Annotated in this window: 53 protein-coding genes, 4 pseudogenes and 1 other annotated feature; of the genes and pseudogenes, 35 read left to right on the forward strand and 22 right to left on the reverse strand. The window is 50.7% G+C overall.

Features of this window, described 5'->3' with window-relative positions:
• The 3 genes from ACUU1M_RS03635 to puuD form a co-directional block, all read right to left on the reverse strand.
• Window positions 1-965: aldehyde dehydrogenase family protein (locus ACUU1M_RS03635; protein WP_449144643.1), on the reverse strand; the 965-nt coding region annotated here is incomplete at its 3' end.
• Between the two features lie 149 nt (window positions 966-1114).
• Window positions 1115-1672, reverse strand: a complete 558-nt coding sequence (gene puuR / locus ACUU1M_RS03640) for an HTH-type transcriptional regulator PuuR (RefSeq protein WP_001278727.1) — start codon at window positions 1670-1672, stop codon at window positions 1115-1117.
• Window positions 1673-1698: 26 nt separating this feature from the next.
• Window positions 1699-2463, reverse strand: coding sequence for a gamma-glutamyl-gamma-aminobutyrate hydrolase (gene puuD / locus ACUU1M_RS03645; protein WP_005049729.1), 765 nt, complete (start codon window positions 2461-2463; stop codon window positions 1699-1701).
• Between the two features lie 211 nt (window positions 2464-2674).
• Between puuD and puuA the strand changes: the two genes are divergently transcribed.
• The 13 genes from puuA (at window position 2675) to rnb (ending at window position 16482) form a co-directional block, all read left to right on the forward strand.
• Window positions 2675-4093 carry a glutamate-putrescine ligase gene (gene puuA / locus ACUU1M_RS03650; protein WP_005074648.1) on the forward strand — a complete coding sequence of 473 codons (1419 nt, stop codon included), beginning with the start codon at window positions 2675-2677 and terminating at the stop codon, window positions 4091-4093.
• 148 nt (window positions 4094-4241) lie between these two features.
• Complete coding sequence (locus tag ACUU1M_RS03655) at window positions 4242-4406, forward strand: YmjE family protein (protein ID WP_120795382.1); 165 nt, start codon at window positions 4242-4244, stop codon at window positions 4404-4406.
• Window positions 4396-5658, forward strand: coding sequence for an APC family permease (locus ACUU1M_RS03660; RefSeq protein WP_005074646.1), 1263 nt, complete (start codon window positions 4396-4398; stop codon window positions 5656-5658). The genes ACUU1M_RS03655 and ACUU1M_RS03660 overlap by 11 nt, the downstream gene beginning before the upstream one ends.
• A gap of 133 nt (window positions 5659-5791) precedes the next feature.
• Window positions 5792-6037, forward strand: coding sequence for a YmjA family protein (locus ACUU1M_RS03665; RefSeq protein WP_001015110.1), 246 nt, complete (start codon window positions 5792-5794; stop codon window positions 6035-6037).
• Between the two features lie 312 nt (window positions 6038-6349).
• Window positions 6350-7993, forward strand: a complete 1644-nt coding sequence (sapA, locus tag ACUU1M_RS03670; protein WP_001250218.1) for an ABC transporter substrate-binding protein SapA — start codon at window positions 6350-6352, stop codon at window positions 7991-7993.
• Window positions 7990-8955: a putrescine export ABC transporter permease SapB gene (gene sapB, locus ACUU1M_RS03675; RefSeq protein ID WP_000583255.1), complete on the forward strand. Its 966-nt coding sequence runs from the start codon at window positions 7990-7992 to the stop codon at window positions 8953-8955. Before sapA ends, sapB begins: the two co-directional genes overlap by 4 nt.
• Window positions 8942-9832: a peptide ABC transporter permease SapC gene (gene sapC / locus ACUU1M_RS03680; RefSeq protein ID WP_001146163.1), complete on the forward strand. Its 891-nt coding sequence runs from the start codon at window positions 8942-8944 to the stop codon at window positions 9830-9832. Before sapB ends, sapC begins: the two co-directional genes overlap by 14 nt.
• Complete coding sequence (gene sapD, locus ACUU1M_RS03685; RefSeq protein WP_001128858.1) at window positions 9832-10824, forward strand: peptide ABC transporter ATP-binding protein SapD; 993 nt, start codon at window positions 9832-9834, stop codon at window positions 10822-10824. Before sapC ends, sapD begins: the two co-directional genes overlap by 1 nt.
• Before the next feature lies 1 nt (window position 10825).
• Entirely contained in the window at window positions 10826-11632 is an 807-nt protein-coding gene (gene sapF / locus ACUU1M_RS03690) for a peptide ABC transporter ATP-binding protein SapF (RefSeq protein ID WP_000573407.1), read from the forward strand.
• A 67-nt stretch (window positions 11633-11699) separates the two neighbouring features.
• Window positions 11700-12053, forward strand: a complete 354-nt coding sequence (locus ACUU1M_RS03695; RefSeq protein ID WP_000968844.1) for a DUF559 domain-containing protein — start codon at window positions 11700-11702, stop codon at window positions 12051-12053.
• 367 nt (window positions 12054-12420) lie between these two features.
• Window positions 12421-13209, forward strand: coding sequence for an enoyl-ACP reductase FabI (gene fabI, locus ACUU1M_RS03700; protein ID WP_000506490.1), 789 nt, complete (start codon window positions 12421-12423; stop codon window positions 13207-13209).
• Between the two features lie 143 nt (window positions 13210-13352).
• A complete protein-coding gene (locus tag ACUU1M_RS03705; RefSeq protein WP_005074635.1) occupies window positions 13353-14480 on the forward strand; it encodes a carboxymuconolactone decarboxylase family protein in 1128 nt (375 codons plus the stop codon).
• 67 nt (window positions 14481-14547) lie between these two features.
• Window positions 14548-16482 carry an exoribonuclease II gene (gene rnb, locus ACUU1M_RS03710; RefSeq protein WP_000485030.1) on the forward strand — a complete coding sequence of 645 codons (1935 nt, stop codon included), beginning with the start codon at window positions 14548-14550 and terminating at the stop codon, window positions 16480-16482.
• A 77-nt stretch (window positions 16483-16559) separates the two neighbouring features.
• Here rnb and ACUU1M_RS03715 read toward each other — a convergent pair.
• Window positions 16560-16662, reverse strand: a pseudogene (locus tag ACUU1M_RS03715) (hypothetical protein).
• A 53-nt stretch (window positions 16663-16715) separates the two neighbouring features.
• Between ACUU1M_RS03715 and pdeR the strand changes: the two are divergent.
• Window positions 16716-18577, forward strand: a pseudogene (gene pdeR / locus ACUU1M_RS03720) (cyclic di-GMP phosphodiesterase).
• Here pdeR and ymiD read toward each other — a convergent pair.
• The gene (gene ymiD, locus ACUU1M_RS03725) at window positions 18559-18687 is read right to left on the reverse strand and encodes a protein YmiD (RefSeq protein WP_211180493.1); all 129 of its coding nucleotides are present in this window, start codon (window positions 18685-18687) and stop codon (window positions 18559-18561) included. The pseudogene pdeR and the gene ymiD sit on opposite strands and share 19 nt — an antisense overlap.
• Window positions 18688-18724: 37 nt before the next feature.
• On the opposite strand from ymiD, the gene ACUU1M_RS03730 reads away from it, so the two are divergent.
• The 3 genes from ACUU1M_RS03730 (at window position 18725) to osmB (ending at window position 20224) form a co-directional block, all read left to right on the forward strand.
• On the forward strand, window positions 18725-18898 hold the full coding sequence (locus tag ACUU1M_RS03730; protein ID WP_001288369.1) for a YciZ family protein: 174 nt from the start codon (window positions 18725-18727) through the stop codon (window positions 18896-18898).
• An 89-nt stretch (window positions 18899-18987) separates the two neighbouring features.
• Window positions 18988-19737, forward strand: coding sequence for a DNA-binding transcriptional regulator YciT (yciT, locus tag ACUU1M_RS03735; RefSeq protein WP_001088624.1), 750 nt, complete (start codon window positions 18988-18990; stop codon window positions 19735-19737).
• Window positions 19738-20005: 268 nt separating this feature from the next.
• Complete coding sequence (osmB, locus tag ACUU1M_RS03740; RefSeq protein WP_000498253.1) at window positions 20006-20224, forward strand: osmotically-inducible lipoprotein OsmB; 219 nt, start codon at window positions 20006-20008, stop codon at window positions 20222-20224.
• 125 nt (window positions 20225-20349) lie between these two features.
• Here osmB and yciH read toward each other — a convergent pair whose 3' ends face one another.
• The 5 genes from yciH to pgpB all read right to left on the reverse strand — a co-directional run bounded on the left by yciH (window position 20350) and on the right by pgpB (window position 24003).
• Entirely contained in the window at window positions 20350-20676 is a 327-nt protein-coding gene (gene yciH / locus ACUU1M_RS03745; protein WP_005049711.1) for a stress response translation initiation inhibitor YciH, read from the reverse strand.
• Complete coding sequence (gene pyrF, locus ACUU1M_RS03750) at window positions 20676-21413, reverse strand: orotidine-5'-phosphate decarboxylase (RefSeq protein ID WP_000176259.1); 738 nt, start codon at window positions 21411-21413, stop codon at window positions 20676-20678. Before pyrF ends, yciH begins: the two co-directional genes overlap by 1 nt.
• 192 nt (window positions 21414-21605) lie before the next feature.
• Window positions 21606-22775 carry a lipopolysaccharide assembly protein LapB gene (gene lapB / locus ACUU1M_RS03755; protein ID WP_152028875.1) on the reverse strand — a complete coding sequence of 390 codons (1170 nt, stop codon included), beginning with the start codon at window positions 22773-22775 and terminating at the stop codon, window positions 21606-21608.
• Window positions 22776-22781: 6 nt separating this feature from the next.
• Window positions 22782-23090 (reverse strand): lipopolysaccharide assembly protein LapA, encoded by a 309-nt coding sequence (gene lapA / locus ACUU1M_RS03760; protein ID WP_000876286.1) that lies wholly within the window; start codon window positions 23088-23090, stop codon window positions 22782-22784.
• A gap of 148 nt (window positions 23091-23238) precedes the next feature.
• Window positions 23239-24003, reverse strand: a complete 765-nt coding sequence (gene pgpB / locus ACUU1M_RS03765; RefSeq protein ID WP_001256538.1) for a phosphatidylglycerophosphatase B — start codon at window positions 24001-24003, stop codon at window positions 23239-23241.
• 169 nt (window positions 24004-24172) lie between these two features.
• Here pgpB and ribA point away from each other — a divergent pair, with 169 nt between their 5' ends.
• On the forward strand, window positions 24173-24763 hold the full coding sequence (gene ribA, locus ACUU1M_RS03770) for a GTP cyclohydrolase II (protein ID WP_001176295.1): 591 nt from the start codon (window positions 24173-24175) through the stop codon (window positions 24761-24763).
• Between the two features lie 63 nt (window positions 24764-24826).
• Here the strand turns inward: ribA and acnA are convergent, their stop codons facing one another.
• The 6 genes from acnA to topA form a co-directional block, all read right to left on the reverse strand.
• Entirely contained in the window at window positions 24827-27502 is a 2676-nt protein-coding gene (gene acnA / locus ACUU1M_RS03775) for an aconitate hydratase AcnA (protein WP_000099511.1), read from the reverse strand.
• 163 nt (window positions 27503-27665) lie between these two features.
• Window positions 27666-27761, reverse strand: coding sequence for a small membrane protein YmiC (gene ymiC, locus ACUU1M_RS03780; protein ID WP_001310756.1), 96 nt, complete (start codon window positions 27759-27761; stop codon window positions 27666-27668).
• Window positions 27762-27874: 113 nt separating this feature from the next.
• Window positions 27875-28042 carry a protein YciX gene (yciX, locus tag ACUU1M_RS03785; RefSeq protein ID WP_000233043.1) on the reverse strand — a complete coding sequence of 56 codons (168 nt, stop codon included), beginning with the start codon at window positions 28040-28042 and terminating at the stop codon, window positions 27875-27877.
• Between the two features lie 2 nt (window positions 28043-28044).
• Window positions 28045-28185 carry a YmiA family putative membrane protein gene (locus tag ACUU1M_RS03790; RefSeq protein WP_001300896.1) on the reverse strand — a complete coding sequence of 47 codons (141 nt, stop codon included), beginning with the start codon at window positions 28183-28185 and terminating at the stop codon, window positions 28045-28047.
• Between the two features lie 318 nt (window positions 28186-28503).
• A complete protein-coding gene (gene cysB, locus ACUU1M_RS03795) occupies window positions 28504-29478 on the reverse strand; it encodes an HTH-type transcriptional regulator CysB (RefSeq protein WP_000776246.1) in 975 nt (324 codons plus the stop codon).
• A 209-nt stretch (window positions 29479-29687) separates the two neighbouring features.
• On the reverse strand, window positions 29688-32285 hold the full coding sequence (gene topA / locus ACUU1M_RS03800) for a type I DNA topoisomerase (RefSeq protein ID WP_005074608.1): 2598 nt from the start codon (window positions 32283-32285) through the stop codon (window positions 29688-29690).
• Between the two features lie 379 nt (window positions 32286-32664).
• On the opposite strand from topA, the gene ACUU1M_RS03805 reads away from it, so the two are divergent.
• A complete protein-coding gene (locus ACUU1M_RS03805; protein ID WP_001031530.1) occupies window positions 32665-32916 on the forward strand; it encodes a YciN family protein in 252 nt (83 codons plus the stop codon).
• Window positions 32917-32951: 35 nt separating this feature from the next.
• On the opposite strand, the gene sohB is transcribed toward ACUU1M_RS03805, so the two are convergent.
• Window positions 32952-34001 (reverse strand): protease SohB, encoded by a 1050-nt coding sequence (gene sohB / locus ACUU1M_RS03810; protein ID WP_000422045.1) that lies wholly within the window; start codon window positions 33999-34001, stop codon window positions 32952-32954.
• A gap of 219 nt (window positions 34002-34220) precedes the next feature.
• On the opposite strand from sohB, the gene ACUU1M_RS03815 reads away from it, so the two are divergent.
• Together ACUU1M_RS03815 and cobO are read left to right on the forward strand one after the other, a co-directional pair.
• Window positions 34221-34979: a YciK family oxidoreductase gene (locus ACUU1M_RS03815; RefSeq protein WP_000559294.1), complete on the forward strand. Its 759-nt coding sequence runs from the start codon at window positions 34221-34223 to the stop codon at window positions 34977-34979.
• Complete coding sequence (gene cobO / locus ACUU1M_RS03820; RefSeq protein ID WP_001278905.1) at window positions 34976-35566, forward strand: cob(I)yrinic acid a,c-diamide adenosyltransferase; 591 nt, start codon at window positions 34976-34978, stop codon at window positions 35564-35566. The genes ACUU1M_RS03815 and cobO overlap by 4 nt, the downstream gene beginning before the upstream one ends.
• A gap of 39 nt (window positions 35567-35605) precedes the next feature.
• Here the strand turns inward: cobO and rluB are convergent, their stop codons facing one another.
• The 3 genes from rluB to rnm form a co-directional block, all read right to left on the reverse strand.
• Window positions 35606-36478 carry a 23S rRNA pseudouridine(2605) synthase RluB gene (gene rluB, locus ACUU1M_RS03825; protein ID WP_001291216.1) on the reverse strand — a complete coding sequence of 291 codons (873 nt, stop codon included), beginning with the start codon at window positions 36476-36478 and terminating at the stop codon, window positions 35606-35608.
• Window positions 36479-36578: 100 nt separating this feature from the next.
• Window positions 36579-37199, reverse strand: coding sequence for an L-threonylcarbamoyladenylate synthase (locus ACUU1M_RS03830; RefSeq protein WP_005074594.1), 621 nt, complete (start codon window positions 37197-37199; stop codon window positions 36579-36581).
• Window positions 37196-38077: an RNase RNM gene (rnm, locus tag ACUU1M_RS03835; protein WP_001285679.1), complete on the reverse strand. Its 882-nt coding sequence runs from the start codon at window positions 38075-38077 to the stop codon at window positions 37196-37198. The genes ACUU1M_RS03830 and rnm overlap by 4 nt, the downstream gene beginning before the upstream one ends.
• A 137-nt stretch (window positions 38078-38214) precedes the next feature.
• Here rnm and trpL point away from each other — a divergent pair, with 137 nt between their 5' ends.
• From trpL to ACUU1M_RS03880, 9 genes are all read left to right on the forward strand, one after another.
• Complete coding sequence (gene trpL / locus ACUU1M_RS03840; RefSeq protein WP_001700591.1) at window positions 38215-38259, forward strand: trp operon leader peptide; 45 nt, start codon at window positions 38215-38217, stop codon at window positions 38257-38259.
• Window positions 38236-38329: a sequence feature (Trp leader region), on the forward strand. (Overlaps the previous gene by 24 nt.)
• Before the next feature lie 21 nt (window positions 38330-38350).
• On the forward strand, window positions 38351-39913 hold the full coding sequence (trpE, locus tag ACUU1M_RS03845; protein WP_001194619.1) for an anthranilate synthase component I: 1563 nt from the start codon (window positions 38351-38353) through the stop codon (window positions 39911-39913).
• Entirely contained in the window at window positions 39913-41508 is a 1596-nt protein-coding gene (gene trpD / locus ACUU1M_RS03850; protein ID WP_000763548.1) for a bifunctional anthranilate synthase glutamate amidotransferase component TrpG/anthranilate phosphoribosyltransferase TrpD, read from the forward strand. Before trpE ends, trpD begins: the two co-directional genes overlap by 1 nt.
• Window positions 41509-42870: a bifunctional indole-3-glycerol-phosphate synthase TrpC/phosphoribosylanthranilate isomerase TrpF gene (trpCF, locus tag ACUU1M_RS03855; RefSeq protein WP_000983898.1), complete on the forward strand. Its 1362-nt coding sequence runs from the start codon at window positions 41509-41511 to the stop codon at window positions 42868-42870.
• 11 nt (window positions 42871-42881) lie between these two features.
• Window positions 42882-44075 carry a tryptophan synthase subunit beta gene (trpB, locus tag ACUU1M_RS03860; protein WP_000209520.1) on the forward strand — a complete coding sequence of 398 codons (1194 nt, stop codon included), beginning with the start codon at window positions 42882-42884 and terminating at the stop codon, window positions 44073-44075.
• Window positions 44075-44881 (forward strand): tryptophan synthase subunit alpha, encoded by an 807-nt coding sequence (gene trpA / locus ACUU1M_RS03865; protein WP_000443076.1) that lies wholly within the window; start codon window positions 44075-44077, stop codon window positions 44879-44881. The genes trpB and trpA overlap by 1 nt, the downstream gene beginning before the upstream one ends.
• 380 nt (window positions 44882-45261) lie before the next feature.
• Complete coding sequence (locus tag ACUU1M_RS03870) at window positions 45262-45441, forward strand: con-10 family general stress protein (protein ID WP_000807651.1); 180 nt, start codon at window positions 45262-45264, stop codon at window positions 45439-45441.
• Window positions 45442-45526: 85 nt separating this feature from the next.
• Window positions 45527-46027: a YciE/YciF ferroxidase family protein gene (locus tag ACUU1M_RS03875; RefSeq protein ID WP_001056505.1), complete on the forward strand. Its 501-nt coding sequence runs from the start codon at window positions 45527-45529 to the stop codon at window positions 46025-46027.
• A 45-nt stretch (window positions 46028-46072) separates the two neighbouring features.
• Entirely contained in the window at window positions 46073-46579 is a 507-nt protein-coding gene (locus tag ACUU1M_RS03880) for a ferritin-like domain-containing protein (protein WP_001079513.1), read from the forward strand.
• Window positions 46580-46638: 59 nt separating this feature from the next.
• Here ACUU1M_RS03880 and ompW read toward each other — a convergent pair whose 3' ends face one another.
• Window positions 46639-47277, reverse strand: coding sequence for an outer membrane protein OmpW (gene ompW, locus ACUU1M_RS03885; RefSeq protein WP_000737226.1), 639 nt, complete (start codon window positions 47275-47277; stop codon window positions 46639-46641).
• A 239-nt stretch (window positions 47278-47516) separates the two neighbouring features.
• Here ompW and ACUU1M_RS03890 point away from each other — a divergent pair.
• The 4 genes and pseudogenes from ACUU1M_RS03890 to yciA all read left to right on the forward strand — a co-directional run.
• Window positions 47517-47606, forward strand: a pseudogene (locus ACUU1M_RS03890) (YkgJ family cysteine cluster protein); the annotation flags it as partial.
• A gap of 27 nt (window positions 47607-47633) precedes the next feature.
• Window positions 47634-48377 (forward strand): YciC family protein, encoded by a 744-nt coding sequence (locus tag ACUU1M_RS03895; RefSeq protein ID WP_000028534.1) that lies wholly within the window; start codon window positions 47634-47636, stop codon window positions 48375-48377.
• A 29-nt stretch (window positions 48378-48406) separates the two neighbouring features.
• Window positions 48407-48946: a septation protein A gene (locus ACUU1M_RS03900; RefSeq protein WP_000808664.1), complete on the forward strand. Its 540-nt coding sequence runs from the start codon at window positions 48407-48409 to the stop codon at window positions 48944-48946.
• A gap of 104 nt (window positions 48947-49050) precedes the next feature.
• Window positions 49051-49449 carry an acyl-CoA thioester hydrolase YciA gene (gene yciA, locus ACUU1M_RS03905; protein ID WP_000108160.1) on the forward strand — a complete coding sequence of 133 codons (399 nt, stop codon included), beginning with the start codon at window positions 49051-49053 and terminating at the stop codon, window positions 49447-49449.
• A gap of 39 nt (window positions 49450-49488) precedes the next feature.
• Here yciA and tonB read toward each other — a convergent pair whose 3' ends face one another.
• Entirely contained in the window at window positions 49489-50208 is a 720-nt protein-coding gene (tonB, locus tag ACUU1M_RS03910; protein WP_005074581.1) for a TonB system transport protein TonB, read from the reverse strand.
• A 90-nt stretch (window positions 50209-50298) separates the two neighbouring features.
• Between tonB and ACUU1M_RS03915 the strand changes: the two are divergent.
• Window positions 50299-50419: pseudogene (locus ACUU1M_RS03915) on the forward strand (recombinase family protein); the annotation flags it as partial.

Here is a 50419-nt window from a genome sequence, read left to right on the forward strand (position 1 = left end):
AACAGGGCTAAGAATTCATCGGCGATGCTCTCTTCCAGTAACAAACGCGTTCCGGCGATGCACACCTGGCCCTGGTTGTAGAAGATGCCTGCGGCGGTGGCGCTTGCCGCTTTTTGCAGATCCGGACAATCGGCGAAAACGATGTTGGCGCTTTTGCCGCCCGCTTCCAGCCAGACACGTTTCATGTTGCTATCACCCGCGTCTTTCAGCAGTTGTTTACCCGTACGCGTGGAGCCGGTAAAGGCGATGGCATCAATATCGTTATGACGCGAAAGCGCCTGCCCCGCTTCATGACCAAAACCCGTCACCACGTTCAACACACCATCCGGCAAGCCTGCTTCTTTCGCCAGCCCCGCGAGACGAATCGCACTGAGCGGTGATTTTTCAGACGGTTTTAGAATCACGCTGTTTCCCGCCGCCAGCGCCGGGCCGAGTTTCCAGCAAGTCAGCAACAGCGGGAAGTTCCACGGCACGATGGCGGCAATCACGCCGACCGGTTCACGCACGATCATCGCCAGCTCATGGCTACTGGTGGTCGCCACTTCGCCATACACTTTGTCGATCGCTTCGGCGTACCAGCGAATGGCGCGCGCCGCGCCGGGAATATCATCACGCAGACTGTGACGAATCGGTTTGCCGGTGTCGAGAGTTTCCAGCAGTGCCAGCTCTTCGGCGTGGGCTTCCATTAAATCGGCGAGTTTATTCAGTACCGCTTTACGTTTAGCCGGAGAAGAGAGTGACCAGTCGCCGCGTTCAAATACGCCGCGTGCTGCGCTCACCGCACGGTCGATATCGACGCTCTTGCCGCGGGCAATTTTCGCCAGCGGTGCCTGGGTGACCGGATCAACGGTTTCAAAGGTTTCATTTTCCGCAGCAGCAGTATATTCACCGTTAATAAATAAGCGGTTTTCAATGGCGAGACTTAACGCTTTATCCTGCCAGTAAGCCAGATGATGAAAATTCATTATGACTCCTGTTTCACGTCTATCAGATATATGCAGTTTGTGAACGTCAGGGCGCAGAGATCCCCGGGCTGCATGCCCGTTTATTTCTGGCGACATTCTTTATGGATTGCCGGGCGCATTGCGCTTACCCGGCTTACAAAACAAAAAGATTAAAACGTGGTGGGCGTATGGGCGCTGATAATTCGGCAAATACCTGCCGACGTATTACTGAAACTGTGCGGGATGCCGGTATTAATGGCATAACTTTGCCCCGCGACGAGGTGGTAATCCTGACCATTAATCGTCAGAACAATTTCACCTTCCAGTACTGTGCCTATTTCCTCACCCTGATGCTTAATTCTTTCCCCAGTGGTTGTGCCCGGCTGGTACGTTTCAAAGATCATCGCCAGCGTGCGATTCGGGTTACCGTTATGAACCAGCTTCATTGACACACCCTGACTGCCCATCTCAATTAAGTCGTCCTGATTAATGACGACCTGCGGCTCATCAGGTTTTTCCGGCTCGGAAAAGAATTCCGAGAGTGACAGACCATACACCTTCAGCAGCTTTTGCAGCGTACTGATGGCAGGGCTGACTTTATCTTGTTCTATCGTACTGATAGCACTGTGAGTCAGCCCGGAGAGTTCGGCGGCACGACGTTGTGAAAGCCCCTGCTGCTGGCGGATTTCCGACAAGCGTTTTCCTGGCGCCAGTCCCTCATCACTCATATTTGCATTTCCTTAAACTGTAGTGGTCAGAGTCGCTGTTTTTCAGCGATATGGTGCTGCCAAGCGGTGATAAAGCCCTCGAACAATATACGCGAAAGCGCGTACTCGCTACTGTTCCATTCCGGGTGCCACTGTACGCCCAGCGCAAAAGGATGATTGATGACGCTAACCGCCTCAACTAAGCCATCCGGCGAGCGAGCTTCAACACGCAACCGTGGGCTAACGACCTTCGCCCCTTGTCCATGTAGAGAGTTTACCCAAAAGTTGCTACATTCAGGTAACAACGCAGACAGTAATCCCCCCTCTTCAACCTGAACTTCATGCGACGGTGCATATTGCTGTTCCACCGGCAGTTCGGGATCTTCCCGATGTTCCAGCAATTCAGGCTGTTCGCACAGCTTGCGATGCAACGAACCACCGGTTGCCACCACCAGTTCTTGTAAACCCCGGCAGATGGCGAAAATGGGGATGCGCCTTTCGAGTGCGGCATTAATTATCGCCATGCTCAGAAGATCACGCCCGGGATCGGCGTCAGGCTCATCGCCGTTTTCACCATATAGGTGCGGCTGCACATTGCTGGGACTACTAGGAAGATAAATGCCATCGAGTTTCGGCAAAAGTTGTTCAAGTAACGACGGTTCCGCCAGCGCATGTGGTAGCGCAATTGGCAAGCCGCCTGCGTGGATGATGGCATTCAGGTACTTTTCTTGCAGAGTCTGGGTCGCATGACCCTTAAGCCTGTTCCTGCACATTACGACACCGATAACCGGATTGTTCATTATATTTTCCATGCTCAATCTCACAAAGTGGACTAAATTATCGCCATTACTGCGCTTTAAATGACCTTTATGTTCAATATTTTTTCAATCTAGCAGTGGATTTTCATTTTTTCAAACTCAATTTAACATTTGATAAACATTTAGTTTGCATACAGATTCGAATGATGGTCATTATATTTTACGCTTTGATAACGAGCGGAAAACAAACCAAAGGCGAAGAATCATGGAAACCAATATCGTTGAAGTAGAGAACTTTGTTCAGCAGTCAGAAGAGAGGCGGGGTAGCGCCTTTACGCAGGAAGTGAAACGCTACCTGGAGCGCTACCCGAATACGCAATATGTTGATGTTTTACTTACTGATTTGAATGGTTGCTTCCGTGGAAAACGTATCCCTGTTTCAAGCCTGAAGAAGCTCGAGAAAGGGTGTTATTTCCCGGCCTCGGTATTTGCAATGGATATTCTGGGCAACGTAGTAGAAGAAGCAGGTCTGGGTCAGGAAATGGGCGAGCCGGATCGTACCTGTGTTCCTGTTCTCGGTTCCTTAACTCCTTCTGCCGCCGATCCAGAGTTTATCGGTCAGATGCTCCTGACCATGGTCGATGAAGATGGCGCTCCCTTTGACGTTGAGCCGCGGAACGTTCTTAACCGCCTGTGGCAGCAGCTGCGCCAGCGCGGATTGTTCCCGGTTGTAGCGGTAGAGCTGGAGTTCTATTTACTGGATCGCCAGCGCGGCGCTGAAGGGGATCTGCAACCGCCCTGCGCGCCTGGCACCGATGACCGCAATACACAAAGCCAGGTTTACTCCGTTGATAACCTCAACCACTTCGCCGACGTGCTCAATGATATTGATGAACTGGCGCAGTTGCAGCTGATTCCGGCAGATGGCGCGGTCGCTGAGGCCTCGCCGGGTCAGTTTGAAATCAACCTTTACCATACTGATAACGTGCTGGAAGCCTGCGATGATGCGCTGGCACTAAAACGCCTGGTGCGTCTGATGGCAGAAAAGCATAAGATGCACGCCACTTTTATGGCGAAGCCGTATGAAGAGCACGCGGGCAGCGGGATACATATCCATATCAGTATGCAAAATAATCGTGGCGAGAATGTGCTTTCTGACACAGAAGGCGAAGATTCGCCGCTGCTGAAAAAGATGCTCGCCGGGATGATTGACCTGATGCCGTCGTCGATGGCGTTGCTGGCACCAAACGTGAACTCGTATCGCCGCTTCCAGCCGGGAATGTATGTGCCGACGCAGGCGTCGTGGGGCCATAACAACCGCACCGTCGCCCTGCGTATTCCGTGCGGTGACCGTCATAATCACCGCGTGGAATATCACGTGGCGGGTGCCGATGCCAACCCATATCTGGTGATGGCAGCGATTTTTGCCGGTATTTTGCATGGCCTTGATAACGAGCTGCCGTTGCAGGAAGAAGTCGAAGGCAACGGGCTGGAACAGGAAGGCTTACCCTTCCCGATTCGCCAGAGCGATGCCCTGGGTGAGTTTATCGAGAATGATCACCTGCGCCGCTATTTAGGCGAACGGTTTTGCCATGTGTATCACGCCTGTAAAAATGATGAGCTGTTGCAGTTTGAGCGCCTCATCACAGAAACAGAAATTGAGTGGATGTTGAAAAACGCGTAATTCCCCTTGCGGGGTTGTTTCATCGGCCTGAGCGGAGCCAGGCCTGACATTTGCTGGTAATCCAGACATTTCCCGGATGTCGCGTTATGGAGCGCAGGCGGCAACGGGCTTCCGTTAACGATTAAGACTGTGACGAGGAAATGAGATGATGCCGATGATTAAATCCCCGCATGGCGAGGGAGGCTGCGTATGCGCCCCTCCTGCTACTGACTGGACTCCGCCCCCTTTGCTTCCCTTGCTAAACAGGTTTGATTTCAGGTCGACACGACCGCAAACCTTATTACGCAGGGGAGGCAGCAATTATGGCTATTAATTCACCACTGAATATTGCTGCGCAACCCGGCAAAACCCGTCTGCGAAAATCACTGAAATTGTGGCAGGTGGTAATGATGGGTCTGGCCTATCTCACGCCGATGACCGTATTTGATACTTTTGGTATTGTCTCCGGCATTAGCGACGGTCACGTTCCGGCGTCCTATTTGCTGGCGCTGGCGGGCGTGCTGTTTACCGCTATCAGCTACGGCAAACTGGTTCGCCAGTTTCCGGAGGCCGGTTCGGCCTATACCTACGCGCAAAAGTCGATTAACCCGCACGTCGGATTTATGGTCGGCTGGTCATCACTGCTGGATTATCTCTTTTTGCCAATGATCAACGTTTTGTTGGCGAAAATCTATCTCTCTGCCCTCTTCCCGGAAGTGCCGCCGTGGGTGTGGGTGGTAACCTTCGTCGCCATTTTAAGCGCCGCGAATCTGAAGAGCGTCAACCTGGTCGCTAACTTCAATACCCTGTTTGTACTGGTGCAAATCTCCATCATGGTGGTGTTTATCTTCCTGGTGGTTCAGGGACTGCATAAAGGAGAAGGCGTTGGCACCGTCTGGTCACTTCAGCCGTTTATCAGCGAGAACGCGCACCTGATCCCGATTATTACCGGTGCGACGATTGTCTGTTTCTCGTTCCTCGGTTTCGATGCGGTGACCACGCTTTCGGAAGAGACGCCGGACGCCGCACTGCCTGAAATTGCGCTGTACGTCGGCGGCAAGCTCTTTCAGTCGATTTTCCTCTGCACCACGTTTGTGAACACATTAGCGTCTGGCCTGGCTTCACATGCCAGCGTGTCGCGTCTGCTGTATGTGATGGGGCGTGACAATGTGTTTCCGGAGCGCGTGTTTGGCTATGTGCACCCAAAATGGCGGACTCCGGCACTCAACGTCATTATGGTCGGGATTGTCGCGCTGTCGCCGCTGTTCTTTGATTTAGTCACCGCGACAGCACTGATTAACTTCGGTGCTCTGGTGGCGTTTACCTTCGTGAATCTGTCGGTGTTTAATCATTTCTGGCGGCGTAAAGGAATGAATAAAAGCTGGAAGGATCACTTCCACTATTTGCTGATGCCGCTGGTTGGCGCGCTGACGGTGGGTGTACTGTGGGTTAACCTAGAGTCAACGTCACTGACACTCGGTCTGGTATGGGCTTCGTTAGGCGGCGCATATTTGTGGTATCTGATCCGCCGCTATCGCAAAGTGCCGCTGTACGAAGGTGACAGAACGCCGGTGAGCGAAACGTAATAGCCGGATGCGCGGCGCATTATCCTGCCTGAGGGTAACGCGCCGCGCCATTAACTATAAAAAGATGTATGACCCGGATCACGAGTGCTATCATCCGCCCTTATGCTTAGCGCATTAACCCCAGGGGCAAATAATGAACCACGATATCCCGCTAAAATATTTTGATATTGCCGATGAGTACGCGACCGAATGCGCAGAGCCTGTCGCAGAGGCTGAACGCACACCGCTGGCCCACTACTTCCAGTTACTGCTCACCCGTTTGATGAACAATGAAGAGATCAGCGAAGAAGCCCAACATGAAATGGCTGCTGAAGCGGGGATTAATCCCGTACGCATTGATGAGATCGCAGAGTTTTTGAATCAATGGGGTAATGAGTAATTATTTAATTGCAGACGATCGGTCAGTATCGTTGTCCGGATAAAGCGTTCACGCCGCATCCGGCTAACAATGACACGCACTGCAGCGTGCTTTAATGGGTTTCTCACGATCGTACCGCTCTGCTCCTCGCTAAGTTGTTCTGTGAGTTATAGTTATAGAGAAATCACGGGTACGAATGTTGAACAGATGGCGACGCCACCTGTTCAACGACCAACCACACGGCCCTCATTACGACCCCTGAACACAAACGGTAATGGCAAATGTCATTAAATATTAGTAAGATAGCCTCTTTACATAAAATCCCTTAATATTATGCGCCAGGTATTATCGTCTCTTTTGGTGATTGCTGGACTTGTGAGTGGTCAGGCAATCGCCGCGCCTGAATCCCCCCCGCATGCTGATATCCGCGACAGCGGTTTTGTCTATTGCGTCAGCGGGCAAGTCAACACCTTTAACCCATCCAAAGCGAGCAGTGGGTTAATTGTCGATACCCTTGCCGCCCAGTTTTATGATCGACTGCTGGATGTCGATCCCTATACCTATCGCCTGATGCCGGAACTTGCCGAAAGCTGGGAAGTACTCGACAACGGCGCGACCTATCGCTTCCACCTGCGTCGCGATGTTCCGTTTCAAAAAACCGACTGGTTTACTCCCACTCGTAAAATGAATGCCGACGATGTGGTGTTTACCTTCCAGCGAATTTTTGACCGCAACAACCCGTGGCATAACGTCAACGGCAGCAACTTCCCCTACTTCGACAGCCTGCAATTTGCCGATAACGTGAAAAGCGTCCGCAAACTGGATAATCATACCGTTGAGTTCCGACTCGCCCAGCCGGATGCTTCTTTTTTGTGGCACCTCGCAACCCATTATGCTTCGGTCATGTCGGCAGAATATGCCCGGAAGTTAGAGAAAGAAGATCGCCAGGAGCAACTCGACCGTCAACCGGTCGGCACCGGTCCGTATCAGTTGTCGGAATACCGCGCCGGGCAATTTATTCGCCTACAACGTCATGATGACTTCTGGCGCGGTAAACCGTTAATGCCGCAGGTAGTGGTGGATTTAGGCTCCGGCGGCACCGGACGTCTGTCGAAACTCCTGACCGGGGAATGCGACGTTCTGGCCTGGCCTGCTGCCAGCCAGCTATCCATTTTGCGTGACGACCCGCGCTTGCGTTTAACGCTGCGTCCTGGGATGAACGTCGCCTATCTGGCATTTAACACCGCCAAACCGCCGCTAAATAATCCCTCTGTCCGCCATGCACTGGCACTGGCGATTAATAACCAGCGCCTGATGCAATCCATCTATTATGGTACGGCTGAAACGGCGGCCTCTATTTTACCGCGCGCCTCGTGGGCCTATGACAACGAGGCTAAAATTACTGAATACAATCCGGCGAAATCGCGCGAACAGTTGAAGGCGTTGGGGCTGGAAAACTTAACGCTGAAACTGTGGGTGCCCACACGTTCGCAGGCGTGGAACCCCAGTCCACTGAAAACTGCCGAACTGATTCAGGCGGATATGGCGCAGGTTGGCGTAAAAGTGGTGATTGTGCCGGTAGAAGGTCGCTTTCAGGAGGCGCGGTTGATGGATATGAGCCATGATCTGACGTTATCCGGTTGGGCGACGGACAGTAACGACCCGGACAGTTTCTTCCGTCCGTTACTGAGCTGCGCGGCAATTCATTCACAGACCAACCTCGCCCACTGGTGCGATCCGAAATTCGACAGCGTGTTGCGTAAGGCGCTCTCCTCGCAGCAGCTGGCAGCGCGTATTGAAGCCTATGACGAAGCGCAGAGTATTCTGGCGCAGGAATTACCTATTCTGCCGCTGGCGTCGTCATTGCGTTTGCAGGCCTATCGGTACGATATCAAAGGTCTGGTACTTAGCCCGTTTGGTAACGCCTCCTTTGCTGGGGTGTATCGCGAGAAACAGGATGAGGTGAAAAAACCATGATTATCTTCACCTTACGCCACATTTTGTTATTGATTGTCACCTTGTTCCTGCTGACCTTCGTTGGCTTCAGCTTGAGCTATTTCACTCCACACGCGCCGTTACAAGGCGCGTCACTGTGGAATGCCTGGGTGTTCTGGTTTAATGGCCTGATCCACTGGGATTTTGGTGTTTCCAGCATTAACGGTCAACCAATTGCCGAACAGTTAAAAGAGGTCTTCCCGGCGACGATAGAACTGTGCATCCTCGCCTTCGGTTTTGCGCTGATTGTTGGCATCCCCGTGGGGATGATTGCCGGGATTACGCGCCATAAGTGGCAGGATAACTTGATCAACGCCATCGCCTTACTGGGCTTTTCAATCCCGGTGTTCTGGCTGGCGCTTCTGTTGACACTGTTTTGTTCACTCACGCTAGGTTGGTTGCCCGTTTCAGGGCGTTTCGATCTGCTCTACGAAGTGAAACCGATTACCGGTTTTGCGTTGATTGATGCCTGGCTTTCGGACTCACCATGGCGGGATGAAATGATCATGAGCGCAATCCGCCATATGATATTGCCCGTGATCACCCTGTCGGTTGCGCCAACAACTGAAGTGATCCGCCTGATGCGTATCAGCACTATTGAAGTGTATGACCAGAACTATGTAAAAGCGGCGGCGACCCGCGGTTTGTCGCGCTTTACTATTTTGCGTCGCCACGTTCTGCATAACGCGTTACCGCCGGTTATTCCTCGCCTGGGCTTACAGTTTTCCACCATGCTGACGCTGGCGATGATCACCGAAATGGTTTTTAGTTGGCCGGGTTTAGGGCGCTGGTTAATTAACGCCATCCGCCAGCAGGATTACGCAGCCATTTCCGCCGGAGTGATGGTGTGTGGCTCACTGGTCATTATTGTTAACGTGATTTCTGATATTTTGGGTGCCATGGCTAACCCTCTGAAACATAAGGAATGGTATGCCTTACGATAGCGTATACAGCGAAAAGCGCCCGCCGGGCACGCTGCGTACCGCCTGGCGCAAATTTTATAGTGACGCCTCTGCGATGGTCGGCCTGTACGGCTGCGCGGGACTGGCTGTACTGTGTATTTTTGGCGGCTGGTTTGCGCCTTACGGCATCGACCAGCAATTTCTCGGTTATCAATTATTGCCGCCATCATGGTCGCGCTATGGCGAAGTTTCTTTCTTCCTGGGGACTGACGACCTCGGACGTGATGTTTTAAGCCGTTTACTGAGCGGAGCTGCGCCAACCGTGGGTGGCGCATTTGTGGTGACGCTTGCCGCGACGATCTGTGGCCTGGTACTGGGCACCTTCGCCGGGGCGACACACGGCCTCCGCTCAGCGGTGCTTAACCATATTCTGGATACCTTACTGGCGATCCCTTCGCTGCTGTTGGCAATTATCGTTGTAGCGTTTGCCGGACCGAGTTTGTCCCACGCTATGTTTGCTGTCTGGCTGGCATTGCTGCCGCGTATGGTACGTTCGATTTACAGCATGGTGCATGACGAACTGGAAAAAGAGTACGTTATCGCCGCCCGTCTGGATGGCGCATCAACGCTGAATATTCTCTGGTTTGCTGTGATGCCAAACATCACCGCCGGGCTGGTCACCGAGATCACCCGCGCACTGTCGATGGCAATTCTCGATATCGCCGCGCTGGGCTTTCTCGATCTCGGCGCACAACTCCCCTCGCCTGAATGGGGAGCGATGCTCGGTGATGCGCTGGAACTGATTTATGTCGCCCCGTGGACTGTCATGCTGCCAGGTGCGGCAATTATGATTAGCGTGTTGTTGGTTAACCTCCTTGGCGATGGCGTTCGTCGTGCGATTATTGCGGGGGTGGAATAATGCCATTACTCGATATTCGTAACCTGACCATTGAATTTAAAACCGGTGATGAGTGGGTTAAAGCCGTCGACCGGGTAAGTATGACCTTAACCGAAGGTGAAATCCGCGGTCTTGTTGGTGAATCCGGTTCCGGCAAGAGTTTGATTGCGAAAGCGATTTGTGGGGTGAATAAAGATAACTGGCGTGTTACTGCTGACCGTATGCGTTTTGATGATATCGATTTGCTGCGTCTCTCCGCACGCGAACGGCGCAAACTGGTTGGCCATAACGTGTCGATGATTTTCCAGGAACCGCAGTCGTGTCTTGACCCTTCAGAACGTGTGGGTCGCCAGTTGATGCAAAACATCCCAGCCTGGACCTATAAAGGCCGTTGGTGGCAGCGTTTTGGCTGGCGCAAACGCCGTGCCATTGAACTGCTGCACCGCGTGGGGATTAAAGATCACAAAGATGCGATGCGCAGTTTTCCCTATGAGTTGACCGAAGGTGAATGTCAGAAAGTGATGATAGCCATTGCACTGGCGAATCAACCGCGTCTGCTGATTGCTGACGAACCGACAAACTCAATGGAGCCAACAACCCAGGCGCAAATCTTTCGCCTGCTGACGCGTCTCAACCAAAACAGCAATACCACTATTTTGCTTATCAGCCATGACTTACAAATGCTTAGCCAATGGGCGGATAAAATTAACGTGCTTTACTGCGGTCAAACAGTGGAAACCGCGCCGAGTAAGGAGTTGGTGACGATGCCACATCATCCTTATACCCAGGCGCTGATCCGCGCGATACCAGACTTCGGCAGCGCGATGCCGCATAAAAGTCGCCTCAATACTCTACCCGGCGCTATCCCATTGCTGGAACAGTTACCGATTGGTTGTCGTCTGGGGCCACGTTGCCCGTATGCACAACGAGAATGCATTGTGACGCCACGTTTGACGGGGGCGAAAAATCATCTCTATGCCTGTCATTTCCCGCTGAACATGGAGAAAGAGTGAGATGATCGAAACGCTGCTTGAAGTGCGTAATTTAAGTAAAACGTTCCGCTACCGGACCGGTTGGTTTCGTCGTCAGACCGTAGAAGCGGTAAAACCCTTGAGCTTTACGCTACGTGAAGGCCAGACACTGGCGATTATTGGCGAGAATGGTTCGGGTAAATCCACACTGGCAAAAATGCTGGCGGGAATGATAGAACCTACCAGCGGCGAGTTATTGATTGACGATCATCCGCTGCATTTTGGCGATTATTCCTTCCGTAGTCAGCGTATTCGCATGATTTTTCAGGATCCTTCGACCTCGTTGAATCCCCGTCAACGTATCTCACAAATTCTGGATTTTCCACTGCGCCTGAACACCGACCTGGAACCGGAACAGCGTCGCAAACAGATTATTGAAACGATGCGTATGGTTGGGCTGCTACCGGATCACGTCAGTTACTATCCACATATGTTGGCACCCGGACAAAAACAGCGTCTGGGTCTGGCGCGCGCGCTGATATTGCGCCCAAAAGTCATTATTGCCGATGAAGCCCTCGCTTCACTGGATATGTCGATGCGTTCGCAGTTGATTAATCTGATGCTGGAGTTACAGGAAAAACAGGGCATTTCGTATATTTATGTTACCCAGCATATCGGAATGATGAAGCACATTAGCGACCAGGTGCTGGTGATGCATCAGGGCGAGGTTGTCGAGCGAGGCAGCACCGCGGATGTGCTGGCATCGCCGCTGCATGAACTCACCAAACGGCTGATTGCCGGGCACTTTGGCGAAGCATTGACAGCGGATGCGTGGCGTAAAGATCGCTAATTTTCTGAATCCTCCTTCCAGATTATTCACCTCATTCTGACAAGAGATTAAATCTTGTCAGAATGAGGTGATGGATAAAATAAAATCAAATGCGCGTGATTTAAGACGCAATCTCACTTTGCAGGAACGAAAGCTCTGGCGATATCTTCGCAGCCGACGTTTTGGTGATTTCAAATTTCGCCGTCAACATCCGGTGGGGAGCTACATTCTCGATTTTGCTTGCTGCTCGGCGCGCGTAGTCGTTGAGCTGGATGGTGGGCAGCATGATTTGGCAGTTGCCTATGATACCAGGCGCACTAGCTGGCTTGAGTCGCAGGGCTGGACCGTGCTGCGTTTCTGGAATAACGAGATTGATTGTAATGAGGAGGCGGTGCTGGAGATTATTCTGCAGGAACTGAACCGCCGGTCACCCTCACCCTGAAAGGGCGAGGGGGCCGACCGAGCCGAATAGCTGTTGTGGTGAAAACATGGAGACAGTGCTGGAGAATATTCGGCAAGGTCTGAACCATCCCAGCCATCGCCATAAAAGGGTTAGGGGCTGTATGAGCCTGTTTGTTGCTGGGGTAACAATATTTGCACAATATGGTCCCCTCGCCCCTCTGGGGAGAGGGTTAGGGTAAGGGGAAAAGCGCCCCCCCTGCCGCAGCCTGCTCCGGTCGGACCTAGCAACTATAGCTACTCACAGCCAGGTTGATTATAATAACCGTTTATCTGTTCGTACTGTTTACTAAAACGACGAATCGCCTGATTTTCAGGCACAACAAGCATCAACAATAAGGATTAAAGCTATGGGTTTTCTTTCCGGTAAGCGCATTCTGGTAACCGGTGTTGCCAGCAAACTGTCCATCGCCTACGGTATCGCTCAGGCGATGCACCGCGAAGGAGCTGAACTGGCATTCACCTACCAGAACGACAAACTGAAAGGCCGCGTAGAAGAATTTGCCGCTCAATTGGGTTCTGACATCGTTCTGCAGTGCGATGTTGCAGAAGATGCCAGCATCGACACCATGTTCGCTGAACTGGGGAAAGTTTGGCCGAAATTTGACGGTTTCGTACACTCTATTGGTTTTGCACCTGGCGATCAGCTGGATGGTGACTATGTTAACGCCGTTACCCGTGAAGGCTTCAAAATTGCCCACGACATCAGCTCCTACAGCTTCGTTGCAATGGCAAAAGCTTGCCGCTCCATGCTGAATCCGGGTTCTGCCCTGCTGACCCTTTCCTACCTTGGCGCTGAGCGCGCTATCCCGAACTACAACGTTATGGGTCTGGCAAAAGCGTCTCTGGAAGCGAACGTGCGCTATATGGCGAACGCGATGGGTCCGGAAGGTGTGCGTGTTAACGCCATCTCTGCTGGTCCGATCCGTACTCTGGCGGCCTCCGGTATCAAAGACTTCCGCAAAATGCTGGCTCATTGCGAAGCCGTTACCCCGATTCGCCGTACCGTTACTATTGAAGATGTGGGTAACTCTGCGGCATTCCTGTGCTCCGATCTCTCTGCCGGTATCTCCGGTGAAGTAGTCCACGTTGACGGCGGTTTCAGCATCGCTGCAATGAACGAACTCGAACTGAAATAATCGTTCTGTTGGTAAAGATGGGCGGCGTTCTGCCGCCCGTTATCTCTGTTATACCTTTCTGATATTTGTTATCGCCGATCCGTCTTTCTCCCCTTCCCGCCTTGCGTCAGGATAACGATTTCCTTTACGACCAAGGAGCGCCCATGGAACAACGCCACATCACCGGCAAAAGCCACTGGTATCATGAAACGCAATCCAGTACTACGGAGTATGACGTTCTGCCTCTGGTCCCGGAAGCCGCAAAGGTCAGCGATCCCTTTCTGCTCGACGTGATCCTTGATGAAGAGACGCTGGCCCCCTTCCTTTCATGGCTGGTCCCTGCGCGCGTTCTTGCAGTGGAGTTGTTCCCTGACCAGCTTACCGTGACCCGTTCACAAACCTTCACCGCTTATGAACGCTTGTCGACGGCCCTGACGGTTGCTCAGGTTTGCGGCGTCCAGCGGTTATGTAACTACTATTCGGCGCGACTTACGCCGCTCCCCGGACCTGATTCCTCCAGGGAAAGTAATCATCGGTTGGCACAAATCACGCAATATGCCCGCCAACTGGCTAGCTCGCCTTCTATTATCGACAACCGATCGCGCCAGCATCTGAATGACGTCGGTCTTACTGTCTGGGACTGTGTGATCATTAACCAAATCATTGGTTTTATTGGCTTTCAGGCGCGGACAATTGCGACATTTCAGGCTTATCTCGGGCATCCGGTACGCTGGTTACCCGGGCTGGCGATACAAAACTACGCCGACGCGTCACTGTTTGCTGATGAATCAATACGCTGGCGAAGCAGCTATGAGGTGGAAAAACTACCTGAAGAGCACACAAAAAGTTCAACTGCAGAACTTTGCCAACTGGCCGAAACACACTCTCTCCACCCTATTTCACTTTCCCTTCTCGAAAAGTTGTTAAACAGCACACGGGTCAATACACAGCCGGATAATCAGCTTGCAGCGTTGTTATGCGCGCGTATAAATGGCAGTCCTGCTTGTTTTTCCACCTGTATGGATTCATCAAATGAATATAAAAAAATCAGCACCCTTCTGCGCAAGGGCGAAAATGAAATTAACCGATGGGCTGACCGTCATTCTGTTGAGCGCGCTACCGTTCAGGCGATACAATGGCTGACCCGAGCACCCGATCGCTTTAGCGCCGCCCAGTTCAGCCCTTTACTCGAACACGAAAAATCATCAACGCAGATTATTAATCTGCTGGTATGGAGCGGGCTGTGTGGCTGGATAAATCGCTTAAAAATCGCGTTGGGTGAGACATATTAACCTTGCCGCGTCAGACAGATTCGCGTAAAACTGTCAGCCGCTCTAATGGCCACCAAAATAGACAATTATGTTTCAGGACAACCCGCTGCTAGCGCAGCTTAAACAGCAACTGCATTCCCAGACGCCACGCGCTGAAGGGGTGGTAAAAGCCACAGAAAAAGGCTTTGGCTTCCTGGAAGTCGACGCACAAAAAAGTTATTTCATTCCGCCGCCGCAGATGAAAAAAGTCATGCATGGCGACCGAATTATCGCGGTGATCCACAGTGAAAAAGAACGTGAATCCGCAGAGCCAGAAGAACTGGTTGAACCGTTCCTGACTCGTTTCGTGGGTAAAGTTCAGGGCAAAAATGACCGTCTGACCATCGTTCCTGATCATCCACTTTTAAAAGACGCCATTCCTTGCCGCGCAGCCCGTGGCCTGAACCACGAGTTTAAAGAAGGCGACTGGGCGGTTGCCGAAATGCGCCGTCATCCGCTGAAAGGCGATCGTTCTTTCTATGCTGAACTGACACAATACATCACTTTTGGTGACGACCACTTTGTACCGTGGTGGGTTACCCTTGCGCGCCATAATCTGGAAAAAGAAGCACCAGACGGCGTCGCTACCGAAATGCTCGATGAAGGTCTGGTTCGTGAAGATCTGACCTCGCTGGATTTTGTCACCATCGACAGTGCCAGCACTGAAGATATGGATGACGCCCTTTTCGCTAAGGCGCTGCCGGATGACAAACTTCAGCTGATTGTGGCGATTGCCGATCCAACCGCGTGGATTGCTGAAGGCAGCAAGCTGGACAAAGCCGCGAAAATTCGCGCATTCACCAACTATCTGCCTGGCTTCAACATCCCTATGCTGCCTCGCGAGCTTTCTGACGATCTCTGCTCACTGCGCGCCAATGAAGTCCGCCCGGTACTGGCATGCCGCATGACGCTCTCCGCTGATGGCACCATTGAAGATAATATCGAATTCTTTGCCGCCACCATCGAATCCAAAGCGAAGCTGGTGTATGACCAGGTTTCTGACTGGCTGGAAAATACCGGTGACTGGAAGCCTGAAAGTGAAGCAATTGCCGAACAAGTCCGTTTGCTAGCGCAAATTTGCCAACGCCGCGGCGAGTGGCGTCATAACCACGCACTGGTGTTTAAAGATCGCCCGGATTACCGCTTTATTCTCGGTGAAAAAGGTGAAGTGCTGGATATCGTCGCCGAGCCTCGTCGCATTGCCAACCGTATCGTCGAAGAAGCGATGATTGCCGCTAACATTTGTGCGGCCCGCGTACTGCGCGATAAGCTCGGTTTTGGCATCTATAACGTGCATATGGGCTTTGATCCGGCGAATGCCGACGCGCTGGCAGCGTTGCTGAAAACGCACGGTCTGCATGTCGATGCCGAAGAAGTGCTCACGCTGGACGGTTTCTGCAAACTGCGTCGTGAACTGGATGCGCAACCAACTGGTTTCCTCGACAGCCGCATTCGTCGCTTCCAGTCATTTGCTGAAATTAGCACTGAACCCGGTCCTCACTTTGGCCTCGGTCTGGAAGCATACGCCACCTGGACTTCGCCGATCCGTAAATATGGCGACATGATCAACCACCGTCTGCTGAAAGCGGTTATCAACGGCGAAACTGCGACGCGTCCGCAGGATGAAATCACTGTCCAAATGGCCGAACGTCGCCGTCTCAACCGGATGGCAGAACGTGATGTTGGCGACTGGTTATACGCACGCTTCCTGAAAGATAAAGCCGGGACCGGCACCCGTTTCGCGGCGGAAATTGTCGATATCAGCCGTGGCGGCATGCGTGTGCGTTTGGTTGATAACGGCGCTATCGCCTTTATTCCGGCACCTTTCTTACACGCTGTGCGCGATGAACTGGTTTGCAGCCAGGAAAACGGCACTGTACAAATTAAAGGTGAAACGGTTTACAAAGTAACTGACGTTATTGACGTCACCATTGCCGAAGTCCGCATGGAAACCCGCAGCATTATTGCGCGCCCGGTCGCGTAATCTCCTTTCACGGCCCATTCCTCATGGATGGGCCGTTTATTTCCCCGCTCTACCTTCGTTATATCCAGGTAGATTTTTTAACTGACTTTCGTTTGAAAACTGGCGTTTTTCCAAAACTGGATTACAAATAAATATATAAAAAACAATGCGTTTAGCCGCCGTTAATTTCATGTAAGTCATGTTGTCCCTTTTATTTAACCGCGGACTCCGCTGTTAACCGGAGGATATGCATCATGAAAACCGTTAGGGAGTCCACAACGTTGTACAACTTTCTCGGATCGCACAATCCATACTGGCGGTTGACGGAAAGCAGCGATGCTTTGCGCTTTTCTACCACCAAAACCACAGAACCTGATCGTACATTGCAGTTATCTGCCGAACAGGCTGCTCGCATCAGGGAAATGACGGTCATCACCTCCAGCCTGATGATGAGTCTGACCGTCGATGAAAGCGATCTTTCTGTGCATCTGGTAGGACGAAAAATCAATAAACGGGAATGGGCTGGCAACGCGTCTGCATGGCATGACACACCGGCGGTTGCTCGTGATTTATCACACGGGCTTTCCTTTGCTGAGCAGGTAGTTTCTGAAGCACATTCCGCAATAGTGATTCTCGACAGCCGGGGGAATATCCAACGCTTCAATCGGTTATGTGAAGATTACACAGGGTTGAAAGAACACGACGTCATTGGGCAAAGCGTGTTTAAACTGTTTATGAGCCGTCGTGAAGCTGCGGCATCCAGGCGCAATAACCGTGTATTTTTTCGAAGCGGCAATGCATATGAAGTCGAACTGTGGATACCAACACGTAAAGGCCAGCGGCTGTTTCTGTTTCGCAATAAATTTGTCCACAGCGGCAGTGGCAAAAACGAGATTTTTTTAATCTGTTCCGGTACCGAATCAGGCAGATAACAATAAAGTTGGGGTTGTGTATCTTGATTTGGATAATTTTAAAAAGGTCAACGACGCCTATGGGCATTTGTTTGGTGACCAGTTATTACGCGACGTGTCATTGGCTATTTTAAGCTGTCTCGAACATGACCAGGTGTTGGCGCGTCCAGGTGGCGATGAGTTTCTGGTACTGGCATCCAATACCTCACAAAGCGCGCTGGAAGCAATGGCATCACGAATTTTGACCCGCTTACGCCTCCCCTTTCGTATTGGTTTAATTGAAGTTTATACCAGCTGTTCAGTAGGTATTTCGCTCTCTCCCGAACATGGTTCGGACAGCGCGACTATTATTCGTCACGCCGACACAGCAATGTACACAGCGAAGGAAGGCGGACGAGGACAATTTTGCGTTTTTACTCCAGAAATGAATCAGCGGGTATTTGAATATCTCTGGCTGGATACCAACTTGCGTAAAGCACTGGAAAACGATCAGTTGGTTATCGAAAATCACCTAGCGTGGCGAAGTGCGCAGTCTGGAAGCACTAGTACGTTGGCAGTCACCTGAACGTGGGTTGATTCCACCGTTGGACTTCATTTCCTACGCCGAAGAGTCAGGGCTAATTGTGCCTTTAGGCCGTTGGGTGATTCTCGATGTCGTACGCCAGGTGGCAAAGTGGCGGGATAAAGGCATAAACCTGCGAGTGGCGGTAAATATTTCTGCACGTCAGCTCGCCGATCAAACCATTTTCACCGCCCTGAAACAGGTTCTCCAGGAACTCAATTTTGAATACTGCCCTATAGATGTTGAACTGACAGAGAGTTGTCTGATTGAGAATGATGAACTGGCACTGTCTGTTATTCAACAATTTAGCCAACTAGGTGCGCAAGTGCATCTGGATGATTTTGGTACCGGCTACTCTTCACTTTCTCAACTGGCGCGCTTTCCGATCGATGCCATCAAACTTGACCAGGTTTTTGTTCGAGATATTCACAAACAACCTGTCTCGCAGTCACTGGTCCGGGCGATCGTCGCTGTGGCCCAGGCATTGAATCTTCAGGTGATCGCCGAAGGTGTAGAGAGTGCAAAGGAAGATGCTTTTTTAACCAAGAACGGGGTCAATGAGCGGCAAGGATTTTTGTTTGCCAAACCGATGCCCGCCGTCGCCTTCGAACGCTGGTATAAACGCTATCTGAAGCGCGCATAAGTAGATGAATATATATACTTAGCGCTATATCCCGTCATTATATATCGTATTCCTGGATGATAATTAGCCGTTGCTGTTAAACACTTCTCTTTTAGCGGCAATTTTTGCATTATTCATTTTCCCCCTTTTGCTATAAGGATGTCCTTGATGTCTGAATTTGATGCCCAGCGCGTTGCCGAACGTATTGATATTGTGTTAGATATCCTTGTGGCAGGCGATTACCACTCTGCGATCCATAATCTCGAGATACTTAAAGCAGAACTCTTGCGCCAGGTTGCTGAATCTACGCCAGACATCCCGAAGACACCGTGGGAGATTTAACAATCGTGCCTTCAGGTTTTCCTATTTGAGGATGCCCGGCGCGTCAGTATTTTTTTATTTAGTATTATAACGTTATAAGAATTACAGCGATGAATTCCCGACAACAAACTATTCTACAGATGGTCATTGACCAGGGTCAGGTTAGCGTAACCGATCTGGCAAAAGCCACTGGAGTTTCTGAAGTTACCATTCGCCAGGATCTCAACACCCTCGAAAAACTGAGTTACCTCCGCCGTGCACATGGCTTTGCAGTTTCGCTTGATAGTGATGACGTCGAAACCCGTATGATGAGCAACTATACGCTGAAGCGTGAACTCGCCGAGTTTGCCGCGTCACTGGTTCAACCGGGCGAAACCATCTTTATCGAAAATGGCAGCAGCAATGCCCTGCTCGCCCGGACTCTGGGGGAGCAGAAGAAAAATGTCACTATCATCACGGTCAGCAGCTACATCGCGCATTTGCTGAAAGACGCGCCTTGTGAAGTCATTTTGCTCGGTGGCGTGTACCAGAAAAAAAGCGAAAGTATGGTTGGCCCTTTGACACGCCAGTGCATCCAGCAGGTACATTTCAGCAAAGCATTTATTGGTATTGATGGCTGGCAACCTGAAACTGGATTCACCGGTCGCGATATGATGCGCACCGATGTGGTCAATGCCGTGCTGGAAAAAGAGTGCGAAGCGATAGTCCTGACTGACAGCTCGAAATTTGGTGCTGTACATTCATACTCCATCGGTCCCGTTGAGCGATTCAATCGCGTGATTACCGATTCGAAAATACGCGCCAGCGATCTGATGTATCTTGAGCACAGTAAACTCACCGTTCACGTCGTTGACATTTAACCATTTCCCTTCTCTACGGATGATTTGCAGTTTGGCAAATCATCCGCTCTAAGATGATTCCTGGTTGATAATTAAGACTATTTACCTGTTATTAACACTCTCAAGATATAAAATTATTATCAGCGATATAACAGGAAGTAATTATCACCTGCGTGATATAACCCTGCGCGCGAGCAGATTTCACGGAATAATTTCACCAGGCTTATTCTTAGCTATTATAGTTATAGAGAGCTTACTTCCGTGAATCATAAATTCAGGAGAGAGTATTATGTTTGTAACGAGCAAAAAAATGACCGCGGCTGTTCTGGCAATTACTTTGGCAATGTCTCTGAGTGCCTGTTCTAACTGGTCTAAACGGGACCGCAACACCGCAATCGGCGCGGGTGCAGGGGCATTAGGCGGTGCAGTACTGACCGATGGCAGTACGTTGGGTACATTAGGTGGTGCAGCTGTCGGTGGTGTTATTGGTCACCAGGTCGGTAAATAATCGTAAATAAATGTCGATTATCGACTCGCAATTATAATACGCTTGATTCTGTTCAGTACGAAATAACTGAATAATACACACAGTAAAATATTCGAAAGCCACGGATATATCCGTGGCTTTTTATGTTAACCGCCTGCGAGTTTCACCTTCATCCCTTTCGCTTCAAGTAGTGATTTTAATAAATCACGCTTATCGCCCTGGATTTCAATAACTCCATCTTTAACTGCTCCGCCGCAGCCGCATTTTTTCTTCAGTTCCGCTGCAAGTTTTGTCAGTTCGGCATCATCGAGATCGATACCGGTAATCAGGCAAACGCCCTTACCTTTACGTCCACTGGTCTGACGCTGAATACGCACCGCTCCATCGCCTTTAGGGCGTACTGGGGCCGCTTTGGGCTCATCAATACGCCCGGTTTCCGTTGAGTAGACCAGACGGCTGTTGGAATCACTCATCATGCACTCCGCTGTAAAGAGGCGTTGATCGCTTTCAGTGTCTGCGCTGGATCTACCGATTGCGTTACCGGGCGACCAATCACCATATAATCAACACCAGCCGCCAACGCCTGTTCTGGCGTCATAATGCGGCGCTGGTCACCAGCTTCACTCCCCTGCGGACGAATGCCCGGTGTAACCAGTTTGAACTCCTGACCGAATACCTGTTTAAAGCGCACAGCTTCCTGAGCAGAACACACCACACCATCAAGGCCACATTTTTGCGTCAGTGCTGCCAGACGTTCTGCATAATCTGCAGGTGACAGTGTCACGCCAAGATCGGCCAGGTCGCTGGCTTCCATGCTGGTCAACACTGTCACAGCAATCAAAAGCGGTGCATCTTTGCCAAACGGAACCAGTGCCTCACGCGCTGCGGTCATCATACGCGCCCCACCGGAGGCATGAACATTCACCATCCACACGCCTAAGTCAGCTGCAGCAGCGACAGCGTGCGCTGCAGTGTTGGGGATATCGTGGAATTTCAGGTCAAGAAAGATATCAAAACCACGCTGTTGAAGTTCGCGCACAAACTGTGGCCCAAACAATGTAAACATCTCTTTACCGACCTTCAGACGACAATCGCGTGGGTCGATCTTGTCGACAAAGGACAGCGCGTCATCACAATTATGATAATCAAGGGCAACAACCACAGGAGAATTCGTAACAGCGCGGGAAGAAGATGAAGCAGTTAACGTCATGACCAGACCTTCTTGATGATGGGCACCGGAAGTGGCGCGAAACAGGTAAACGGCGAGCATTCTACCCGTGGAAATAAAAAATTAACAGTTGCGATTTTTCCCCTAGCAGGCTTTTTCTGCTCCGTCGTTGCCGGAGCACAATGGGACATCAATAACTAGTATGTTGTAACTAAAGTCGGATTTTTTTAAAAATTACAGGCCATCAAGACCGCGAATCGGTTTAATAGTTGACCAGGCACGACAAGACGGACAATGCCAGTAGAGGGTGTATGCGGTAAAACCACATTTCTGGCAGCTATAACGAGGCTTACTACGCACCTTCTCGCCAACCATGTCACGCAGCACCATCAGACTCTCTTTGGCGCGCCCTTCTTCCGCTTCATTTAAGTGGTAATCCATTAGCTTATGGAATACACGCATGGTCGGATGACGCTGAAGCTGGCGTGTAATATAGACCTGTGCAGCCTCACTACCGTCGCGCGCTTCGATGATATCAGCAAGCATCAATTCAGCATCGGCACCGGTGTTCTCTTCCACCGCGCGTTGCAGGAATTCTGCCCATTCGGCAGTTTTACCCAACTGCTGATAGCAGGTTTGCAACATTTCCAGCGTTTCGCTGACCAGTTCTCTGTCCTGGGATATGACGCGTTGCAAACTTTCGACGGCTTTGGCGTATTCTCCTTTCGCCATAAACACGCGTCCCATCATGATGGATACGCGGGCGCTGTTTTTATCTGCCGCCGCCCCTTTTTTTAGCAAGGTCATGGCACGATCGAGATCGTCGCTGGCCATATGCTGCAGGGCTAACTCACAGTAGAAATGGGCAATTTCGACGCGCTGTTTATCTTTACCCAGCTTCACCAGGCGTTCGGCAACATCAATTGCTTTCTGCCACTCACTGGTAGCCTGGTAGATTTGTAGCAACTGTTGCAGCGCGCCAATGCGGAAGTCAGTTTCATCGGTCAGCTGATTGGACATGTCTTCCGCGCGGTCGTATAACCCGGCGGCCATGTAATCACGCCCCAGTTGTTGAATCGCCAACAGACGCTGTTCATAGGTCAGCGAGGCGCTTTCCATTAGGGTCTGATGGATGCGAATAGCGCGATCAACTTCGCCACGCGAACGGAACAGGTTTCCGAGCGTAAGGTGGGCTTCAACGGTGCCTGTATCCTCTTTAAGCATATCGAGAAACAGGTCTACCGCTTTATCCTGTTGATTACTAAGCAGAAAGTTAACCCCCGCTACGTAATCACGCGACAAGCGGTTGGCTTCATCTTGCTTGTTTTGTTGCGCACTTCTGCGGCCCATATACCAGCCATAGGCAGCGGCTACAGGCAAAAGCAGAAACAACAACTCCAGCATAGAAAGTTATTCCTTCGCCGCTGACGAGTGCGGCACTACAGCCACGTCAGTCGCGGGTGAAAGCTGGTTTTCCAGTCGCTTTATTTTACGTTCAGCGCGCGCCAGGGAAACACGAACTCGCAGCCAGAACAGGCCACAAATCAACCAACCGATAGCAAACCCCGCAGCAAACAATACCGCCAGCAATGTGGAAATACGGTACTCCCCTTGCGCTAACAGATAATTAAACGTCACCTGTTGATCGTTCTGCGCACCCAACGTGACCGAAATCACGAAGATCGCTAACACCAGTAAGAAAATGAGTAAATATTTCACATTACTTCCCGTTATGTGGTTAGAGCGAATAAATTATGGTCAACTTACCGCAATAGCCCTTTAAAGTACCATTTTCGCGCCGTCTGCGAAATGGTATCCACGCGCATTGTTGATGATTTAAGGCCTAAATTCGGAAAATCAACCAGCGTTAACTTTCTTGTTCTCGTTGTGCAATTTCGCGATTTTCTTCCGCAGGTGGTGTTAATGGCCCACAAATTCGTTGCGCAAGCCACGTTGCCACCGCCACCAGCGCCCACGAAATCAACGTAGCTACCACCAGATCGCGTGGCCAATGCATCCCGAGCAGCAGGCGGCTTCCCATGACTCCCGTTGCCCAGACCAACAAGATAGCAATGGTTAACGTTCGCCGACGCGGCCACAGCAAACCAACGGCCAGCAGTGCCCAACTGGCAGCAAACATCGTGTGACCGGAAGGAAAGGCAAACCCCGTCTCTTTCTGCCAGTGTGAACGCAAATATTGTGGAATATTTTTCTCTTCAGCCAACTGTTCTTTTACTAGATTTCCGCGTTCTGCTCGCTTTAAAGTGTAGAACTCATCAACCGGAATATGATGTGTTTTTTCCAACCAGATAACAAAAGGTCGTGGTTCCTGTACTTTGTCTTTGATCCAGGATTTAACGCCTTGTCCAACAAGGATTGCCGCCGCCAGAATGGCAAATAATACAAAGGCAGCCTTAATGCGAAAACGCAGACACCAGAGAAACCAGCCGAACAAAATCAAATGTGTAATGACGCCCCAGGGCTGGGTGACAGTTTCAGTAACCCAAAAAGCCGCTTTTAGTAGCCAACTTTGTTCTCCAGGTTGCCAACGCCAGCCAGAAATCCATACGGCTACTGGCATGACAAGCAATAGTGCAGCTCCCACTGCGGTACGTCGGGCAATCGAACGCATGGCCTCTCCTTTTTGATAAGTCCCACAATCATAACTGAAAATGCCAGTTCCAAGAAAAATTGACAGATTTGTGCCATTCCGTGAACGATCGACGCGTCGTGATTAGGTGAACCCCTTCTCGTTATGGCAAAATAAGCCAATACAGAACCAGCATTATCTGGAGAATTTCATGCAGCTTAAACGTGTGGCAGAAGCCAAACTGCCAACCCCATGGGGCGATTTCCTGATGGTGGGATTTGAAGAACTGGCAACCGGACACGATCATGTCGCGCTAGTCTATGGCGATATTTCCGGGCATACCCCGGTACTTGCGCGCGTCCATTCCGAATGTCTGACCGGTGACGCCCTGTTCAGCTTGCGCTGCGATTGTGGCTTCCAGCTCGAAGCGGCATTGACGCAAATTGCCGAGGAAGGCCGTGGTATTTTGCTGTATCACCGTCAGGAAGGTCGTAACATTGGTCTGCTGAATAAAATCCGCGCTTACGCACTGCAGGATCAAGGTTACGATACCGTAGAGGCTAACCACCAGTTAGGCTTCGCCGCTGATGAGCGCGACTTCACTCTTTGCGCTGATATGTTCAAACTCCTTGGCGTCAATGAAGTCCGCTTGTTAACCAATAACCCGAAAAAAGTCGAAATTCTGACCGAAGCAGGGATTAATATTGTTGAACGCGTACCATTGATTGTAGGTCGTAACCCCAATAACGAACATTATCTCGATACCAAAGCCGAGAAAATGGGCCATTTGCTGAACAAATAACCCTCTTGCATTGTGTAATTCATTTGCTTGCCGGAAGCAAAATAACCGGCAAGCAAATACTTGTTACTTCAACATATTACGAATGACATAATGCAAAATGCCGTCGTTCTGGTAGTAGGTCAACTCCGTCGCGGTGTCGATACGACAACGGCAGGGTACGACTTCCTGGCTACCATCCGCGCGCGTAAGCGTCACCGGAACCGTCGCGCCAGGTTGTAGATTTTGCAGATCGCCAATATCAATCTTCTCTTCCCCGGTTAGCCCTAACGTTTTACGCGTCACGCCTTGCGGAAATTCCAGCGGCAGGATGCCCATGCCAATTAAATTCGAACGGTGAATTCGTTCAAACGATTCGGCAATCACCACACGAATTCCAAGCAGACGAGGTCCTTTTGCCGCCCAGTCACGGCTTGAGCCTGATCCATACTCTTTCCCGGCAATCACCGCCAGCGGCGTTTGCTCCTGCTTATAGCGCATCGCAGCATCATAAATAGAGACTACGTCGCTGTCAGGTAAATGCCGCGTCATCCCCCCTTCAACGCCAGGCACCATTTCATTACGGATGCGAATATTGGCGAAGGTGCCGCGCATCATCACTTCATGGTTACCACGCCGCGAACCGTAGGAGTTAAAGTCTTTTCGCTCAACACCCCGACCTTGTAGATATCGACCCGCTGGGCTGTCGGGCTTAATACTGCCCGCCGGAGAGATATGGTCAGTGGTGACTGAATCCCCCAGCATTGCGAGGATCCGCGCACCGTGAATATCTTCCACTGGTGCTGGTGTTGCCTGCATTTCATCAAAGAAAGGCGATAAGCGAATATAGGTTGAGTCCTCCTGCCAACCGTAGGTATCGGATCGTGTGACGTTAATTTCCTTCCACTCTGCTGTGCCTTCAAAAACTTCTGCGTACTCTTTGCGGAACATTTCTGTGGAGACTTGTTCTACCGCACGGGCAATTTCTTGTGCCGATGGCCAGATATCTTTCAGATAAACCGGATCGCCTTTGCGATCATGGCCGATAGGCTCAGAAGCCAGGTTGATATTCATATTTCCCGCCAGCGCATAGGCAACCACCAGCGGCGGCGAGGCCAGCCAGTTAGTTTTAACCAGCGGATGGATACGGCCTTCAAAGTTACGGTTGCCGGACAGCACCGCACCGACGGTTAAATCGCCTTTTTTGATTGCCGTTTCGATAGGATCGGGCAGCGGCCCAGAGTTACCAATACAGGTGGTACAACCGTATCCCACAAGGTTAAACCCCAGTTCGTCGAGATACGGTGTCAGTTTCGCTTTTGCCAGATAATCAGAAACGACTTTCGAACCCGGTGCCAGCGACGCTTTGACCCACGGTTGCCGCTTGAGGCCAAGAGTTACGGCTTTTTTCGCCAGCAAGCCTGCGGCCATCAGCACACTTGGGTTAGAGGTGTTGGTGCACGAGGTTATCGCAGCAATGACCACAGCGCCATCAGGTAACTGATACTGATGTCCGTTCATAACATAATCGACTGGCAGGCGATCTTTATGCGTGGCATTCACTTCCAGTTCGTTACTGGCGGCAAATGCTTTTGGTACATCGGGCAGTGCAACGCGATCCTGTGGGCGTTTTGGCCCTGCCAGGCTCGCTTCAACGTCATTCATATCCAGTTCTAACATACTGGTAAAAATCGGTTCATCGCCCGGGTTACGCCACATGCCCTGCGCTTTGGCATATTTTTCGACCAACTCGACCTGATCTTCGCTGCGCCCGCTTAAACGCATGTAATCGAGGGTTACTGCATCGATTGGGAAGAAGCCACAGGTGGCACCATATTCTGGCGACATATTGGCAATGGTGGCGCGATCCGCCAACGGTAGTGAATCCAGACCATCACCATAAAATTCGACGAATTTCCCCACCACGCCATGTTTGCGCAGCATTTGGGTAACAGTAAGAACCAGGTCTGTGGCGGTAATACCTTCACGTAATTTTCCGGTAAGTTTAAAGCCCACTACGTCCGGGATAAGCATGGAAACCGGCTGGCCTAACATGGCGGCTTCTGCTTCGATCCCACCCACGCCCCACCCCAGCACGCCAAGGCCGTTGATCATAGTGGTGTGCGAGTCAGTACCAACGAGTGTATCCGGATAAGCAATCCATTCACCGTCCTGCAATTCGCTCCACACTGCTTTGCCGAGATATTCGAGGTTAACCTGATGGCAAATGCCTGTGCCTGGCGGCACGACGCTAAACCGACTGAACGCTTGCTTTCCCCATTTCAGGAACACATAACGTTCGTGGTTGCGCTCCATTTCCAGGCGTACGTTTTCTTCAAATGCCTCATCATCACCAAAACGATCGACGGTCACCGAGTGGTCAATGACCAGGTCGACCGGTGAGAGCGGGTTAACCTTTGCAGTATCGCCACCGAGGCGTTTAACCGCTTCGCGCATTGCCGCCAGATCAACAACGGCAGGTACGCCGGTAAAGTCCTGCATCAGCACCCTTGCCGGGCGGTAGGCAATTTCACGGTCAGCATGGGCATTTTTCAGCCATCCCGCCAGTGCGTGGATATCCTCTTCGGTAACTGAGTTACCATCCTGCCAGCGCAGCAGGTTTTCGAGCAAAACTTTGAGTGACTTGGGTAGACGGGTGATATCGCCCAGTGATTTAGCAGCAAGCGGCAGGCTGTAGTAGTGGTAAGTTTTATCTTTGGCCTGCAACGTGTCCTTACTGGCTTCTCGTAGGGTTGACGACATAGCTCCTCCTTAATGACAGGGTTGCGAAGCCCTGATTCTCTTCAGGGTGAATATTAAAGATAACACAAACATCGCGTAACAATTTGATAACAACCCAAATTGATAAAAGAGGAGAAACCTTGTGGCAAAGCAAATGACAACCCCGCCGCAGCGGGGTCAAGGATCAGTGAGTAATGATCCAGAGGAGTTCGGCCCAGAAGAGCATCGACAGAGAAAACGCGCCCATCCAGGACCAATATTTCATATTTGTGTTGATCATAGGCTACACCCTTAACGGTTATTATTTTGTGTTGAGATAACTCAAGCTGTTATTGCTGCGGTGTATTAAAAGCCCTTTAATTCATTAAAAATGGGTAATAAGAATGATGATAATTATTGTTTCGGCTGATCATCTTCAGCAAACAGTTCTATAAAGGCTTGCTGCTGCGATGTTAGTTGCCAGTCGTCTGGAATAACGACGGAACATTCCCGTTTCGTTTCTGGTTCATTGTCACTATGCTGGCATAATGGTGACGACTCCAGTTGCTCCTGACCGACCATAGTTATCCCCACACTTTCCAAATCAGCAGTGCGACAACCACCCAGAAAAGTGCAGAACCAAGAAAAACCGCCAGCCAGGCTTTACGTTTTAATTCAGGATCACGGCGGGGTTCCTGATTTCCAGAAGGCATTGCTAACCTCATATAATCGCCATCACTTATCAGCAAGACGTTGAATGATTGGTGTAATTAATCATACGATGAGACAAATCCTAAAAAAACTTTAGTCAAAAATCCAGCGAATTTACGAATCGTCTCCAGTGAATAATTCAATCTTTTGACCTGAAATAGATATTTGAAAACTGGAATTTGCGAGGCGGGTAATTAGACACTACTTTACAGGTAATTTACCCTATAAATATGAGGGATAAAAATATTGTGCACGGTATAGAAATAAGTAACAAAAGAGAATATATTCCGGCACCTTCGCTACATAAAAGGTGCCGAAAATAACGCAAGAAATTATTTTTCCGGCAGTTTTATATCTTTAAACATGACCTCAATTTCTTCATTGGAGCGCAATGCGACAGCCGCATCAACGACATCACGCGTTAAATGCGGTGCAAAACGCTGAATGAAATCATACATATAACTGCGCAAAAAAGTACTACGGCGAAAACCAATTTTGGTTGTACTGTGGCTGAAGATATCGTGAGCATCAACGCGCACAAGGTCGGGATCGGCGACCGGATCCACCGCCATGCTGGCAATGACCCCTACCCCCAGCCCTAACCGGACGTAAGTTTTAATGACGTCAGCATCCGTTGCCGTGAAAACGATACGCGGCGTTAACCCTGCGCGGTTAAAGGCAGTATCCAGTTCTGAACGTCCGGTAAAGCCGAAGGTATATGTCACCAACGGATATTGCGCCAGTTCTTCAATGGTAATGGCTTTTTTGCCTGCCAGCGGGTGATCCGGAGTGACTACAATAGCCCGATTCCAGTGGTAGCACGGTAACATCACTAAATCTTCATACAGATGCAGCGCTTCTGTGGCGATAGCGAAATCGGCATTGCCTTTAGAGACGGCATCAGCAATTTGTGTCGGCGGGCCCTGGTGCATATGCAAAGAAACGCGGGGATAACGCTCAATAAAGCCTTTGATAACGTTTGGTAACGCGTAGCGTGCCTGGGTATGCGTGGTGGCGATATACAGCGAGCCTTTATCCGGCCAGGTGTGCTCACCGGCAACCGATTTTATGGCATCGACTTTCGACAGGACTTCGCGAGCGATACGAATTATTTCTTGTCCTGCTGGCGTTACCTGCGTCAGGTGCTTGCCGCTTCGGGAAAAAATTTGAATGCCTAGCTCGTCTTCCAGCATTCTGACTTGTTTACTGATCCCGGGTTGTGATGTGTAAAGTCCTTCCGCTGTTGATGAGACATTCAGGTTATGATTGACCACCTCAACAATATAGCGAAGTTGTTGTAATTTCATGTTAAACCATCCACTTAGACGCCATCAGAACATCGTTTTTTCGTCACACCTGGCGGGTGACTAATACGATTTAATAATAAAAAAGGTGCTAACTATAACCACTATATCATTTATAGCCTTAGTGTATAGGTGTGAAGAAAAAATAATATGCAATAAAAAAGGGCCGCTTTCGCGACCCTTTGTTTATAAAAACCTGACAGAATTAAAGGTTATTTTTTTCCTTCAACCCATTTGCCATCAACATAAAATGCTGACCAGCCAGTCGCCTTTCCGTCTTTTTCCGAAGAGACATATTGCTGTTTGGTTTTACGGCTAAAGCGAACCATGGTCTTATTACCTTCCGGATCCTGCTGTGGCGCATCGGCCAGATAACGCAGTTTTTCCGGCAGACGGTCGCGGAAGCGATAAAGCTCTTCCACCAGTGGCGCACGCGTTTCACGCGATTTCGGGAAAGTGTTGGCAGCCAGGAACACACCGGCAGCACCGTCACGCAGCACGAAATAAGCATCTGATTTTTCGCACGGCAGCTCAGGTAATGGCACCGGTTCTTCTTTCGGTGGTGCCACTTCGCCGTTACGTAAAATCTTACGTGTGTTTTTACACTCTTCGTTGGTGCAGGCCATGTATTTACCGAAACGCCCCATTTTCAGGTGCATTTCAGAGCCACATTTTTCACACTCAACGATCGGGCCGTCATAACCTTTAATGCGGAATTCGCCCTCTTCGATCTCGTAACCGTCGCAGGTTGGGTTATTACCACAGACATGCAACTTACGTTTCGGATCGATGAGATAGCTGTCCATCGCCGTGCCGCATTTCGGGCAACGACGTTTTGCGCGCAGCGCGTTGGTTTCAGCATCTTCGCCTTCCAGCACGTTCAGCACTTCGTTTTCCGGCACCAGGTTAATGGTGGTTTTGCAACGCTCTTTCGGCGGCAGCGCATAGCCAGAACAGCCAAGGAATACCCCGGTGCTCGCTGTGCGAATCCCCATTTTGCGACCACAAGTCGGGCAGTCAATGCTGGTCAGAACCATCTGGTTCGGGCGCATACCACCCTCTTCCGGATCTTTTTCAGCTTTATCTAACTGCTGGGTGAAATCCGAGAAGAAGTGATCCAGTACAGCTTTCCACTCTGCTTCGTGATTTGCCACCTGGTCGAGGCTGTTTTCCATCTGCGCGGTAAAGTCGTAGTTCATTAACTCGCGGAAATTTTCTTCAAGGCGATCGGTGACGATTTCGCCCATTTTTTCCGCATAGAAACGATGATTTTCTACTCGCACATAGCCACGATCCTGAATGGTCGAAATGATCGACGCATAGGTAGACGGACGACCGATACCACGTTTTTCCAGTTCTTTAACCAGCGATGCTTCACTGAAACGGGCTGGCGGCTTGGTAAAGTGCTGGGCTGGTGTTAGTTCAACGAGCGTCAGAGCATCGCCTTTATCGACTGCCGGTAAGATACGATCTTCATCGCCTTTACGCAGTGCAGGCATCACTTTTGTCCAGCCATCAAAGCGCAAAATACGACCGCGTGCTTTCAGGCGGAAATCGCCCGCACCAACGGTCAGCGTCGTGGAGTCATATTTCGCTGGGGTCATCTGGCAGGCAACGAACTGACGCCAGATTAACTGGTACAGTTTCTGCGCATCTGCTTCCATATCCTTCAGCGATTCCGCCATCACATTGACGTCAGAAGGACGAATCGCTTCGTGCGCTTCCTGTGAGTTTTCTTTGCTGGCGTACTGATTCGGACTTTCCGGCAGATATTTCTTACCAAAATTATCGCTGATATAACCGCGAACCATATTTACCGCGTCCTGACTGAGGTTAGTGGAGTCGGTACGCATGTAAGTGATATAGCCTGCTTCATACAAACGCTGCGCCATCATCATGGTTTTTTTCACGCCAAAACCAAGACGGGTGCTGGCAGCTTGTTGCAGCGTAGAGGTAATAAAAGGAGCGCCAGGTTTACTGGTTGTCGGTTTGTCTTCACGTTCCAGCACGCTGTAGCGCGCTTTTTCCAGCAGACTTACCGCAGCCTGAGTTTGTTCTTTGTTGACCGGACGGAACGGTTTGTCATTCTGATGAGTCACCTGCAACGCCAACGCTTCACCAGATGGCGTAGTCGTGCTGGCATCGACTTCCCAGAACTCTTCCGGTACGAACGCTTTAATTTCACGCTCACGCTCTACCACCAGGCGGACCGCCACCGACTGCACACGACCGGCAGACAGACCACGAGCGATCTTTTTCCACAGCAGCGGCGAAACCATATACCCCACCACGCGGTCCATAAAGCGACGCGCCTGCTGGGCATTAACACGATCAATATTCAGCTCACCCGGTTTGTTAAATGCCTGGCGGATCGCGTTTTTAGTAATTTCGTTAAACACCACTCGGCTATAGCGCGCATCATCACCACCAATTACTTCCCGCAGGTGCCATGCAATGGCTTCCCCTTCGCGGTCAAGGTCGGTTGCGAGATAGATGTGGTCGGCTTTTTCAGCCAGTTGTTTCAGTTCAGAGACGACCTTCTCTTTACCAGGCAACACTTCATAGTGCGCCTCCCAATTGTGCCACGGGTCAACCCCCATACGGTTGACGAGAGCGCCACGTTCATCCTTTTTAGGCTTTTTAGCCGTCTTGGTGGAGGTAGAGTCGGCACTCTTTTTGGCAGCTGAGCCACTGGTCGGCAAATCGCGGATGTGACCGACGCTGGATTTCACCACGTAGTCACTACCCAGATACTTGTTGATCGTTTTGGCTTTTGCCGGGGACTCAACGATGACAAGAGCTTTACCCATATTCACCTTACCTAATTTGATTCTTCCAGGAATGCGTCGCACGTTGATAAACCTTCCACTGGCAACGAGTTACCGATATGGACTCGCTCTCTGCGGATATCAACCCCTTGTCGTGACTCTGTTCACGAAAATTCAGGTGACTGAGTTAACAGGTCTTGGCCTACAGGCGCTATAGCACGACGGAATTTTGGTCGAATGTCAAGCAAATCTATTGCCAGATTGACGAAAGCGTCACACTGTACCTGATAAAATCCGATACGCAACTTTATTAGCATGCAAAATCCAAAGTTGCCAGTAAGGCGCTCTTGCCACCAGCGTGGTATATTTGTCTGCAAGCCATGCCTGGCGTAGACTAATGTCCTTGTTTAAGGAGTAAATAATGAACAAAGAGACACAACCCATCGACCGCGAAACGCTGTTGAAAGAGGCCAACAAAATCATTCGTGAGCATGAGGATACGCTCGCAGGGATTGAAGCCACCGGCGTCACGCAGCGTAATGGCGTGCTGGTATTTACCGGCGACTACTTTTTAGATGAACAAGGATTGCCAACAGCCAAAAGCACCGCGGTGTTTAATATGTTCAAACACCTGGCCCATGTGCTTTCAGAAAAATATCATCTGGTTGATTAAAGCAAAACGCGAGGTCTTAGCCTCGCGTTTGTCTTTTACATCAATGGCTTTTGACCCCGCTGCCACCAGCGTAGCAACAATCGATCGGCGCTCTCTGCCGCGCTGCCGGTGAATCGGTCAATGAGTCGTTTACGCTGCATATAGCGTACATTAACCACTTCACGGCCTTCCATCAGGCTAAGAATAACTTCATCACTGGTGTTGATTTCATCAACCAGGCCTTTCTCTACCGCCTGTTGTCCGTACCAGTGTTCACCCGTTGCCACCTGTTCAATATCCAGAGACGGACGCATACGCTTCACAAAATCTTTAAATAACTGATGCGTTTCGTTCAGCTCTTCGCGGAATTTCTCCCGCCCTTCTTCGGTATTTTCACCCAGCAAGGTCAGCGTGCGCTTATACTGCCCGGCGGTGTGCAGTTCGATATCAATATCTTTGCTTTTCAGGAAGCGGTTAAAGTTGGGCATTTGCGCCACCACCCCAATGGAACCCACAATAGCAAACGGTGCGGAAACAATTTTGTCCGCCACACAGGCCATCATGTAACCGCCGCTGGCAGCGACTTTGTCTACCGTAACAGTTAAAGGAATGTTTTTATCACGCAGACGCTGCAGCTGCGAAGCCGCCAACCCGTAACCATGCACCATGCCACCAGGGCTTTCCAGACGGAGCACAACCTGATCCTGCGGTTTGAATGCTGCGAGTACCGCCGTTATCTCTTCACGTAGCGAGTTCACTTCATGGGCGTCCATGCTGCCTTTAAAATCCAGCACCCAGACGCGAGGTTTACTGTCAGTTGCCACCTCGCCCAGTTTGGCTTTCGCTTTTGCTGCTTTCGCTTCTTGCTTGTGCTTTTTCTTCTGCGCTTTGTGCCACTGTTTTTGCTGATGTGAGTCCATCAGCGCCGCGGCCAGTTCTTCTTTCATCTCCTTATACTGTTCGCTGAGATTGTTGACCCGTAACTCGCCACGCTGGCGTTTATTACGTTGAGCAACATTGACAATAATGGCGGCAATCGCCGCAATCGCTAGCACAACGGTAACGATTTTAGCCAAAAACAAACCATATTCAGACAACAATTCCACGAGTCCCCACCTTGGTTAAACAACGCTTTGGCTCACAGTTTACAACAGGCATGTTAAGCCGTCTCGCAGAGATGTTATTGCAGCGAAAGTATGACAAAGTATCCATTTTGCGGTGTTATCGCCCCAGGCTGATTGAAATGCCCTTCTGTTTCAGGCATAAAGCCCCAAAGTCATAAAGTACACTGGCAGCGCGACAGACAACGTCGTTGAGGAGTAGCCATGCATTACCAGCCAAAACAAGATTTACTCAATGATCGCATTATCCTGGTGACGGGAGCCAGCGATGGGATTGGTCGTGAAGCCGCGATGACGTATGCACGCTATGGTGCGACAGTGATTCTGTTGGGCCGTAATGAAGAAAAATTACGTCAGGTAGCCAGCCACATAAACGAAGAAACTGGGCGTCAGCCACAGTGGTTTATTCTCGATTTGCTGACCTGCACGTCCGAAAATTGCCAACAACTGGCACAGCGCATTGTCGTTAATTATCCGCGTCTGGATGGTGTTTTGCATAATGCCGGATTGCTCGGCGATGTTTGCCCAATGAGCGAACAAAATCCGCAGGTCTGGCAGGACGTCATGCAGGTCAACGTTAATGCCACCTTTATGCTCACCCAGGCACTGCTTCCTTTATTACTCAAATCGGACGCCGGTTCACTGGTCTTTACTTCATCAAGCGTTGGACGTCAGGGACGAGCCAACTGGGGTGCATATGCAGCGTCGAAATTTGCCACCGAAGGGATGATGCAGGTACTGGCCGATGAATATCAGCAGCGCCTGCGCGTCAACTGCATTAACCCAGGCGGTACGCGCACCGCAATGCGCGCAAGCGCCTTCCCGACCGAAGAACCACAGAAACTTAAAACACCCGCTGATATCATGCCGCTCTACCTCTGGCTGATGGGCGATGACAGCCGCCGTAAAACCGGCATGACCTTTGACGCCCAACCGGGCCGTAAACCAGGAATTTCCCAATGAGTGATGAACGCTACCAACAGCGTCAGCAGCGAGTGAAAGAAAAAGTAGATGCTCGTGTGGCCCAGGCCCAGGATGAACGCGGTATTATCATCGTCTTTACCGGCAATGGAAAAGGCAAAACCACCGCGGCATTTGGTACGGCAACACGCGCAGTTGGTCACGGAAAAAAAGTGGGCGTCGTGCAGTTTATTAAAGGCACCTGGCCTAATGGCGAACGCAATCTGCTGGAGCCACATGGCGTTGAGTTTCAGGTGATGGCAACGGGCTTTACCTGGGATACACAAAACCGCGAGTCTGATACCGCCGCCTGCCGCGAAGTCTGGCAACATGCAAAGCGGATGCTTGCTGATTCCTCACTGGATATGGTTTTGCTTGATGAACTGACGTATATGGTGGCGTATGACTATTTGCCACTGGAAGAAGTGGTGCAGGCGTTAAATGAACGTCCACATCAACAGACGGTGATTATCACGGGTCGAGGCTGTCATCGGGATATTCTTGAACTGGCGGATACGGTAAGTGAGCTGCGCCCCATCAGACATGCGTTTGATGCCGGTGTTAAGGCGCAAATAGGGATTGATTATTAATCTGTAAAAATGCCGGATATGACGTCCGGCATACTTTGATTAACCGTTATTACGCCCGCCAGAACGACGACCGCCGCTCACCTGACTGTGACGTTTCACCGCACGACGAATCTGATTAGCCTTCATGCGACGACGGTCTTTTTCTACAGCGACTTTAGAGCTGGTTTCTGGCGGAAGCTCCACCAGTTCGCGCAGATAGTTAGTCTGGGCGAGGTCCAGCTCCGTCCAGCCACCGCGTGGCAGACCTTTTGGCAGTGGGATATCACCGTAACGAACACGGATCAGGCGGCTCACCTGCACACCAACCGCTTCCCACAGACGACGAACTTCACGGTTACGGCCTTCGGTCAGAGTCACGTTGTACCACTGGTTGATCCCTTCGCCGCCGCTGAACTTGATGGTTTTAAAAGCTGCCGGACCATCTTCCAGTTGCACGCCACGACTCAAATCACGCAGTTTCGCGTCGTCAACCTGACCAAATACACGCACGGCGTATTCACGTTCAACTTCACGGCTTGGATGCATTAAACGGTTTGCCAGTTCACCATCGGTGGTGAACAGCAGCAGACCACAGGTGTTAACGTCCAGACGACCTACGGCAATCCAGCGTGCGCCACGCAGCTTTGGCAGACGGTCAAACACCGTCGGACGCCCTTCCGGATCGTTACGGGTACACAACTCACCTTCCGGTTTGTAATAGGCCAGAACGCGACAAATTTGTTCAGCGGACTCACGTACCGAAATCAGATGACCATCGATACGAATTTTCAGCCCAGGGGTAACTTCAACGCGATCGCCGAGTTTAGCAATTTTGCCATCAACACTCACACGACCGGCTTCAATAATAGATTCGATTTCACGGCGGGAGCCGTGGCCAGCGCGGGCCAGCACTTTCTGTAATTTTTCGCTCATAGAGCTTCCTTTTGGTGTCGCCTTCACAGGCGTCGAACAGGAGAATCAATGGCTCCGTATAGCGCCATTTTAAGGCCGCGTAGTATACAGAGTTACGCACTTATAAGAAAGGCTTCACATCACCTACGCCTTCACGCACCACGACCGGCGTATCATCGGTAAGATCAATAACCGTTGTTGGTTTCTGCCCGAGATAGCCGCCGTGAATAATCAAATCTACCTGTTTTTCCAGACGGTCTTTAATTTCTTCGGGATCGGATTCGGTAAATTCGCTGCCTGGCAGCATTAGCGAAGTGGAAAGCATCGGTTCGCCCAGTGCTTCAAGCAACGCCTGCGCAATCGGGTTAGAAGGCACACGCATACCGATGGTTTTGCGTTTCTCCTGCAACAGACGGCGTGGCACTTCCTTCGTCCCCTTCAGGATGAAGGTATAGCTGCCCGGCGTGTTGTTTTTCATCAAACGAAACGCAACGTTATCCACGAATGAATAGGTCGAGAGTTCAGAAAGATCGCGACACATCAGGGTAAAGTTGTGACCGTCCGGCAGCTGGCGAATACGACAAATACGCTCCATGGCGTTTTTATCTTCAACTTTACAGCCGAGCGCATAGCCGGAATCAGTTGGATAGACAATCACCCCGCCTTTACGCACGATCTCCACCGCCTGGTTGATCAGACGTTGCTGCGGGTTATCAGGATGAATATAAAAAAACTGGCTCATAATTCCCTCTCTGTGGTGTTCTGCGGCTGTTCCCATAGCTGCCAGACGCCTTCAACGCCTGCGGGCAGCCAGAGTTTACGACCCAGTTCGATCCACGGGCATGGCTGATGAAAATCAGATCCTTGTGATGCCCATAAATGATGCTGACGCGCAAGTGTGGCCAGCAGGGTGCGTTCATTGGGCGATTGCTGGCACTGCGCGACTTCCATCGCGTCGCCGTGGTGTTCGGCAAAATGCGCAACCAATCTTTTCAGCCATTTAGCACTAAGATTGTACCGCCCAGGATGAGCTAGCACCGCCTTACCGCCAGAATGATGAATGACATCAATAGCTTGTTCTATTGTACACCACTGTGGCGGAACGTATCCGGTTTTCCCGCGCGCCAGATACTTTTTAAAGACATCTGCCATTGAACTGGCTTTGCCGCACTCCACAAGGAAACGCGCAAAATGACCGCGCGTCACTGCGCCGCCCTGCGCCAGTCGTTGTGCGCCTTCCAGCGCCCCAGGTATTTGCGCTTTTTCAAGTCTTTCGGCAATTTGCTGCGCCCGCTGATTGCGCCGTTCTGTCTGCTGCGCGAGGAACTCACACATTAGCGGATGAGTAATATCAATATTCAGCCCGACAATATGAATTTCATGATTTTCCCAGACCGTGGAAATTTCCACGCCGGGAATAAGATTCAGCGCCAGTCCCGAACGTGAAATTTCCTCTCTTGCTGGCGCGATTGCAGCTGTGGTGTCATGGTCGGTGATCGCCAGGGTGCCGACGCGCATCTCGACTGCACGGTGCACCAATGCTTCTGGCGTCAGGCAGCCATCGGAAGCTGTGGTATGGCTGTGCAGGTCGTAAATCACTGCATAATTCGTGTCGCTCAAGGCGCACTCCCGTTCTGGATAATGTTTTTTGCGCCGACATCATAACGGGTCTGGCAAATATTCTGAAATGAGCTGTTGACAATTAATCATCAAACCAGTTGACTAGTACGCAAGTTCACGTAAAAAGGGTATCGACAATGAAAGCAATTTTCGTACTGAAAGGTTGGTGGCGCACTTCCTGAAACGGGCAGTGTATTCACCATGCGTAAAGCAATCAGATACCCAGCCCGCCTAATGAGCGGGCTTTTTTTTGAACAAAATTAGAGAATAACAATGCAAACACAAAAACCGACTCTCGAACTGCTAACCTGCGAAGGCGCTTATCGCGACAACCCGACTGCGCTTTTTCACCAGTTGTGTGGGAATCGTCCGGCAACGCTGCTGCTGGAATCCGCAGATATCGACAGCAAAGATGATTTAAAAAGCCTGCTGCTGATAGACAGTGCGCTGCGCATTACAGCATTAGGTGACACCGTCACAATTCAGGCACTTTCCGGCAATGGCGAAGCCCTGCTGGCACTACTGGATAACGCCCTGCCTGCGGGTGTGGAAAGTGAACAATCACCAAACTGCCGTGTGCTGCGCTTCCCCCCTGTCAGTCCACTGCTGGATGAAGACACCCGCTTATGCTCCCTTTCGGTTTTTGACGCTTTCCGTTTATTGCAGAATCTGTTGAATGTACCGAAGGAAGAACGAGAAGCAATGTTCTTCGGCGGCCTGTTCTCTTATGGCCTTGTGGCAGGATTTGAAGATTTACCGCAACTGTCAGCGGAAAATAACTGCCCTGATTTCTGTTTTTATCTCGCTGAAACGCTGATGGTGATTGACCATCAGAAAAAAAGCACCCGTATTCAGGCCAGCCTGTTTGCTCCGAATGAAGAAGAAAAACAACGTCTCACTGCTCACCTGAACGAACTACGTCAGCAACTGACCGAAGCCGCGCCGCCGCTGCCAGTGGTTTCCGTGCCGCATATGCGTTGTGAATGTAATCAGAGCGATGAAGAGTTCGGTGGCGTAGTGCGTTTGTTGCAAAAAGCGATTCGCGCTGGAGAAATTTTCCAGGTGGTGCCATCTCGCCGTTTCTCTCTGCCCTGCCCGTCACCGCTGGCGGCCTATTACGTGCTGAAAAAGAGTAATCCCAGCCCGTACATGTTTTTTATGCAGGATAATGATTTCACCCTATTTGGCGCGTCGCCGGAAAGCTCGCTCAAGTATGATGCCACCAGCCGCCAGATTGAGATCTACCCGATTGCCGGAACACGCCCACGCGGTCGTCGCGCCGATGGTTCACTGGACAGAGATCTCGACAGCCGTATTGAACTGGAAATGCGTACTGACCATAAAGAGCTGTCTGAACATCTGATGCTGGTTGATCTCGCCCGTAATGATCTGGCACGCATTTGCACCCCTGGCAGCCGCTACGTCGCCGATCTCACCAAAGTTGACCGTTATTCCTATGTGATGCACCTCGTCTCTCGCGTAGTCGGCGAACTGCGTCACGATCTTGACGCCCTGCACGCTTATCGCGCCTGTATGAATATGGGGACGTTAAGCGGTGCGCCGAAAGTACGCGCTATGCAGTTAATTGCCGAGGCGGAAGGTCGTCGCCGCGGCAGCTACGGCGGCGCGGTAGGTTATTTCACCGCGCATGGCGATCTCGACACCTGCATTGTGATCCGCTCGGCGCTGGTGGAAAACGGTATCGCCACCGTGCAAGCGGGTGCTGGTGTAGTCCTTGATTCTGTTCCGCAGTCGGAAGCCGACGAAACCCGTAACAAAGCCCGCGCTGTACTGCGCGCTATTGCCACCGCGCATCATGCACAGGAGACTTTCTGATGGCTGACATTCTGCTGCTCGATAATATCGACTCTTTTACGTACAACCTGGCAGATCAGTTGCGCAGCAATGGTCATAACGTGGTGATTTACCGCAACCATATTCCGGCGCAGACCTTAATTGAACGCCTAGCGACGATGAGCAATCCGGTACTGATGCTTTCTCCTGGCCCCGGTGTGCCGAGCGAAGCCGGTTGTATGCCGGAACTCCTCACCCGCTTGCGTGGCAAGCTGCCCATTATTGGCATTTGCCTCGGACATCAGGCAATTGTCGAAGCTTACGGGGGCTATGTCGGTCAGGCGGGCAAAATTCTTCACGGTAAAGCGTCGAGCATTGAACATGACGGTCAGGCGATGTTTGCCGGATTAACAAACCCGCTGCCGGTGGCGCGTTATCACTCGCTGGTTGGCAGTAACATTCCGGCCGGTTTAACCATCAACGCCCATTTTAATGGCATGGTGATGGCAGTACGTCACGATGCGGATCGCGTTTGTGGATTCCAGTTCCATCCGGAATCCATTCTCACCACCCAGGGCGCTCGCCTGCTGGAACAAACGCTGGCCTGGGCGCAGCAGAAACTAGAGCCAGCCAACACGCTGCAACCGATTCTGGAAAAACTGTATCAGGCGCAGACGCTTAGCCAACAAGAAAGCCACCAGCTGTTTTCAGCGGTGGTGCGTGGCGAGCTGAAGCCGGAACAACTGGCGGCGGCGCTGGTGAGCATGAAAATTCGCGGTGAGCACCCGAACGAGATCGCCGGGGCAGCAACCGCGCTACTGGAAAACGCAGCGCCGTTCCCGCGCCCGGATTATCTGTTTGCTGATATCGTCGGTACTGGCGGTGACGGCAGCAACAGTATCAATATTTCTACCGCCAGTGCGTTTGTCGCCGCGGCCTGTGGGCTGAAAGTGGCGAAACACGGTAACCGCAGCGTCTCCAGTAAATCCGGCTCGTCGGATCTGCTGGCGGCATTCGGTATTAATCTTGATATGAACGCCAATAAATCGCGCCAGGCGCTGGACGAGTTAGGCGTATGTTTCCTCTTTGCGCCGAAATATCACACCGGATTCCGCCACGCGATGCCGGTTCGCCAGCAACTGAAAACCCGCACCCTGTTCAATGTGCTGGGGCCATTGATTAACCCGGCGCATCCGCCGCTGGCGTTAATTGGTGTTTATAGTCCGGAACTGGTGCTGCCGATTGCCGAAACCTTGCGCGTGCTGGGGTATCAACGCGCGGCGGTGGTGCACAGCGGCGGGATGGATGAAGTTTCATTACACGCGCCGACAATCGTTGCCGAGCTGCATGACGGCAAAATTAAGAGCTATCAATTGACCGCTGAAGATTTTGGCCTGACTCCCTACCACCAGGAGCAACTGGCAGGCGGAACACCTGAAGAAAACCGTGACATTTTAACACGCTTGTTACAAGGTAAAGGCGACGCCGCCCATGAAGCAGCCGTCGCTGCGAACGTCGCCATGTTAATGCGCCTGCATGGCCATGAAGATCTGCAAGCCAATGCGCAAACCGTTCTTGAGGTACTGCGCAGTGGTTCCGCTTACGACAGAGTTACCGCGCTGGCGGCACGAGGGTAAATGATGCAAACCGTTTTAGCGAAAATCGTCGCAGACAAGGCGATTTGGGTAGAAACCCGCAAACAGCAGCAACCGCTGGCCAGTTTTCAGAATGAGGTTCAGCCGAGCACACGACATTTTTATGATGCGCTACAGGGTGCACGCACGGCGTTTATTCTGGAGTGTAAAAAAGCGTCGCCGTCAAAAGGCGTGATCCGTGATGATTTCGATCCAGCACGCATTGCCGCCATTTATAAACATTACGCTTCGGCAATTTCGGTGCTGACTGATGAGAAATATTTTCAGGGGAGCTTTGATTTCCTCCCCATCGTCAGCCAAATCGCCCCGCAGCCGATTTTATGTAAAGACTTCATTATCGACCCTTACCAGATCTATCTGGCGCGCTATTACCAGGCCGATGCCTGCTTATTAATGCTTTCAGTACTGGATGACGACCAATATCGCCAGCTTGCAGCCGTCGCTCACAGTCTGGAGATGGGGGTGCTGACCGAAGTCAGTAATGAAGAGGAACTGGAGCGCGCCATTGCATTAGGGGCAAAGGTCGTTGGCATCAACAACCGCGATCTGCGTGATTTGTCGATTGATCTCAACCGTACCCGCGAGCTTGCGCCGAAACTGGGGCACAACGTAACGGTAATCAGCGAATCCGGCATCAATACTTACGCTCAGGTGCGCGAGTTAAGCCACTTCGCTAACGGTTTTCTGATTGGTTCGGCGTTGATGGCCCATGACGATTTGCACGCCGCCGTGCGCCGGGTGTTGCTGGGTGAGAATAAAGTATGTGGCCTGACGCGTGGGCAAGATGCTAAAGCAGCTTATGACGCGGGCGCGATTTACGGTGGGTTGATTTTTGGTGCGACATCACCGCGTTGCGTCAACGTTGAACAGGCGCAGGAAGTGATGGCTGCGGCACCGTTGCAGTATGTTGGCGTGTTCCGCAATCACGATATTGCCGATGTGGTGGACAAAGCTAAGGTGTTATCGTTGGCGGCAGTGCAACTGCATGGTAATGAAGATCAGCTGTATATCGATACGCTGCGTGAAGCTCTGCCAGCACATGTTGCCATCTGGAAAGCATTAAGCGTCGGTGAAACCCTGCCCGCCCGCGAGTTTCAGCACGTTGATAAATATGTTTTAGACAACGGCCAGGGTGGAAGCGGGCAACGTTTTGACTGGTCACTATTAAATGGTCAATCGCTTGGCAACGTTCTGCTGGCGGGGGGCTTAGGCGCAGATAACTGCGTGGAAGCGGCACAAACCGGCTGCGCCGGACTTGATTTTAATTCTGCTGTAGAGTCGCAACCGGGCATCAAAGACGCACGTCTTTTGGCCTCGGTTTTCCAGACGCTGCGCGCATATTAAGGAAAGGAACAATGACAACATTACTTAACCCCTATTTTGGTGAGTTTGGCGGCATGTACGTGCCACAAATCCTGATGCCTGCTCTGCGCCAGCTGGAAGAAGCTTTTGTCAGCGCGCAAAAAGATCCTGAATTTCAAGCCCAGTTCAACGACCTGCTGAAAAACTATGCCGGGCGTCCAACCGCACTGACCAAATGCCAGAACATTACAGCCGGGACGAACACCACGCTGTATCTCAAGCGTGAAGATTTGCTGCACGGCGGCGCACATAAAACCAACCAGGTGCTGGGGCAGGCGTTGCTGGCGAAGCGGATGGGTAAAACCGAAATCATCGCCGAAACCGGGGCCGGTCAGCATGGCGTGGCGTCGGCCCTTGCCAGCGCCCTGCTCGGCCTGAAATGCCGTATTTATATGGGTGCCAAAGACGTTGAACGCCAGTCGCCTAACGTTTTTCGTATGCGCTTAATGGGTGCGGAAGTGATCCCGGTACATAGCGGTTCCGCCACGCTGAAAGATGCCTGTAATGAGGCGCTACGCGACTGGTCCGGCAGTTATGAAACCGCGCACTATATGCTGGGCACCGCGGCTGGCCCGCATCCTTATCCGACCATTGTCCGTGAGTTTCAGCGGATGATTGGCGAAGAAACCAAAGCGCAGATTCTGGAAAGAGAAGGTCGCCTGCCGGATGCCGTTATCGCCTGTGTTGGCGGCGGTTCGAATGCCATCGGCATGTTTGCTGATTTCATCAATGAAACCAACGTCGGCCTGATTGGTGTGGAGCCTGGTGGTCACGGTATCGAAACTGGCGAGCACGGCGCACCGCTAAAACATGGTCGCGTGGGCATTTATTTCGGTATGAAAGCGCCGATGATGCAAACCGAAGACGGGCAGATTGAAGAATCTTACTCCATCTCCGCCGGACTGGATTTCCCGTCTGTCGGCCCACAACACGCGTATCTTAACAGCACTGGACGCGCTGATTACGTGTCTATTACCGATGATGAAGCCCTTGAAGCCTTCAAAACGCTGTGCCTGCACGAAGGGATCATCCCGGCGCTGGAATCCTCCCACGCCCTGGCCCATGCGCTGAAAATGATGCGCGAAAACCCGGATAAAGAGCAGCTACTGGTGGTTAACCTTTCCGGTCGCGGCGATAAAGACATCTTCACCGTTCACGATATTTTGAAAGCACGAGGGGAAATCTGATGGAACGCTACGAATCTCTGTTTGCCCAGTTGAAGGAGCGCAAAGAAGGCGCATTCGTTCCTTTCGTCACGCTCGGTGATCCGGGCATTGAGCAGTCATTGAAAATTATCGATACGCTAATTGAAGCCGGTGCTGACGCGCTGGAGTTAGGTATCCCCTTCTCCGACCCACTGGCGGATGGCCCGACCATTCAAAACGCCACTCTGCGCGCCTTTGCGGCAGGTGTGACTCCGGCACAATGTTTTGAAATGCTGGCACTGATTCGCCAGAAACACCCGACCATTCCCATTGGCCTGTTGATGTATGCCAATCTGGTGTTTAACAAAGGCATTGATGAGTTTTATGCCCAGTGCGAGAAAGTCGGCGTCGATTCGGTGCTGGTTGCCGATGTGCCAGTTGAAGAGTCCGCACCCTTCCGCCAGGCCGCGTTGCGCCATAATGTCGCACCTATCTTCATCTGCCCGCCAAATGCCGATGACGACCTGCTGCGCCAGATAGCCTCTTACGGTCGTGGTTACACATATTTGCTGTCACGAGCGGGCGTGACCAGCGCAGAAAACCGCGCCGCGTTACCCCTCAATCATCTGGTTGCGAAGCTGAAAGAGTACAACGCTGCACCTCCATTGCAGGGGTTTGGTATTTCCGCCCCGGATCAGGTAAAAGCAGCGATTGATGCAGGAGCTGCGGGCGCGATTTCTGGTTCGGCCATTGTTAAAATCATCGAGCAACATATTAATGAGCCAGAGAAAATGCTGGCGGCACTGAAAGTTTTTGTACAACCGATGAAAGCGGCGACGCGCAGTTAATCCCACAGCCGCCAGTTCCGCTGGCGGCATTTTAACTTTCTTTAATGAAGCCGGAAAAATCCTAAATTCATTTAATATTTATCTTTTTACCGTTTCGCTTACCCCGGTCGAACGTCAACTTACGTCATTTTTCCGCCCAACAGTAATATAATCAAACAAATTAATCCCGCAACATAACACCAGTAAAATCAATAATTTTCTCTAAGTCACTTATTCCTCAGGTAATTGTTAATATATCCAGAATGTTCCTCAAAATATATTTTCCCTCTATCTTCTCGTTGCGCTTAATTTGACTAATTCTCATTAGCGACTAATTTTAATGAGTGTCGACACACAACACTCATATTAATGAAACAATGCAACGCAACGGGAGAAATAACATGGCCGAACATCGTGGTGGTTCAGGAAATTTCGCCGAAGACCGTGAGAAGGCATCCGACGCAGGCCGTAAAGGCGGTCAGCATAGCGGCGGTAATTTTAAAAATGATCCGCAACGCGCATCTGAAGCGGGTAAAAAAGGCGGTCAACAAAGCGGTGGTAATAAATCAGGCAAATCCTGATTCACCGTTAATTATTAATATCAGCTGATAAAGATAATTGCATCTGCGGGCCGTATGGCTCGCAGTGATTTCACTGGAGAAAAATATGAATATGAAGACCATTGAAGATGTATTTATTCAACTGCTTTCAGATACCTACAGCGCAGAAAAACAATTAACCCGGGCACTGGCAAAACTCGCAAGAGCAACATCAAATGAAAAATTAAGTCAGGCTTTTCATGCGCACCTCGAGGAAACTCATGGACAGATTGAACGAATTGATCAAGTTGTGGAATCAGAATCAAATCTGAAAATTAAGCGCATGAAATGTGTGGCAATGGAAGGTCTTATTGAAGAAGCTAATGAGGTCATCGAAAGTACCGAGAAAAACGAAGTGCGTGATGCCGCACTGATTGCCGCAGCACAGAAAGTCGAGCATTATGAGATTGCCAGTTACGGGACATTAGCGACGCTGGCCGAACAATTAGGTTACCGTAAAGCAGCGAAGCTTCTGAAAGAAACCCTGGAAGAAGAAAAGGCCACCGACATCAAACTGACTGATCTGGCCCTTAATAACGTAAATAAGAAAGCCGAAAATAAAGCCTGAAATATGAATTTTAACTTTTAGTCATTTTATAAAGAGGACATTTTCATGAATCGTATTGAACATTATCATGACTGGTTACGTGACGCCCACGCAATGGAAAAGCAAGCCGAATCTATGCTTGAATCCATGGCCAGCCGTATAGATAATTATCCTGAACTACGCGCTCGTATTGAACAACATCTTAGTGAAACCAAAAACCAGATTGTTCAACTGGAAACTATTCTTGATCGTAATGACATTTCACGTTCAGTCATTAAAGATTCCATGAGTAAAATGGCTGCGCTTGGGCAGTCAATCGGTGGTATATTCCCTTCTGATGAAATAGTTAAAGGCTCTATTAGCGGATATGTCTTCGAGCAATTTGAAATCACCTGTTACACCTCACTATTAGCAGCAGCAAAAAATGCCGGTGATACAGTCTCAATTCCGATCATCGAAGCGATTTTAAATGAGGAAAAGCAAATGGCCTACTGGCTGATTCAGCATATTCCGCAAACAACTGAGAAATTTTTAATTCGTTCTGAAACTGATGGCGTAGAAGCGAAGAAATAATACCCTTTATACCATGTCCTTATTGACCCCGTATATTACGGGGTCGTTTTTGTGCGGAATTAAAAACGATATCCTGCTGAGAACATAAACACCCACGGATCGAGGCGTACGCTATCGTGTTGCTGTGCACCGCCTAGCTTATAATTGGCGGTGGTATCGATATCCATGTACCACACTGACATGTTAACCAACCAGTCACGGTTAATCAGATAATCAACCCCCACCTGCCCGGCAGCTCCCCAGGAATCTTTCAGACTGAGATCGGAAAGCCCCGCCTCTTTGCCATGATCGTTAAATCCATTATCAAAGAAGGTGGTGTAGTTAATACCGGCCCCAACGTAAGGACGGAATTTGCTGCTGGCATCACCAAAATACCACTGCGCCATCAGTGTTGGCGGCAGATGGTGAACGGTTGCAATATCGCCGGTCGCCCGGGTGCCGATTTTATGGCGGAACGGCGTCGCTGCCAGTAATTCCACACCAATGTTGTCGGTCGCCATATAAGTAAACGTCAAGCCCAGTTGAGTGTTATTGGTCACGCTGAATCCACCCAGACTTCCTAACGTACCACCAGCACCTTCTGTTGGACGTACGGTTGCAGAACCTGCACGCATAAAAAATTCGCCTGCTTCATGCGCAAAGGCACTGCCAGAAAGAAGAGTTGTTACTGCCAAAGCCGCCACTGTTAACTTTTTCATATCCGCTCCGTCGTTATGGTTATAAAAACGTGACGAATATACCTACATTGGAGTAACAAATGATCCTACATAGATCACATTACATATGATAATTCACCATTTATTGATCTGGATTAATTTAGAAGTTGCATTGAGAATCCTGGTTAATGTGATTTAAATCAATTTTTAAATATTTTCTCTACGCAAATATTAACTCGATCGCCACTTGCCGCGGTTTGCCCACGCCTGAAGGCCAGCAATTACCTCCGCTTTACAAAGATATGCTTTTCCATACAAGACCTGATGCTGCCACCCGAGGCTTAACCAGGGTACAATTGCCCGCTAATTAACACCTGCATAAAACTCAAGGAGAGTGCATGTCTATCACGGCGCAGTCCGTATACCGTGACACCGGAAATTTCTTCCGTAATCAATTTATGACCATTCTGTTGGTATCGTTGCTATGTGCGTTTATCACAGTGGTGTTAGGGCATGTTTTCTCACCCAGTGATGCACAGCTTGCGCAGCTCAATGACGGCGTGCCCGTTAGCGGCAGTAGTGGGTTGTTCGACCTGGTTCAGAATATGTCACCGGAACAGCAACAAATTTTGCTGCAGGCTTCAGCTGCGTCCACTTTTTCAGAATTAATCGGTAACGCCATTCTCGCCGGAGGCGTAATATTAATTATCCAGCTGGTGTCTGCGGGTCAGAGAGTCAGTGCGCTGCGAGCTATTGGTGCCAGTGCGCCGATATTGCCCAAGTTATTTATTCTGATTTTTCTGACTACCCTTTTAGTACAGATTGGCATCATGCTGGTGGTCGTTCCGGGAATTATCATGGCCATTTTACTGGCCCTGGCACCGGTGATGCTGGTACAGGACAAAATGGGCATTTTTGCCTCGATGCGTAGCAGTATGCGGCTGATTTGGGCGAATATGCGTCTGGTGGCACCCGCAGTACTGAGCTGGTTGCTGGCAAAAACACTGTTGCTGCTTTTTGCCTCTTCTTTTGCCGCATTAACCCCGGAAATTGGTGCCGTACTGGCGAACACCTTGAGCAACCTGATTTCTGCCATATTGCTCATCTATCTGTTCCGCCTGTATATGTTGATTCGCCAATAACCTTAAGCATTTGATTACGGTATCGTAAAATGAAGCAGTTTCTTGATTTTTTACCGCTGGTTGTCTTTTTCGCGTTTTACAAGATTTATGACATCTATGCGGCTACTGCAGCGCTGATCGTCGCCACGGCGATTGTGCTTATCTATAGCTGGGTTCGCTTTCGTAAGGTTGAGAAGATGGCCCTGATCACTTTTGTTCTGGTGGTCGTCTTCGGTGGCTTGACGCTGTTCTTCCACAATGATGAGTTTATTAAATGGAAGGTTACAGTCATTTATGCTCTGTTTGCGGGAGCCCTGTTAGTCAGCCAATGGGTGATGAAAAAGCCGCTAATTCAGCGGATGCTGGGTAAAGAACTCACGCTGCCGCAACCGGTATGGTCGAAGCTAAATCTGGCCTGGGCTGTTTTCTTTATCCTTTGCGGTCTGGCAAACATCTACATCGCATTCTGTCTGCCGCAAAATATTTGGGTCAACTTTAAAGTCTTTGGCCTGACCGCCCTTACCTTAATCTTCACATTGTTAAGCGGTATCTATATCTACCGCCACATGCCGCAGGAAGATAAATCCTAACCAGACTGCCAGTCCTTCGGGGCTGGCGCTGTATCTCCTCTGTTCTCCTCAGGAAAATCATAGTAGCATCGCGCCTGTGATTTTCCTTTTAAGTCGGTTTTACCATGTCTACAACACATAACGTCCCTCAGGGCGATCTTGTTTTACGTACTTTAGCCATGCCCGCCGATACCAATGCCAATGGTGACATCTTTGGTGGTTGGTTAATGTCACAAATGGATATTGGCGGCGCTATTCTGGCAAAAGAAATTGCCCACGGTCGCGTAGTGACTGTGCGGGTTGAAGGAATGACTTTCTTACGGCCGGTTGCGGTCGGCGATGTGGTGTGCTGCTATGCACGCTGTGTCCAGAAAGGGACGACATCGGTCAGCATTAATATTGAAGTGTGGGTGAAAAAAGTAGCGTCTGAACCAATCGGGCAACGCTATAAAGCGACAGAAGCATTATTTAAGTATGTCGCGGTTGATCCTGAAGGAAAACCTCGCGCCTTACCTGTTGAGTAATAGTCAAAAGCCTCCGGTCGGAGGCTTTTGACTTTCTGCTTACTGAATTTCGGTGGTGCCGTTAATTTTAAACAGGATATTCACCACAATCCCACTGCCTAGCTTACCCGGCTCATAACGCCATCTGCGCATCGCATTTTTCACCTCACGCTCAAACATGTTCGCAGGCTTGGCTGAGAGGATTTGTACGTTATCCACGCGACCATCCGGCGTGACGTCAAATTTAACTTTAACCTGCCCTTCAATGCGCAATGCCTGTGCTCGTGCCGGATACTGCGGCTGATTACGGCTTAATGCGCGTGGTCCTGAAGCCACACTGGTAACCGGCTTGCTGGTTGCAGCCGTTGCCGTACTTGATGTGGGGCGCGCGGGTGCCGTATTTTCAAACGGTGATGCCGGACGCGACTCTACGGGTTTGACATCGCGTTTTGGCTGCTCCTGTACCTTTTTCACCGGCTTCGGTTTTGGCTTAGGTTTCGGCTTCGGCTTTTCAATGACCACCGGTGCTTCTTTTGGCGGTTCGGGGATCGGCTCAGGTTCCGGTTCTGGCTCTACCACCGGCTCCGGTGGCGGCTGAACGGCTTGTGGCGGTTCGAGATCAGCAGGCGCAACCATCGTGACAGAAATTGGTTGCGCAGGCGCAGGTAGTTCAATAACCTGATGTACCGAGGTATAGAGCAGACCCGCCACAACAGCACCATGAATGCAGACCGAAAGTAACGTCGGCCAGGGGAAGCGGCGAGGTAAATCAAGGGTCATTGTATTGTAGCTATTCGGCATTGTAGCATTAGCCATAACGGTTATAAGCTTATCTTTAAATGAGAATCAATTGCATGGGAGTTTATCACCATGAGGAGCGTAATTACATACCTTCGGTACAGTTCAGCCATACAAGGCGCTGAAGGTGCAGATTCAACCAGACGACAAAACGACCTGTTCAAGCAGTGGCTGAAGAAGAATGGCGATGCTC

The sequence above is a fragment of the Shigella sp. SIG6 genome (assembly GCF_053555815.1).

Bases quoted from the DNA above. Each gene is read 5' to 3' on its own strand.
- puuR (WP_001278727.1), bottom strand. From the start codon at position 1,672: ATGAGTGATGAGGGACTGGCGCCAGGAAAACGCTTGTCGGAAATCCGC.
- puuD (WP_005049729.1), bottom strand. From the start codon at position 2,463: ATGGAAAATATAATGAACAATCCGGTTATCGGTGTCGTAATGTGCAGG.
- puuA (WP_005074648.1), top strand. From the start codon at position 2,675: ATGGAAACCAATATCGTTGAAGTAGAGAACTTTGTTCAGCAGTCAGAA.
- ACUU1M_RS03655 (WP_120795382.1), top strand. From the start codon at position 4,242: ATGCCGATGATTAAATCCCCGCATGGCGAGGGAGGCTGCGTATGCGCC.
- ACUU1M_RS03660 (WP_005074646.1), top strand. From the start codon at position 4,396: ATGGCTATTAATTCACCACTGAATATTGCTGCGCAACCCGGCAAAACC.
- ACUU1M_RS03665 (WP_001015110.1), top strand. From the start codon at position 5,792: ATGAACCACGATATCCCGCTAAAATATTTTGATATTGCCGATGAGTAC.
- sapA (WP_001250218.1), top strand. From the start codon at position 6,350: ATGCGCCAGGTATTATCGTCTCTTTTGGTGATTGCTGGACTTGTGAGT.
- sapB (WP_000583255.1), top strand. From the start codon at position 7,990: ATGATTATCTTCACCTTACGCCACATTTTGTTATTGATTGTCACCTTG.
- sapC (WP_001146163.1), top strand. From the start codon at position 8,942: ATGCCTTACGATAGCGTATACAGCGAAAAGCGCCCGCCGGGCACGCTG.
- sapD (WP_001128858.1), top strand. From the start codon at position 9,832: ATGCCATTACTCGATATTCGTAACCTGACCATTGAATTTAAAACCGGT.
- sapF (WP_000573407.1), top strand. From the start codon at position 10,826: ATGATCGAAACGCTGCTTGAAGTGCGTAATTTAAGTAAAACGTTCCGC.
- fabI (WP_000506490.1), top strand. From the start codon at position 12,421: ATGGGTTTTCTTTCCGGTAAGCGCATTCTGGTAACCGGTGTTGCCAGC.
- ACUU1M_RS03705 (WP_005074635.1), top strand. From the start codon at position 13,353: ATGGAACAACGCCACATCACCGGCAAAAGCCACTGGTATCATGAAACG.
- rnb (WP_000485030.1), top strand. From the start codon at position 14,548: ATGTTTCAGGACAACCCGCTGCTAGCGCAGCTTAAACAGCAACTGCAT.
- ymiD (WP_211180493.1), bottom strand. From the start codon at position 18,687: ATGCAAAAATTGCCGCTAAAAGAGAAGTGTTTAACAGCAACGGCTAAT.
- ACUU1M_RS03730 (WP_001288369.1), top strand. From the start codon at position 18,725: ATGTCTGAATTTGATGCCCAGCGCGTTGCCGAACGTATTGATATTGTG.
- yciT (WP_001088624.1), top strand. From the start codon at position 18,988: ATGAATTCCCGACAACAAACTATTCTACAGATGGTCATTGACCAGGGT.
- osmB (WP_000498253.1), top strand. From the start codon at position 20,006: ATGTTTGTAACGAGCAAAAAAATGACCGCGGCTGTTCTGGCAATTACT.
- yciH (WP_005049711.1), bottom strand. From the start codon at position 20,676: ATGAGTGATTCCAACAGCCGTCTGGTCTACTCAACGGAAACCGGGCGT.
- pyrF (WP_000176259.1), bottom strand. From the start codon at position 21,413: ATGACGTTAACTGCTTCATCTTCTTCCCGCGCTGTTACGAATTCTCCT.
- lapB (WP_152028875.1), bottom strand. From the start codon at position 22,775: ATGCTGGAGTTGTTGTTTCTGCTTTTGCCTGTAGCCGCTGCCTATGGC.
- pgpB (WP_001256538.1), bottom strand. From the start codon at position 24,003: ATGCGTTCGATTGCCCGACGTACCGCAGTGGGAGCTGCACTATTGCTT.
- ribA (WP_001176295.1), top strand. From the start codon at position 24,173: ATGCAGCTTAAACGTGTGGCAGAAGCCAAACTGCCAACCCCATGGGGC.
- acnA (WP_000099511.1), bottom strand. From the start codon at position 27,502: ATGTCGTCAACCCTACGAGAAGCCAGTAAGGACACGTTGCAGGCCAAA.
- ymiC (WP_001310756.1), bottom strand. From the start codon at position 27,761: ATGATCAACACAAATATGAAATATTGGTCCTGGATGGGCGCGTTTTCT.
- yciX (WP_000233043.1), bottom strand. From the start codon at position 28,042: ATGGTCGGTCAGGAGCAACTGGAGTCGTCACCATTATGCCAGCATAGT.
- ACUU1M_RS03790 (WP_001300896.1), bottom strand. From the start codon at position 28,185: ATGAGGTTAGCAATGCCTTCTGGAAATCAGGAACCCCGCCGTGATCCT.
- cysB (WP_000776246.1), bottom strand. From the start codon at position 29,478: ATGAAATTACAACAACTTCGCTATATTGTTGAGGTGGTCAATCATAAC.
- topA (WP_005074608.1), bottom strand. From the start codon at position 32,285: ATGGGTAAAGCTCTTGTCATCGTTGAGTCCCCGGCAAAAGCCAAAACG.
- ACUU1M_RS03805 (WP_001031530.1), top strand. From the start codon at position 32,665: ATGAACAAAGAGACACAACCCATCGACCGCGAAACGCTGTTGAAAGAG.
- ACUU1M_RS03815 (WP_000559294.1), top strand. From the start codon at position 34,221: ATGCATTACCAGCCAAAACAAGATTTACTCAATGATCGCATTATCCTG.
- cobO (WP_001278905.1), top strand. From the start codon at position 34,976: ATGAGTGATGAACGCTACCAACAGCGTCAGCAGCGAGTGAAAGAAAAA.
- rluB (WP_001291216.1), bottom strand. From the start codon at position 36,478: ATGAGCGAAAAATTACAGAAAGTGCTGGCCCGCGCTGGCCACGGCTCC.
- ACUU1M_RS03830 (WP_005074594.1), bottom strand. From the start codon at position 37,199: ATGAGCCAGTTTTTTTATATTCATCCTGATAACCCGCAGCAACGTCTG.
- trpE (WP_001194619.1), top strand. From the start codon at position 38,351: ATGCAAACACAAAAACCGACTCTCGAACTGCTAACCTGCGAAGGCGCT.
- trpD (WP_000763548.1), top strand. From the start codon at position 39,913: ATGGCTGACATTCTGCTGCTCGATAATATCGACTCTTTTACGTACAAC.
- trpCF (WP_000983898.1), top strand. From the start codon at position 41,509: ATGATGCAAACCGTTTTAGCGAAAATCGTCGCAGACAAGGCGATTTGG.
- trpB (WP_000209520.1), top strand. From the start codon at position 42,882: ATGACAACATTACTTAACCCCTATTTTGGTGAGTTTGGCGGCATGTAC.
- trpA (WP_000443076.1), top strand. From the start codon at position 44,075: ATGGAACGCTACGAATCTCTGTTTGCCCAGTTGAAGGAGCGCAAAGAA.
- ACUU1M_RS03870 (WP_000807651.1), top strand. From the start codon at position 45,262: ATGGCCGAACATCGTGGTGGTTCAGGAAATTTCGCCGAAGACCGTGAG.
- ACUU1M_RS03875 (WP_001056505.1), top strand. From the start codon at position 45,527: ATGAATATGAAGACCATTGAAGATGTATTTATTCAACTGCTTTCAGAT.
- ACUU1M_RS03880 (WP_001079513.1), top strand. From the start codon at position 46,073: ATGAATCGTATTGAACATTATCATGACTGGTTACGTGACGCCCACGCA.
- ompW (WP_000737226.1), bottom strand. From the start codon at position 47,277: ATGAAAAAGTTAACAGTGGCGGCTTTGGCAGTAACAACTCTTCTTTCT.
- ACUU1M_RS03895 (WP_000028534.1), top strand. From the start codon at position 47,634: ATGTCTATCACGGCGCAGTCCGTATACCGTGACACCGGAAATTTCTTC.
- ACUU1M_RS03900 (WP_000808664.1), top strand. From the start codon at position 48,407: ATGAAGCAGTTTCTTGATTTTTTACCGCTGGTTGTCTTTTTCGCGTTT.
- yciA (WP_000108160.1), top strand. From the start codon at position 49,051: ATGTCTACAACACATAACGTCCCTCAGGGCGATCTTGTTTTACGTACT.
- tonB (WP_005074581.1), bottom strand. From the start codon at position 50,208: ATGACCCTTGATTTACCTCGCCGCTTCCCCTGGCCGACGTTACTTTCG.